A 56,446-nucleotide genomic window follows, 5' to 3' on the forward strand; every position below is an offset into this window, starting at 1 on the left:
GCAAGGCTCGTCAGCCTCCGGGCCGAAGCGGCCAGCGCCATTGCGTCGCTGCAGGCCATCGAGACCGCGGCCGAGAGGCACCGTGCCGAGCACAAACGCCGCCGTGACAACGCCGTCCAGGCGCAACTCGACGACATGGTGGCCTCGTCGGTGGTTCGCCGACACCACGCGTCCAGGGAGCATCGAACGTCATGATTTCGGAACTCGACAGCGTGCAGGCGGGCCCGGCCCGAAAGGCGGAGCTGATCAATGCCACGGCGCGGGCGCAACTGGCGCTTCCTCTCTGGCGGGCGGCGCTGGGAGATGGCGATGATGCGTCGGGAGCAGCGCCCGATCGGGTCGCCCCGGTGGCCATGGGCGGAGAATCGCTGTTCGCCCTGCTCGAACAGGCGGCTTTTTCCGGCCTGCCGGCGGCGCCGCCCGCGACGGACTTGCGTAACCCGGTCGGTGTGGCGGCGCGTGAGACCGTGTCGGCGCCTCAGGCCATGGCGGTTACGGAAAAAGGCGCGGCCGCGACCAATCTGGGCGCCAACAGCCGTTTTGGCGGCGCCATCGCCGCCGCCAGCGAGCGGACGGGCATTCCCGCACAGGCGCTTGCCTCCATCATCGACGCGGAGGCGGCGAAGCAGCCGGATGGCGCGTGGAAGACCATGTCCCGTAATCCGCGCTCCAGCGCGGCCGGCCTCGGCCAGTTCCTCAACCGCACCTGGGTCGATGAAGCGGAACGCGACGGCACATGGCTGAACGCCGCAGCGCGCGAGCGGGGATGGATCGGCGCCAATGGCAAGATTTCTCCCGGCAGCCGCGCGGCGCTTCTCGCGTTGCGTTACGATGGCGAGGCCTCGATCCAGGCGACGGCGGACTACGCCCTCGCCAATCTCCGCTACTTGCGCAAGCAAGGGATCGAAGTGGGCAGCGGCGCCGAGAGCGTCGCCCGGACCGCGTATCTGGCGCACCATCTGGGCGCCGGAGATGCCGCCCGCTTCCTGGGCGACGGCATCAAGCCGGCCCGTGCCGAAATGCTTCTGACCGCACAGGTCGGGGCGCGTGCGGCGAGCACGCGCATCGCTCAAGCGGGCGACGCAGCCGGCGCGCACCGGGCCTGGCTGCTCGACTATGTGGATCGCCACGTGAACCCGGATCGATTTATCGCGTAAAGCCGCCGGGTCGATAAATTCTATCCTATAATTCTATTCAATCCGGCCAAGAGAGACGTGCCAGGCCGTGTTTATCCGACAATGGAAAGGCAACATTCATGTCTGTTAGCAGTGACCTTATCGACCGCGTTTCCTTCGTGGGATTGGACAGGGAAGATAGTGATGCGCTCGCCGGCTTCCTGCCCGTCATCGAGCGCGAGCTGCCCGCCATCATCCGGCTCTTCTACGGCAATATGCGGAAATGGCCGCAGCTGGTCGCCATGTTCCGGGGCGACAGCGGGATGGATGCCGCAGGCCGCGCGCAGACCTCGCATTGGATGAAGCTCTTTTCTGGCCGGTTCGACGATGACTATGTTGTTTCCGTGCGCAAGATCGGTCTGGTCCATAGCCGTATCGGTCTGGACCCGCGTTGGTACATCGGCGGTTATTCTTTCATTCTGAACCATCTTTATCGGGTGGCCGCCAAGCATCACACCAGCAGACTCAATCCGGCCGCGGCGCAGGCTGCCACGGGGCAGCTCATGGCGGCGATCAGCAAGGCCGTGATGCTGGACATGGACCTGGCGATCTCGGTCTACATCGAAGAGAATCAGGCCGTCTATGATCGCAAGCTGACTGCTCTCGCCGACGATTTCGAAACCAAGATCGGTAACATGACCGAAATGCTGGCGGTTGCCTCGACCGAGCTGGAAACCACGGCGCAGTCGATGACCAACACGACAACACAAGCCAACCAGCGCGCCATGACCGTGGCGGCGGCCGCGGAACAGGCCAGCGCCGGCGTTCAGACGGTGGCCTCGGCGGCGGAGCAGCTCACTTCGTCCATTTCCGAGATCAGCCAGCAGGTGAAGCGCTCGGCCCAGAGCACCGACCGTGCCGTGGTAGACGCGCAGCGGACCGACATTATCGTGCGTGCCCTGTCGGAAGGGGCCGAGAAGATCGGCAATGTGATCGGCCTGATCACGCAGATCGCCGGCAAGACGAACATGCTGGCGCTGAACGCCACGATCGAGGCCGCGAGGGCCGGCGAGGCGGGCAAGGCCTTCGAGGTGGTCGCAACGGAAGTGAAGAATCTGGCGACCCAGACAGCCAAGGCGACGGAACAGATCGAATCGCAGATCACGGAAATCCAGGCAGCGACAAAGGAGGCCGTCAGCGCCATTCAGGCGATCACCTCCACCATCGGTGAGGTCGCGGCCATTTCCTCGAACATCGCGACCCAGATCGAACAGCAGAGTATCGCCACTCACGATATCACCAGCAACGTGCAACAAACCGCCCAGGCGGCCCAGGAAGTGTCGATCAACATCGTCGGCGTCAGCCAGGCGGCCGAGGTCACCGGCGCAGCCGCCAAGGAGGTCTTTACGTCCGCGGCGAATCTCTCGGGGCAGGCCGATGCCTTGAGGGTCGAAGTTGGCAGCTTCGTCGCGAGCGTGCGCGCCGCCTGACGGCCAGTCCGTCCAACAGGCCATCAGGAAAGCCGCTCTCCGCCATGCGGAGGGCGGCTTTCCACGTTTTTACGGGAAAATATAATTTTCCAATAAATTTATCTTTTCCAATAAAAATGTATCCTTTATAAGGGGTCCTGCCATCGCGAGGATGGCATCCCAGTGAGGGGGACCCGAAAAATGTCGAAGACCACTATCGCCCTAGAAGCTCTCGTTGCTGACGTCATCGCCAACACGCCGCGCGACGGCCAGTCATCGACCGCGCGGCAGCGCTTTAACGTGGACCGCGCCTTTGCCTCCATTCTGAAGCTGGCGGCGCCGCGCATTCGGCACTTCATCCGAAAATACGGTCTGATGGCGCATTGGGAAGATGCCGAACAGGCGGCGGCCATCGGCATTCACCGGGCCATCCAGGCCTATGATCCGGAGAAGGCGCAGTTCACGACCTTCGTGAACTGGCAGATTCGGGGCGAGTTGCAGGCGCTGCGGTTCCGGCTGATGACCGACCAGCGGCCTTCCGCAAAAAAGGTGGAAGCGACGACCGTGTCGATGCAGGCCCTCGGCTATCGGCCCGATGGCGAGGACATGGATTTCGAGGCGACGATCGAGGACGAAGGCGCGCTTGCCCGCGTGGAATCAGAAGCGTCGGCCTATCTGGCCCACGCCGCCATCGACGCGCTGCTGGACCAGTATGTGAAGGATCAGAGGACCAGTGCCGTGGCGCTGCTCCAGCGTAAGATCAAAGGGCAGAAGTCCGCCGTTGGCGCAGATGGCGGTAAACCACGGCTCAAGGTCAACGCCATCGATCCCGCCGAGATCGCGGCGGTGGACGACAAGCTGCTGCGCGATCGGCAGATCGTCCGGCACCGCATTCTGGATCAGGTGTCGGAGGACGAGTTGGCCGCACGCTTCTCGCTGACCAAGGAAAGAATCCGCCAGATCACCAAGCATGCCGTGCGCGCCATGGCGAACCTGGTCGAGCGTCATCCAAGGTTCGCGCTGCTGGCCGAATATGGCCGCGCGCTCCAGGCCGCGCCCGCCACGCCGGTGGTGGCTCAGCCCAAGCCCGTCGCCATGGACGCCCAGCCCGCGGCGGTCAGCCTGCTGCCCGTTCCCCGGGTGCCGCAGACCGACAGAATCAGGGTCGTTGCCATTCAGGCGAACGGCTCCGTCACGTCCGACTTTCTGGCCGAGAGCTTCATGGCCGGCCACGCCAACGATCCTCATGCCAACGGATCCCACGCGGCGCATGGCTGAGCATTCGCAAATCCCGGTCTCTCCACGGCAAGGGCGGCGCAAGCCGCCCTTTTTCGTTCGCGGCCTGATGCGGATCAAGTTTGGGGCCGCCTCCCGGCGAGCTTCACGGCATTTATCCTATAATGATAGGGCAGGTCACCGGTGTCGCCGGGCTCTGAGCCTGCTTTCGCAATCAATCTGAGGCGCGAGACACAGCATGCTTGGATTTTTCGAAGACTGGCCCCTCCAGCGCTCCAACAACGCCGCTTTTGCTCTGGGCGGCCTGACAATCGTCGCGGCCGGCGGCCTGGCGCTTCTGGCCGGACAGGATATGACGGTAACGGTCCTGGTGGCGGCGGCATCGCTGGCGAGCCTTCTTGGCATCTGGCACGTAACGGGTCGCCGCCTGGCGGCGGCCTTGTCCCGGCTGGCCGCGGACGCCCATGAGACCGGGGCTCTCGCGGCCGAGCGGAAGGACGTGATCGGACAGATTGCCACGGCGATCGTTCGGCTGCGTGACGAGGCGGCGGCCCAGAAGCGACTTCGTGAGCAGCAGGGGCAGGAATACGGGGCGATCACCGCAGCGCTCGCGACGGGCCTCGAAGCCCTGCGTTCCGGCGACCTGGCGACCAGTGTTTCAGCGGCGGTACCACCGGAACAGGAAGCGTTGAAAACGGCGTTCAACGAGGCGGTTGTCCGTCTGCGCGAGTTGATCGCCGCCGTTAATCGCACGGCGGGCGGTATCACGCTGCGCAGCGACGAGATTGCCCGGGCGGCCGAGGATCTCGCGCGCCGGACCGAGAGCAGCGCCGCCAGTCTCGAACAGAGCTCGGCGGCGCTGGTCACGATCGATGACAGGCTGCGCATGGCCGCGCAATTGGCAACGGGCACGGCGAACCGGGCCAACGAGGCGGTGACGGGCGTGAAGCAGGGCGTGGATCTGGCCCACGGCGCCGTCGATGCGATGGGCCGCGTCCAGGAAAGCGCGAAGGGGATTGCGTCGGTTATCGGCGGTCTCGACAAGATCGCGTTCCAGACGCGGGTGCTCGCCATGAACGCCGCCATTGAAGCCAGTCGGGCGGGAGACGCCGGCCGCGGCTTCTCGGTCGTCGCCGATCTGGTGAATTCGCTGGCGATGCGTGCCGAGGAAGAGGCCAAGCGCGCGCGTGACCAGCTCGCGGCCGCGCGGAGCGATATCGACATCGCGGTAGAGGCGGTGCATCTGGTGGACGGCACGTTCAACGGCATTTCCGACGAGATGTCGGAAGTCCACAGCCTGCTCGAGCGCATGGCGACCGACCACAAGACCCAGTCGGCGGTCATTTCCGAGATCAGCAACGCCATTCGTACCATGGAGCAGGTGACGCAGCAGAACGCCGCGACGGCCGAGCAGGCGGCGGCCGCATCGCGGAATCTTCACGGCGAGGTCGCCGCTCTGGGCGACCAGGTATCCCGCTTCCGTACCGGGGCCCCTGTGAGCCGCGCGTCAGCTGGTGCGAGGCTGGTCACCAGGATGCCTGAGAGCCCTGCCGCTCCGGCCCCGGCGACCACCGTGGCACGCACCGAGCCTCGCGCGATGGCGGAGCCGGCCCGAGCGCCTGTCGAGGCACCGGCCAGCGCAGCCGCCAAGCCCGCATCCGCGAAAGCGGTCATCATGCCGATCCGGCCCAAGGCCGCTCCGGTGGTCCCGGAAAAGACCGTACAGCTTCCGGTCAGGACCGTGCCGTCTCCGGTGAAGACCGTCTCGCCGCCAGCCAACGTCAATGATGTGCCCGCGTCGGCGGTCGGCGACGACGACTGGAGAAACTTTTAAGACCAAGGGAAGAGAACAGATCCAAGGGCTTTCCGGTATCCCCGGAAAGCCCTTTTCCCATTCAGGGAGGGCGGCCCTGTTTGGCCAGCTCCACCCTGATGCGCAGATCGATTTCCTGCATCAGCGCCGCGAGGCGTTCGTCCTCGACCGGCGCGCCAGGGGCCAGCCAGTCGGCCAGCGCCTGTAGCTGGCTCTCCACAGGATCGCCGCTGAGCAAGCCGGCATGCAACCCGTCCAGGAGATCGAGCGCCGTCCTGCAGCGCCGAGCCTGTCGTTCCCGCTGATCCCTGGGGTCCACGGCATTCGCAATGGCGAGCAGCATGTCCACGCTGGCGGACTGCTGCCGGGGCGGCGGCGGAGCGGCATGGGCCGCCTCGTCGGGGACGCTGAACGTATCCGTCCGGATTCGGCTGACGGGCGCTACCGGCCCGCTCACGGGAGTTGTCGAAGGGATTCTCATAGAAACTCTTATAGACGCGGCTGGGCGGGAAAAAGCTTTCCTATAATGATTTTGTAACTGAGCGACCGCGGATCGGGGCTGAATCATGCGTTTTCCGACTATGCTGACCGCCATGCTGTGCGGCGTCCTCGCGTTCTCGGCAGTCCTTCCGGTCCAGGCGGCGACGCGGATCAAGGACATCGTCGACATCCAGAACGTCCGCAGCAACCAGCTGGTCGGCTACGGCCTGGTGGTCGGCCTGGCCGGCACGGGAGACCGGATCCGCAACGCGCCGTTCACCGAGGAATCCATGCAGGCCATGCTGGAGCGCATGGGCGTGAATATTCGCGGCACCCAGATGCGGACGCAAAACATCGCCGCCGTGTCCGTGACCGCGACCATGCCGCCCTTTGCCCGCGCCGGCTCGCGGATCGATGTCCAGGTGTCGGCGATCGGCGATGCCACGAGCCTGCAGGGCGGGACCCTGATGGTGTCGTCGTTGCGCGCGCTCGATGGCGAAATCTATGCCGTGGCTCAGGGGCAGATCGCGGTGTCGGGTTTCAAGGCTCAGGGGGCCGGCGCCAGCGTCACGCGCGGGGTATCGACCTCCGGCCGTATCGCCGGCGGAGCGATCATCGAGCGTGAGGTTCAGTTTGCCCTCAAATCCTCCGCGTCCCTGAAGCTGGCGCTCAAGAACCCTGACTTCACCACCGCACGACGCGTCGCCGAGGTCATCAACCGCGAGTTTCCCGGCGCCGCCGAAGTGCTGGACCCGACGACGGTGGAGATCACGCCGGCGACGGGCTCGGTCGTCGAACTGATGGGCGCCGTTGAAAATCTCAGCGTGGACGTCGACCAGCCCGCGCGGATCATCATCAACGAGGCGTCCGGCACGGTCGTGATGGGCAAGGATGTCAAGGTCAGCCCCGTCGCGATCGCCCAAGGGGGGTTGACCATCAGCGTCACGGAAAGCCCCGCCGTCTCGCAGCCGGCGCCCTTTTCGGACGGCGAGACCGTCGTCGTGCCGCGCAGTCAGATTTCGGTCGATGACGGCTCCGGCCGGTCGCTGGCCATGCTGGATCGGGGCGAGTCCCTCCGGTCGCTGGTCGGCGGCCTGAACGCCCTGGGCGTCAGCCCCCGCGACCTGATCACCATTCTCCAGGCGCTCAAATCAGCGGGCGCCATCCAAGCCGAAATCGAGGTGCAGTGATGGACATGCCCGTTGTCTCCGCCGCGTCCGTGGCGGCCCAGTCCAAAACCGGCACCCAGCTGGAACAAACCGCGCGGGAGTTCGAGGGTGTGTTCCTGGGCCAGCTCACCCGTCTGATGATGGAAACGCTGGAGACCGGCGAGTTCGGCGGCGGCCATGGCGAAGAAATGTTTCGCGGCGTGCTGGCCGAGCAACTCGGCAATGAGATGTCACGGCGCGGCGGCATCGGCCTTGCGCCGGTCGTGCTCGAGCAGATGATCCGCATGCAGGAGAGCGGCAGCAATGGTTGACGACATCATTGACCAGATCGTATCCCTTTCCGGCCTGATGGCGGACGAAACCGCCGCGCTGCGGCGCCATGGGCCCTTCCCCGCGCAGCAGGAAATCGCGGCGGCGAAGATGTTGCTGGCGAGCGGTCTTGACGCGGCCTTGTCCCGTATGGGCGGCACGGCATCCGCCTGGATACAGGGGCTGGACGAGGCCGACGGCGCGCGTCTCACGGCCGCGCTCGAGGCGCTGAGTGTCGCCGGTAACGAGAACGCCGCCATGCTGCGCCGGCACATCGAGCTTTCCAACGAACTGATGGCGGCGATCACCAACGAGGTGCGCCGCGTATCGGGAAGCCGCAGCGCGACCTATACCGCGGCCGGCCGCCTGTCGCAGACCGACATTCCGACGCCGATCTCGATCAACTCCGGCATCTGACACCGGAGCCTTCCGGACCCGGGCCGGGACGGCTTACACGCCGCCCCGGCCCGTCGCCGTTTTCAGCAACGACATCTGCTTGCGATAAAGGTTGGTCAAGGCGGTGAAATCCGCCTGGACCTGAGCCATTTTCAGCAACTGGTCCTCGATGGTCACGTTGTTGCCGTCCGGTTTCGTTTCGCTGGTATGCTGATCCAGCATGGTCGCGCCATTTTCCGGCGCGCGCGCGCCCATCGCCGCCATGCCCTCGCTGAGGCGAACATGGGGCCTGGGGACGTGAACTTCCGACCCGGACTGGGACGCGACAAGCGCGCCGAAATCCGGGGCCTCCACGTCGCGCGCCTTGTAGCCCGGTGTTTCGCTGTTGGCGATATTCTGGGCAATGGTCCGCTGACGTTCGGAGAGGTGCCGCATGGCAAGGCCGATGCCGTTCAGCAAGGCGGGGGTGTCGGACATGAAAAGTGCCTTTCTCAGCTTGCCGTCAGTGCCGAAAGACGCGTCAGCGCCGCCTGGTACTGATCCAGCTGGGTCTGTTGCCTGGACGTCAGTGAATAGCCGGTCACGCCATCCACAAGATTGGCCTTGGTCGCATCCCAATAAAGCGAGCGATAGGCGGTCTGACTGGTCGAGAGGGCCGCCAGCACGCTCTTGAGCGCTCCTTTGGCGGCGTCGGCCGTATCGAGCGAAAGGGATGTGCTCAGTCCCAGACCGAAGCGCCCGCCGGGTTCGACCTTGGGGGCGCCGGATGCGCGCGGCGCGGGATTTGCCAGGCGTGTCGGGGCGAGCCCCAGCTTGCCCAGCGCATCCTTGCCGTCGGCGCCGGCGATCAGTTCCACCGGATATCCGCGAACCGCGTCGATCTTCAACGCCAGTGTGTCGCCCGAGCGCCAGGTACTGGCCTTGACCCGGTTCCACGTGACCAGGCTGATGCATTTGGCGAGGCTGGCCAGGGTATCGTCGGCTTCGATGGTGATCTTTCGGGTCACGCCGCCAACCCTGATCTTGAATTCATCTCCGGCGCGAAGACTTGTCAGGCTCACCAGATCAGCGGCCGGGACGGGGTTCAGGACGCCCCGGTGCAAGCCAAGCGCACCCGTCACGCCGCCGCCGCCGATCCCGGCCGATAGACGGACCGGTGCGGCGGTGACGCCGCGCTGACCAAACTGGGTGACGTCGGCGAGGGCGCCGGTCGCGGGATCGACCTTGCCGATGAAGCCGTCGACCGTTCCCTGGGGCTCACCGCTCAAGGCGCCGGTCGTTCGGCCGGCGGCATAGAGCGCATCGCCGATGAAGGCCAGGCTGTCGATCTCGTCCGTGCCGCCAGTGCCGACATGCTGAAGGGAGGCCAGGGAAAAGGCGCCATCGATCCGGGCAATGAAGCCGTCCCGGCCACCCGAGGCTCCCTGCGCGACGGCGCCGCCGATGGCGACCGTGCCGTCTGGCGCGATGGCCATCACGCGGGCGTCGACGGTACCGAGATCCACCAGTGCCGATTCCGTCGTCAGGGCACCGGCGTCCAGCCGGCGCAGGGTGGACGTCCCATTGCCGCGGGCGAGCACGAGCAGGGCGCCGTCGCCGTCGATCGCCAGCGCGCTGACCGTGTCCGGTCCCGCGCCGCCAAACAGGCGCTTTTCCTTGACGGCGCCGCTGCCGTCCAGCCGGGCGAGGAAGGCGTCCGATTCAAGATCACCGCTGCGTCCGCCGACGAAGATCGAGCCATCCTGGCCCACGGTCACGGCACGAGCCTCCTGATTGCCGAGCAGATGGAGGGAGGTCGCGAAGCGTTCCTCGCCGTCCTCGTCATAGCGGGCAACCACGATATCGGTCTGTGCCACGCCGGTCGCGCTGATGTTGCCGGCGACCACGATGCCGCCGTCCGGCGCCAACGCGACCGACGCGCCTTGCGCCGCGCCGGCCATGCCGAGCGTCCGCTGCCAGACCGTGCGACCTTCGCTGTCCAATTTGGTCAGGAAGAGGTCGGAGGCGGTATCGACCCGATTGGCGCCGAGGTCGCCGGAGGACGTGCCGACCATGTAACTGAAGCCGTCCGGCGCCGTGACGATGGCCCTGGCGTCGAGCGCGGCCGATACCGGCGTGGCTTTGGAATCCTTCAGCTGGACAGCCTCTGTCGCGGGCCGGTTCGTTGCCGAGAGGGTGCCGAGCATGGTGCGGGTGAACGCACCAGCCGGATCGTCATACCGCAACAGCCGGACGGTTCCGCTTGCGCCCGTCTGCGTTTCTCCCGCGGCGACGACCAGGGTATCGGGCGCAGCAACCTGGTCCAGCGCGACGCGCTCGCTTGGCGGTGCCTGAAGGGCAAGGCCCCATTTCCCATCATGTTTCTCGACGGCAAAGCGCGCCGTGTAGCGGGACAGGGGCGCGCCGCCCGCGTCGGTCACGACGGCGCCCGATGAATCCCGCTGCGGTATCGAGGCGATGGCCGCGTTCAGGGCATTCGCCACCGTATCGAGCGTGGGCGGTTGCGGCGCGGATGACAGGTCGATGTCGATGCTGTCGGCGGTGCTGCCGCGGGTGAGGGCAACGCGCAGCACTTCGGTACCGGAGAGACCTGCCAGGGGAGCATCGCGCTGTTCGCTGACTCCATCGCCAAGGGTGGTCATGCTCGCTGGCGGAAGGTCCACGGCCAGCGATTTGGCGGACCGTTCCGGCATGTTGAACGAAAGCAGCAAGGCGTCCGTCGGCGCGGCGGCCAGAAAAGTCCGCAGGTCGGCAAGTCCTTTGGAGAAGGTCTTGCTCAGCGCGGCGCGCTCTCCCGCGGAGCGCGTCGAACTGGCGGCGGTGTCCGCCAGGAGCCGCAGGCGGTCGAGCGCCTTGTAGGTCACGAAGGCGGTCTGGATGTCGGCGGGCAGGCTGGTATCGACCTTGTCGATGAGCGACGCGCGTTGCTTGATCGCCGCGACCTGCGACGACACGGGTTGAGTGGCCGCCGTCTCCTTCCAGGGTGGCGTGGTCGCGGGCGTCGTGAACGCGGCCTTCGCCTTGCGAACGGCGAGGCTTTCGACCGCGGGGGCGCTGGTGGATGAAAGAGTCACGGCGCCGCCGGACAGGAGCGTCAGGCCGATCTGGCTGTTCAGATAAGTGCTCGTCATCGGCGCTTTCGCGGCCTTTCAATAAAAACCTTTCCTATAATATAGCATGAACGAGCCGCGCACGCGGCGCAGGCTGAACTTTTGGGGGCCAGTGCATGTCCATGCTGACGCCGGTCGGCGAGCCGATCGAAATGAAACGATACACGGGGCCTCAGCGCGCGGCGGCGCTGATGCTGGCTCTGGGCAAGGACCACGGCGCACCGATATGGGCGCAGTTGTCGGTGGAGGAAATCAAGGAACTCTCCTCGGCCATCGCCCAACTGGGCCGCGTGCCGGCCACGGTCGTCGAACATCTCCTCGTCCGCTTCACCGGCGAGTTGAGCGGCCGGAGTTCGCTGCATGGCTCCTTCGATTCCGTCGAGCGCCTGCTGGATGGCGTTGTTCCGGAAGACCGCGTGAAGGAGATCATGGAAGACATTCGCGGTCCGTCCGGCCGGACCATGTGGGACAAGCTGTCGAACGTGAACGAGAACGTGCTCGCGGCCTATCTCAAGCACGAATATCCGCAAACCATCGCGGTCATCGTCCACAAGTTGAGCTCGGATCACGCCGCCCGCGTGCTCGCCGCGCTGCCGCGCGAGCTGTCGGTGGACGTGGTGATGCGCATGCTGCGGATCGACACGGTGCAGAAGGAGATCATCCAGCAGGTCGAGGACACGCTGAAGCACGAGTTCATGAGCAATCTTTCACGCGCCCAGCGCCGCGATCCGTTCGAGACCATGGCGGAGGTGTTCAACGCCCTCGACCGGTCGACCGAGGAGCAGATGCTCGGCGCCCTCGACGAGGCGGCGCCCGATGCCGCCGCGCGCATCCGCGCGCTCATGTTCACCTTCGAGGATTTGGCCAGCCTGATGCCGAAATCGATCCAGGTGATCGTGAAGAACGCGGACAAGCGCGAAATCGCGCTCGCGCTGAAGGGCGCGACGGACGAGATGAAGCAGGTGTTCTTCGCCGGGATGACGGAACGCGCGGCCAAGCTGCTGCGGGACGACATGGCGGCCATGGGACCGGTACGGGCGCGAGAGTGCGAGGAGGCGCAGAGCAGCCTCGTGCGTCTTGCCAAATCGCTCGCGGACCGGCGGCAGATCCTGCTCGTCGATCCAAAAGCCGAAGAGTCGATGATCTATTGATGCGCGCAGCGCGCGGCAACGGAAAGGCCACCGATGAATATTGTCAGCCGGATCGAACAGTTTGATTTTGGCCGTGTCTTTACCGGTCTGCCCGAATTGCCGGGCGCGCCGGACGGCTGTGATCGCGACCTGACGCGGCAGCTTCTCGACCTTCAGTCGGAGCTGGAAAGGCTCCGGTCGGATCATCGGGCGGAACTGGCCGTCGTCCGCGCGGAAGCGTTCCAGGCCGGGCTTGACCAGGCCCGGCGGGAAACCGAGATGGCGACGCTTCAGGCCGTGGACGCGGTGCAGGCCGAACTGGAACAGATGGCGGGCGCCCAGGAGGCGGTGACCGCGGCGCTGACACGGGATGCGGCGGAACTGGCCCTGGTGGCGGCGGACGTTCTGGCGGGCTGGGCTCTCGATGTCCGGCCGGCCGAGGCCATCGAGCAGGCGGTGTCGCGGATCATCGGCCGCGAAGCGCGCGGGCGGCGGATCGAGATCAGGGTCCATCCCGACCTCGTGGCGCCGATCCGCGAACGGCTGGCGGCAGAGCCGGCGGATGGAGCGGAACAGACGCGCCTCGTTGTGCTGGCTGATGCGGCCCTTTCCCGCGGTGACGCGCGCGTCAGCTGGGATCTCGGCGGTCTGGTGCTCGATGCCGCGGCACGGCGGGACGCCATCCTCGCCGAACTGGCGCCGGTGCTCGATCCACCGCGCGACAGCGATGCCGCCATCGTGACGTCGCTGGCGGCCCGCCGCGCCGCCTGATCATCCACCCGGCAAATATTTCCCACCCGGCAGAACTTTCCGGCTCACGTTATCCTATAATTTTGTTGCAGGCCATCGGCCCTCGTCAACGAAGGAAGCGTGCTCACCGTGAATGGATTGCGAAACTCCCTGCTGAATCTGGGACTGCAGCGCCTGCTCATCATGGGTGGCGTGGCGCTGACCTTGCTGGTCGTCATCGGACTGGTCGCGTTCCGTGGGTCCGAGCCCGAAATGGGGTTCCTGTTCACCGATCTCGATCCGTCCTCGGCGCAGTCGATCACGCAAAAGCTCGCGGCCCAGAATGTGCCGTATCAGATTTCCGCCGATGGCGCCGCGATCATGGCGCCGCGCGAGCGTCTCGCCGAGTTGCGCATGGGCCTTGCCGGAGAGCGGGTCGGCGCCAAGATGGGCTACGAGGTGCTCGATGCCGAGGAGCCGTTCGGCGTCTCGGCGTCGCGGGCGAAGATGAACGAGACGCGTGCCATCGAGGGCGAACTGGCGCGGTCCATCGAAAGCCTGGATCAGGTCGCCGGCGCCCGTGTCCACATCGTCATGCCCGAGCGCGCCCTGTTTTCGGCGGAGGCACGCAAGGCGACGGCCTCCATCACGTTGAAGACACAGGGGCGTCTGCCGGGCAGCGCCATCGAGGCGATCCGTTATCTGGTGTCTTCGGCCGTGCCGGAGCTGTCACCGGAGAGCGTGTCGATCATCGACCAGAACGGTACGCTGCTGGCGCGGGCGGGCGAAGGCAGCCAGGTCAGCGGCTCCCAGCTCGAGGAGCGCCAGGCGGCGCTGGAGGCGCGGATGCGGGCCGAGGTCGAATCCTTGCTGGAGCCGATCGTGGGCGCGGGCAAGGCCCGGGTGGAGGTGGCGATCGCGCTCGATCGCTCCAGCACCCAGGAGGAAACCGAGACCTACGATCCCGATGCGCAGGTGATCGCCCGGCAGATCAGCGTGGACTCCTCGGACCAGAGCAATGAGAACGAGCCCGGCGCGCGCGCGGCATCCGTCGCGTCGCAACTGCCTGAAAACCAGGACCAGCCGGGCGAGGCGGGCAAGAACAGCCGGCTCGCCGCCAGGAAGGAAACCTCGGAGGACGTGACCTACCAGAACAGCCGAACCCGCAAGGTCAGCCAGGAAGCTCCCGGCAAGATCAGCCGGCTCAGCGTCGCGGTGATGCTGGACGGCGGCCCGAAAGGCTTGCCGGAGGCACAGGTCAAGCGCCTGACGAGGCTGGTGGAAAACGCCGTTGGCGCGGATGCGGGCCGGGGCGACAGCGTGATCGTCGAGAGCATGGCCTTCGCGGCCGCGCCAGACGTGGACGCGGCGCTGGGCGGCCTGCCGCTCGGCATCACCATGGACCAGATTTTCAGCGCGCTGAAGCTGCTCATCATCAGCGCGACGGGCCTGATTGCCCTGATGATGCTGCGCTCGCGGCTGGGCCTGGGCCCGGCTCAGACGACGCCTGCTCAAGCCATGGCGCCGACCCTGCTGACCGCCCAGCCCGAGCTGGCCGCGCTGACGGCCCGCGCCGAAGCGGGGGATCCGCAGGCGGTTCAGCAGCTTCAGGCCATGCGGAGCGAACAGTCCGACATACCACGCGGCGAGGACGTCATCCTGGCGCAGGTCGATGGCGGCGTCCGCCTGTCGGCGCTGACCCAGGTGGGCGACGTCGTCGCCAGCAGTCCCGCCGAAGCCACCGCGCTGATCCGCCAATGGATGGCGGCATAGGAGAGCGATCATGACCGAGCAGATGCCAACCGCCGATGCGCTGGAAAATCCCAAGCCCGTCCTTCCCGACCTTGGGGCGGCCCCCGAGCACGCTGAACCGGCGCCCGAGAGTGACGCGGCCGAGAGCCTGAAGGCGGTCTATGACGTGCCGATCCGGGTACAGGCCGTACTGGGCCGCTCACGCATGGATATCAGTACACTGATGCGGCTGCGCTCGGGCGATGTGGTCGAGTTGGACCGCCGCGTCGGGGAACCCGTCGATATTCTTGTCAACAACCGGATGATCGCCCGAGGCGAAGTGGTGCTGATCGATGGCCGGCTGGGCGTGACCCTGACCGAGGTCGTGAAGCAGGAACGCTGATGTTCAGATCCTTCGACATACCTGTCCGCATGCTGCTGGTCGGCACCGGCTCGGGCGAGTTCAGGAGCGCCGCGGAGATGGCCCGTGACCAGGGCGCGCAGGTCGTGACCGCCGGGTCTGTGCCTGATGCCATGGCCGATCTGAGAGCGTCCGGGGCCGATCTGGTCATGATCGACGTGACGCTGGACGTGGGTGCCTTTCTTCGTCAGATGGCTCTGGAACGCATGAACGTACCGGTGCTTGCGTGCGGCATTGAGGCGCCGGCCGCCTTGGCCGTCGGCGCGATCCGTGCCGGCGCGCGCGACTACGTGCCGCTGCCTCCTCATCCCGAGCTGATCGCCGCCGCCATCCTCTCTGTCACCAATCATGCGGTGCAGATGATCGGGGACGATCCCGCCTATCTGCGTGCGGTCGATTTCGGCCTGGCCATGAGCCGGGCCGATCTCCCGGTTCTGGTGGTGGGTGAGAGCGGCAGCGGCAAGGAGATGATGGCCCGCGCGATTCACGCGGCGTCCGGGCGGCCGGGCCGCTTCGTGGCGGTGAACTGCGCGACGGCGGCAACGGAGATGCTCGAAGCGGAACTCTTCGGGCAGGAGTCCGGCGCGTTCGAAGGCGCCGTCGCCCGGCGCCGGGGCCGTATCGAGGAGGCCGCCAGCGGCACGCTCTATCTGCGGGACATCGCCGCGCTGGAGAGCTGTGTGCAGTCGCGTCTACAGAGGATGATGGATACCCGCGCGATGTGCCGGCTCGGTGGCAGTGAGGATATTCCCGTCACGGCCCGCATCATCGCCGGCAGCTGTCACGACCTGACAAGTCTGGCTGAAGCAGGCGCCTTGCGCCCCGAACTGCAGTCGCGGCTCGGTCTCGTCACCATCGGCGTCCCGCCGCTGCGCGAACGGCCGGCCGATATGGACGCAATGGCCGCGTATTTCGCGCGGCGTTTCGCGGTTCTGAACGGTCTGACCCCACCGCAGATCGATCCCGCTGCCATCGCCGTCCTGAGCGCCTATGGCTGGCCGGGGAACGTGCGGGAGCTGGAGCACGTCATGCTGCGTGCCGTGCTGCTGACCCGCGGTGCCGCCATTGACGCCGACGCCTTGCGATTGGCCGATGGAACGCGCCTCGCGGATTTGCCATCCCGCTCGGCCGTGGCGCCTGCGCCGGTCGTCGAGGGGCTCGTCGGTCACACCGTCGCGGATGTGGAGCGCGAACTTATCCTCCACACGCTGGAGCATTGCCGGGGCAATCGGACCTATGCCTCGTCCATTCTCGGCATCTCCGTCAGGACCATGCGCAACAAGATCCGCAGCTTCATCGAGGCCGGTATTCCGGTCGCTCCGACGCTCTGACGGTCACGGCATCGAAAAGGAATACGCGGATGGCCCCTGTGCTCGAGACCATGATGCGCCGTCTGGGCGCCAGCCGCGACCTGGTGCTGGCCGTGGGGATCATCGGTATCATCGGGATGCTAATCCTGCCCATGCCCGGCTGGCTGCTCGACATGGGCCTTGCGCTGTCGATCACGCTGTCGGTGATGATCCTGATGACGTCGCTGTTCATCGAAAAGCCGCTGCAACTCTCCGCGTTTCCCACGATCCTGCTGATCGCGACCATGCTCAGGCTGGGCCTCAATCTGGCCTCGACCCGGCTGATCCTGGGAAAGGGCCATGAAGGCATTCACGCCGCCGGCGGCGTGATCGCGGCCTTCGGTGAATTCCTGATGGGCGGCGAGGCGGTCATCGGCCTGACCATTTTCCTCATCCTCATCGTGATCAATTTCGTCGTCATCACCAAGGGCGCGGGCCGTATCGCCGAGGTCGCGGCACGGTTCAGCCTCGATGCCATGCCGGGCAAGCAGATGGCGATCGACGCCGATCTTTCCGCGGGTATGATCAGCGAGACGCAGGCGCGCGAGCGCCGTACGGAGATCGAGGCCGAAAGCGGATTCTACGGCGCCATGGACGGCGCCTCCAAATTCGTGAAGGGCGACGCGGTCGCGGGCCTGCTGATCACGGGCATCAATGTGTTCGTGGGCCTGATCATCGGCGTGGCGATTCACGGCGTGCCGTTCGGCGAGGCGTTCAAGACCTATACCATCCTCACGGTCGGCGACGGCCTGGTCAGCCAGATCCCCGCGCTGATCGTTTCCACGGCGGCGGGCCTTCTCGTGTCCAAGGGCGGCACGGCGGGGAAGACCGGCGTCGCCCTGACCGAGCAGCTCGGCCGTTTTCCTAAGGCGTTTGGCATGGCGGCCTTTCTCATGCTGGCGCTGGCGCTGATGCCCGGGTTGCCGTTCCTGCCGTTCGCTATCCTTGGCGTGGCGACGGGATGGATCGGCTGGCAGATGCACCGCAAGGCGGAACAGAGCGCGCTGGCCGAGCGCCGTGACGAAGCGCGGCGCGACGCCGAGGCGGCGAAGGTCGAGGCGCCGATTTCCACGTCGCTCGCGATCGATGCGGTCCGCGTCGAAATCGGTTACGGGCTGCTGCCGCTGATCAACGCCAGCGGGAACGAACCTCGCCTCGACGACCAGGTGCGCGCGCTGCGGCGCCAGATGGCCGTGGAATACGGATTTGTGCTGCCGACGGTGCGCATCCTGGACAATGTGACTCTGAAGGCGAACGAGTACGTCATCTATATCCGCGAAACGGTCTCGGCGCGGGGCGAGCTGCGGCTCGACAAGCTGCTGGTCATCAATCCGGGCGGCGACAACATGGGACTGCCGGGCGAGCCGGCCCGCGAGCCCGTCTTTAATCTGCCCGCGCTCTGGATCGACAAGGATCTCAGGGACGAAGCCGGGGTGCGGGGCTTTACCGTCGTCGACAGCGGTACGGTGATCACCACGCACCTGACCGAGATGGTCAAGGAAAGCATCGCCGACATGCTGTCCTACATGGAGACGCAAAAGCTGCTGCGCGAGGTACACAAGGATTCCGAGAAGCTGGTGAACGACATCGTCCCATCGCGTATCTCGGTCTCGGGCGTGCAGCGCGTCCTGCAGAACCTGCTGGCCGAAGGCATTTCCATCCGCGACATTCCGGGAATCCTGGAAGGGATCGCCGAGGCGACGGCCTTCACCCAGAACATCATGCAGATCACCGAGCATGTGCGCGGGCGTCTCGCGCGGCAGATTTCGGCGGCGCAGACCCGCGACGGCGCGGTACCGATCGTGACTCTTTCGCCCGAGTGGGACAACGAGTTCGCCGAAAGCATCATCGGCCAGGGGGACGAACGGCATCTGGCCATGGCGCCTTCACGGCTGCAGGCCTTCATCGCGGCGGTGCGCGAAACCTATGACCGGCTCGCGGCAGATGGCAATATCCCGTGCCTTCTGACAAATCCCGCCATCCGTCCCTTCGTGCGTTCGATCATCGAGCGCGTCCGCCCAGCGACGGTCGTTCTGTCGCAGAACGAAATCCATGCGCGCTCGCGTATCCGGAATCTGGGAACTATCGGCTGATGCCTGAGATACCGTAAAATTATCCTATAATAGACTTTGAAAACGCCCCGAGTGGGGTTAACTGGCGGTATGCATGGATATTGCGATGATGGGGCTGGCGGCTGTGCCGCCTTCGATAGCGCCTGACCTTTCCGCCGCGGCACCCGATGGGGTGTTCGCGGACGCCCTGGATGCTGCCGACTGCGCAAACGCCCTCATGGTGTCGCCGGATCCGGCCGCCGCATTGCCGCCGCTGGCATTCAACGGTCCGCGGCTGGCGTTCATCGACGCCGCGCCCATTCCCGGGACCATGCCCGCCGCGCCGGAAAAGACAGCTGGAGCGAACCCATCGCCGCCGCCGGTGCCCGCTGCCGTCACGCCGCAGACCGCGCTCGCTGATGTCGCGGAGCAGGCCGCGCCTGTTGCGCTCAAGCCGCAGGTGGAGGCGGGCGAGGCGGATCGCAGCGCTCCTGCCGAGAGCGAGGCAGCGGTCAGCACAAGCGAGACATCGCGGCCAGACCAACCGGAGGACTCGGCGCCGGAGCCGTCGGCGACGCAGATCGCCGCCCCTGCCATGGCGCACCCGCCGACTCCGCCTTCTCTGTCCGTGAAGCCGGCGATGCCCGCCCTGGAGTCCGCGGTGGCACCCGGGGAGCAGGCGCCCGCCGACGAGACCGATGTCGACCCGGCGCAGACGCAGCCCGCCACGCGCCGGCGCAACTGGCCCGACGCGGTTGTCGGATCACCGCTGAGCGGCCCAGGACTGCTAGTTCCGGCCCATACCGCGCATTCCTCTCCGCTGTCGCCGGCCGGCGACGCGTCCCCGGAGGCGCGGCCGGGGAAGCCGGAGGGTTTGTCTGACCGGGCGGATGTCGGTGGTCGCGCCGGCGACCGCGCGGGCGTCCCGCACTCTGGTGCGGGGCCGCTCGAGGCGCGGCCCTTCGCCGCCGCGCCGGATCAGCCTGTCGATACCCGCATTGCCGCCGCCGCCGGGCCTGCCGGCGCGCCGGCGGCGCCCGCTTCCGCCGTCCAGCTCCCGCCGGGTCCCGTGCCGGCCCGGGCGGATGGCCATGCTCTCGCCGTGGCACCGGGCCGTTTCGGCCGCGACCTGGGTGTCGAGATTTCGCATCGTGTGCTCAAGGGAGATGACGAGATCACCATCCGTCTCGATCCGGCCGAACTGGGACGCGTCGAGGTCCGTCTCTCCATCGACCGGGACAACGGGCTGAAAGCGGTGGTGTCGGCGGACAATCCGGCCGTACTCGATCTCATGCGACGGGAGGCCGGCGATCTGGTGCGCGCTCTCGGCGACGCCGGGGTGCGCTCGGATAGCCAGTCGCTGCGGTTTGACGCGCGCGACGGCGGGTCGGGCCAGGGTGGTCAGACCGGCGGGCAGGGCGGACAACCCGACGGTCGGCGTCAGCCCGCCACGCCCTGGTTCGAGGAAAAGACGAAAGCCAGCCTGCGCCTCGCGGGCGCGGGCGGCCAGATAGACATGATGGCCTGAAAGGAAAAGTGATGACGACGATCGGCTCGACGGCGGGCGCCAGCCAGGCCAGCCTCCTCTCCAGCGCCAGTCAGAACACCGGCGGCTCGGGAGCGGATTTCAACATGTTCCTGAAGCTGCTCACCAGTCAGATGCAGAACCAAGACCCGTTGGATCCCATGAAAACCTCTGAATACACCCAGCAACTCGTACAATATGCCCAGGTCGAGCAATCGCTGCAGCAGACGGCGACACTCAAGGACATGTTGTCACGCATGTCGTCGCAGGATATGGCGCAGGCCGCCAACTTCATCGGCCGAGAGGCGCGCTTCGATAGTGCCACCGCGGGGCTGGATGCCCAGGGCGGCACCGCCGCGTGGAGCTATACGCTGGACCGTGCGGCGTCCTCGGCCACCGCGACCATCACCGACGGCAGCGGCAAGGCGGTCCAGCGCCTGACGCTCGATCCGACCGACACCGATGGACGCATCGTTTGGGACGGCCAGATGGCGAATGGCGTGAGGGCTCCCGAAGGCCCCTATACTCTGACGATCGCAGCGGTGGACGCGGCAGGCAAGCCGGTGACAGCCAGCATCAATTCAATGGGCACCGTCAAAAACGTGGCGCTGGATGGTAACCAGGTGATGTTGGGCATGAGCGGCGTCAGCCTGCCTGTGAGCTCTCTCCTGGCGGTATCCGCAGCGGACTGATGTTGGTGGCGCGCCGAGGGTCGGGCGGCAACGAAATGGTGAGGTCGCCAGTTTCCTAGATAAAAATTCCATAATCCGGACCAATTCAGTTGACTTCACCGGGACGTATCCTAGATTTCTTGGGCGCGCACCCCTTATCGTGCGAGCGAGGCGAGACGAGCGGGTCGAAGAGGACGAAGATGCCGAACAGGGCCAGGAAAATGGGAACCGGGGGAATGGGGAAGAGCTCCACGCCATCGCGGGCGGTTGGTGACCGGATCATCTTCGATCCTTACAGGGCAATCGTTTTTCCCAACAATCTTCGTGTGCTTCGAAAGCAGCGCGGTTATGGGAAATTACTGGGGCTCTCATCCAAGCTGCCTGACATCCCCTATATCCGCCTTTCCAAGATTGAACGCGGCGAAGTCGTCGCCAAGCCCGAGGAACTGGTGCGCATCGCCTCCGCGCTTCAGGTCGATCCGCTGGCTCTGCTGATCGATGTGGAGGATGCCGGCTTCGATATGACCGACTGGGCGTCCGATCTGGTCGATATCGAGGGTATCGACCGTGACGAGGAAGAATTCGCGGTCCTTCTGGGCGCCGCGCTTCGTTTGCGCCGCACCCATGACGACGCCCTTTCCATAGCGGTGCTCGATAAGGAGTTCGGGCTTCCTCCGGTCATCCTCTCTCGCGTCGAGAACGCACAGAAGACACTGGATCGCTGGAACGAACAGACCGTCCGCTCTCTCTGCCGGGTATTCGGCGTGCCGGATATGGCGGCCTTGCGGGATGCGGTGCTCGCATCCTATCAGCACGGGGATCTGGCACCCTATCTGTCCAGCGTGAGCAATCCCGAACACCGGGTCGCCAAGACGGCGGCGAAGGTCGCGGAGCTCCGCGCGGCGCTGGGTGGCTCGCCCGTGCTAGCGGCCCAAGCGGAAGTCTCTTCCGCAGCAAAACCCCAATCCGCCGCTTCGACGGTAGCGCCGTCCGTCAAGACCGACACAACGACTGGTGAGACGGCAGGCGCGAGTGCATCGCCTGATGTGCCTGCGGCTCGTCTGGTTCCCGTCTATGGGGCTGCTCTACCGGACGGCCTCGTCGCTCGTGCGCCAACTGGCGACACGGTCGAATCGCCCCGCAACGCCGGGCCGCGCGCCTGGGGATTACGGGTCTGCCGCGCGACCCTGGGCATCGGATTGCCGGCGCGTTCGGTCGTCATCGTCGATCCGGACCGGTTTCCCTCTCCGGGGGGACTGGCCGTCATCGATGAGGGCGAGGGTGTGCGCGTGCTGATGGTAACGGTGGATCGCCAGGGCGCGCTCATCGGCTACAGTGAAAACCCGGCGCGCGAAATCCCCGTGGACACGCTCGACCCGTCCAAGGTCGCCGCCGTCGTGAGCGCCGTGTTCGAATAGGCATCACGCCTTCCCATACGATAATGGCCCGCCGATTGCCCTTCAGGGCTATCGGCGGGCCATGTCTTCTGCGCTGGACCGGACGTGGGGAATCAGGCGGCGTGAGCCTGGGGAGCGCCGGCCAGACCGGCGATGATCGCGCGATTGACGTCGATCAATTCGTCGATGTGGTCGCGGCCGGTGACGACCTCGGTGGTAAAGCGGTCGACCCAGAGCGCCAGGGAAATGATGCTGGCACGCAAGTCCGGCGGCAGCTGATTGCCTTCGGTCGCGCAGAGCGACGAAAAGGCACTCCACACTTCCCGGTTTCGGTGCAGCGCCGGCATCAGGCCGGCGCCGCTCATGCCCATGTCGCGCGCGGCGATCATCTCGCTCGTGATCTCGCTCATCAGTCTGTGTTCGGTCGCTCTGGGCGAGGCCGAAAGGGTTTGGACGCGGCGGTAATGATCCAGAGACATGCAAACTCCTGTTGTTGCTCCTCATAATTATAGGATGTCGAGGCAGCCCCTCGTGTCGACGTCAGCCAATTTGCAAAACTTCAATGTTTTCCGCGCGTCATCGCTCTGAGAGGAAGGAAATCACCTCGTGAGACACCTTCATGGTGAACTTCTTCCTATAATCTCGTTGTCGGCGACTTGCCGTCCGGCGCGAGGAACCAAATGCTCAACGGTGTCGGCTTCATCATCATCCTGGTCTGTGTCTTCGGCAGCTTCCTGATCTCGGGAGGCAAGATGGAGATCATTCTCCACGCGCTGCCGCACGAAATGATGGCGATCGCCGGCGCGGCGCTGGGCGCGTTCATCGTCAGCAACTCGATGGATACGGTCAAGAAGGCCGGCAAGGGCATGGGGCATGCGTTCAAGGGACCCTACTGGAAAGAGCAGGACTACAGGGATCTGCTCGCCCTGCTGTTCGGCCTTCTCACCACCTTTCGCAAGGGCGGTGCCACGGCCATCGAGCCGCACCTGGACACGCCGGAACAAAGTTCGCTGTTCTCGCGGTATCCGCGTCTTCTGGGCGACCACCACCTGATCGTCTTCATCTGCGACTACCTGCGCATGATGACCGTCAATTTCGAGGATCCAAACCAGCTCGCCGAAGCCATGGAGAACGATATCGACCGTCACCATGCGGAAGAACTGGAGCCTCAGTCCGCGCTCCAGACCATGGCGGACGGTTTGCCGGCCATCGGCATCGTCGCCGCGGTTCTGGGCGTGATCAAGACCATGGGCTCCATCGACCAGCCCACCGACGTGCTGGGCGCCATGATCGGCGGCGCGCTGGTCGGCACCTTCCTGGGCGTTCTGCTCAGCTACTGCGTCGTCGGTCCGATGGCGGCGAAGCTCAAGCAGATCATCGAGGCGGAGGCCAAGCCCTATGGCATCGTCAAGACCGCCATCATCGCGCATGCGAACGGTATCTCCACGCCCGTCGCCATAGAGATCGCCCGGCGCATGGCGCCGTCAATCTACGCTCCTTCCTTCTCGCAACTCGAGACAGCCCTCGAAGAGGTCAGCAATGAACTCACTGCCACCGCCTGACGACATGGCGCCTGATCGCACCATTCGCCTCCCGGCCCACTGCGTCACCACCACCGCGGACGAACTTCGCGCCCGGCTGGTCATGGCGTCCGACGATGGCGGGGAAATCCTCGTGGACGCGTCCGAGGTAGAGAGCCTGGGACAAGCCGTGCTCCAGCTCCTGCTCGCCGCCCATACGGAAGCGAAGGATGGCGCAGGGCTGGCCATCGTCAAACCGAGCGCGGCTTTCCGCCAACGCGTGGTGGCCTGCGGCCTCGCCGAGACCATTGGACTTGAACCAAACAATGAGGTCATCCCGTGAGCAAACTGATCCTGACCGTGGATGATTCCGCGAGCATGCGCATGCTCCTTCGCGCGTCGCTGACAGCGCAGGGGTTTCGTATCGAAAGCGCCAATGACGGCGCTCACGGACTGGAGCGCATGCGCGTCTGCCAGCCTGATCTGCTGATCACGGACATCAACATGCCGATCATGGATGGGTTCGAGCTCATCGAGGCGGTTCGCCGCGAAGCGGCTTTCCGAGGCGTGCCCATCCTGGTCCTCTCCACGGAATTCTCCGATGAAAAGAAGGCCCGTGCCCGCACCGCCGGCGCGACGGGTTGGATTACCAAGCCTTTCGACGCCGACAAGCTCGGCGCCGCGATCCGCAAGGTGTGTCCATGAGCACGGCGATGGACATCGACGACATCCAGCGGGTGTTCTTCGAGGAATGCGCCGAAGGTCTGGACACGGCCGAGAAGAGCCTGACGGCCATGCTGGGCGGCGACTGTTCGGTGGAAACCATCGCTTCGGTGTTTCGCGCCATCCACTCCATCAAGGGAGGCGCCGGGGCATTCGGACATGTGGCGCTGACGACATTCGCGCACCGGTTCGAGACCCTGCTGGACGAGATCCGCAGCGGCCGGATCCCGCCGCTGCCTGACGTGATCCGGGCCATGCTGAGTGCGCTGGACGTGCTGTCGGACCATGTGGCCGCCGCCCAGTCCGGCGCCGGCGCGCCGGCCGACCAGGTCATCCTCGCGACCCTGGACACCATCCTGGCCGGCGGCGCGTCCGCTGCCGCCGCGCCGGTCGCTCCGGCCAGCGATGATTTCGGCTTCACGCCGGTATCCATCGAACTCGACATGCTGGATGCGCTCGAGGCGCCCGCCGGGGGCGAGGCCCAGAATGCGTCGGCGGCACGGTGGATCGTCACATTCGCGCCGTCGCGTACCGCGATGGCCAATGGCGGAGAGCCTCTGCTGGTCATCCGCGAACTCGAGCGCATGGGCGGCGTCATCACCAGCGTCGACAGGACGGCATTGCCGCCGTTGCGCGAGCTCGATCCGGAAAACGGATATCTGCGCTGGACACTCTCCCTTCCGGAGACGGTGGAACAAGCGGAAATTGGCGAGTGCTTCGATTTCGTCGCACCGGATTCCGTCGTGACCATCGAGCGCCTGGCCGAACCTGACGTCACCCTTCCCGGTGCGGTGCCCGTGGCGGCGAATGACGGGCAGGACCGCGCCGAAACCATCGAGGCGTCACGCCCCAGCGAACCCGCCGCCCAGACCATTCGCGTCGATCTCAACAAGCTCGACATGCTGCTCAATCTGGTCGGCGAACTGGTGATCCGGGGCTCCATTCTGGCGGACCGCTTGTCGGCCCAGGAACAGGAGCGGGTCGAGTTGCCCGAGCTGTCCCGACTGACCCGCGAGATACAAGACAACGTCATGTCGCTTCGCGCGCAGCCGATCCGTCATGCCTTCTCGCGCGTGCCCCGGCTGCTCCGCGATCTCACCGCGGAAACCGGCAAGACGGTGATGCTCGAAACCTCGGGCGAAACCACCGAGGTCGACAAGGGCGTCATCGAGAAGATTGGCGAACCGTTGACCCACATGATCCGGAATGCCGTGGATCATGGAATCGAATCTTCTCAGGACCGTCTGGCGGCCGGCAAACCGGCAAAAGGCCTGATCCGTCTGTCCGCCGAGCAGAAAGGTGGCCGGATCCTGGTCTCGGTCCGCGACGACGGACGGGGCATCAACCGCGAACGGGTTTTCGCCAAGGCGGTCGAGCGGGGCATCATCGGTCCCGACGCGTCTCTCAGCGATCAGGAAATCGACAGCCTGATCTGCGCGCCCGGTTTTTCCACCGCCGAAACCGTGTCCAACATCTCTGGCCGCGGCGTCGGCATGGACGTGGTCCGGAGCAATGTGGAAGCGATGGGCGGCCGGGTCGAGATTTCCTCGACTCCGGGAGAGGGCGCGACCTTCACCATGGTGCTGCCGCTCACCCTGGCCATTCTGGACGGCATGATCGTCCGTCTTGGCCGGCAGCGCTTCGTTCTGCCGCTCGCCAATGTGATCGAGGCCGTCAAGCCGGAAGCCGGGCAGGTTCGCCCGCTGACGCCGACCTCCGAGGTGATCGACCTGCGGGGAACCTATCTGCCCGTCAGGCGGCTGGGCGACCTGCTCGGAATCGCGGGGCTCGAGCGCCGGCGCGCCGAGGACTGCCCGGTGATCATCGTCGAAAGCGAGGTTTCCGGCCATGTCGGGCTGATGGTCGATGCCATCGACGACCGCCGCGAAGTGGTCATCAAGAGTCTCGACGCCAATTTGCACCCGATCCGCGGTCTGGGCGGCGCGACCATACTCGGCGACGGATCAATTGCTCTCATTCTGGATATCGACGCCCTGGTCGCGACCGCGGCGGGTACCGGTGTCCGCTATGCCATGAAAGGACTTGCAGCATGACGACGACCACGCAAACCCCGGGCGACCGCAAGATCGTCACCTTTTCGCTGGATCACCAGTCGTTCGGCATCGACATGCGTTCGCTGATCGAGATCCGCGAGTGGGAAGAGCCGACGCCGCTGCCGGGCGTGCCGAGCTATATTCTCGGCGTCACCAACCTTCGCGGGACCGTGGTTCCGGTCATCGGCCTGGCGGAAAGGCTTGGCTGGAGGCCCAGCACGATCCATTCCCGATCCTGCCTGCTGGTCGTGAACCTGGCGGGCAAGCAGGCCGGCTTCCTGGTCGATGAAGTCGCCGACATCGTTCTGATCCATGACCAGGAAATCCAGCCGGCGCCGGATATCGAGATCGGCGAGCCGGCCATCATCAGCGGACTGGTGAAGGTGCAGGAGCGGTCCGTCAGCGCCAATGACAACGGCAAGATGGTCCTGCTGCTCGACCTCGAAGCGCTGGGCATCTCTCGGGTCATGGACAACGCGGCGTGACTCACGATCCCGTCATGGACAGCGCGCAGGCCTTGCAGCAGGCGTTCAACGTCGAGGTCACGAAAAGCGACTTCGCTGAAATCGCCGCGCTCATGCAGCACGAGGCGCGCATTCACCTGGCCGAAACCAAGATCGCCCTGGTGCACTCGCGTTTGTCCAAGCGGGTGCGCGAACGCGGCCTGACGCGGTTCTCGGACTACGTGGCGCTGGTGAAGAAGGACAAGGAGGAGCTGTCGCGCATGGTGGTCGCGCTGACCACCAACCACACGCATTTCTTTCGCGAGGCGCACCATTTCGACCATCTGCGGCAAGTCGTGATGCCGGAGTTGAAGGCGCATGCCGAGGAGGGGCGGCCCGTCCGCATCTGGTCGGCCGGTTGTTCGAGCGGCGAGGAAGTCTACACCATCGCCATGTGCCTTCTGGGCCAGGATCGCGGCGCATCGAGCTGGGTACGGCAGGGCGACGTCAAACTCCTGGCCACCGATATCGCGCCCACCATGGTCAGCGCCACGCGGCGCGCGGTTTATACCGAGGCCATGGTGCAGCCGGTTCCCTCGGTCTACCGCAGTCTGTGGATGCAGCCCGAGGGCGAGGACTACGCCATGACCAGCGACGCGAAGAGCCTGGTCACCGCCAATGTCCTCAACCTGTTCGCGCCCTGGCCGCTGCGGCGGAAATACGACGTGATCTTCTGCCGCAACGTCATGATCTATTTCGACGACAAGGCGAAGATGGAGCTCGAGGCGCGTTTCGTGGATCTGCTCGCGCCCGGCGGTTATCTGTACATCGGCCATTCCGAAAGGCTGAACGGCGAGGCCGCCAGAGTGATGCAGCGCGCCGGACAGACCGTGTTCGTCAAGCCGGCCGGAGGCCTCGCGGCATGACCGACCCGGTACGCGTGATGATCGTGGACGACAGCGCCGCCATGCGCGCCACCCTGCGCCGATTGCTCTCGTCAGACCCGGAGATCGAGGTTGTCGGCATGGCGCCGGAGACCCGGACCGCGAGAAGCATGATCAAGGAGTTGAACCCCGACGTGCTGACTCTCGACATCGAGATGCCGGGGATGGACGGTCTGTCGTTCCTCGAGAAGATCATGACCCTGCGGCCCATGCCGGTGATCATGTGCTCGACACAGACGGCGCGGGGCGCGAAGGCGACCATTGAAGCGCTGCGCCTTGGCGCCGTGGACTGTTTCGCCAAACCGTCCGGAGACCCGGCCGAAATCGCCAGCGAAGGCGAGCGCTTGCGCCGCATGGTCAAGGCGGCCGGGCGCTCGGCCCTGCTGCGCCCCGTGGTTTCGGCCACGAGCGTCATCAAGCCCCAGGGTCAGACGCAGCGTGATGTGGTCATCGCCATCGGTGCGTCGACGGGCGGCGTCGAGGCGCTGTTCAGGCTGCTGCGGGTCTTTCCCGCCGATTGCCCGCCCGTGCTCGTGGTGCAGCATATGCCGCTGACCTTCACGGGGGGATTTGCCGAACGCCTGTCGCAGGAGTGCCAGGCGCACGTCGTCGAGGCCCAGCAAGGCATGGCGCTGAAGCGCGGTACGATCTTCATCGCCCCGGGGACCAGGACCCATATGGAACTGGCGGGCGGCCTGAAGGGGCGAATCCGGTTGCGCGACGGCGATCTGGTCAGCGGGCATCGCCCGTCGGTCGACATCCTGTTCCATTCCGTCGCCAAGCTGGGGGCGAACGGTATCGGCGTCATTCTGACCGGCATGGGCCGCGATGGCGCCGAAGGCCTGAAGGCCATGCGTGACGCCGGCGCCCGGACCTTCGGTCAGAACGAGGCGAGCTGCGTCGTCTACGGCATGCCAAAGGCGGCCTGGGAACTGGGCGCCGTCGAGCGCGAGATGAGTTTGTTTACCATGCCCGAGGCCATCCTCGCGGCGTGCCGCAAGTAGAGGGACACATGCCAGCAGCAGCAGCCATCAAGGTTATGGTCGTGGACGACCAGACGAGCATGCGCGCCATGATCCGCCGGAGCCTCCAGGACATCGGATTCAAGGATATCCGCGACAGGCCCGCGGCGTCCGAGGCGCTGTCGGCGGTCCGGTCCGATCGGGTCCATCTGATCATCTCCGATTACAACATGCCGGAGATGGATGGGCTGCAGTTCCTGGAGGCCGTGCGGGGCGATCCTGTGATCGGCAAAACGGTCTTCATCATGCTGACGGGCTCCGCCGACCGCGAAATTGTCCAGCGGGCCGCCGCCCTGGGCGTCAACAACTACATCGTCAAGCCTTTCGCGCCGGCCGCGCTCAAGGAGAAGATCGAACGCGTCTTCGGCGAGCTGACCTGAGCATGCCCCCGCGCCGCATCAATATCATGCAGGGCGAACACTGCGTCATGTCGGACCCGCAGGTCATCATTACAACCTTGCTCGGCTCCTGCGTGGCCGTGTGTCTCTATGACAGCGTTGCCCATGTCGGCGGGATGAACCACTTCCTGCTGCCGCAGCCGCGGATGGATACCCATGTCGAAAAGGCGGAGATGCAGCGCTACGGGGTGCACGCCATGGAACTGCTCATCAACGAAATGATGAAGCAGGGCGCCGCACGCCCGAGACTGCGCGCGCACCTCTATGGCGGCGCGAACATCTTTTCGGGTCTTGGCGGGATCGGAACCGCGAATGGCGACTTCGCCCGTCAGTTCATGACGACGGAAGGTATTCCCATCGGCCACGCCGAACTGGGCGGCCGCCTCGCCCGGAAGGTGGAGTTTCAGCCTTATGAAGGAAAAGTCCGCTCCAGTGTGGTCGCCGACACGCCCGCGCCCGTGGCACAGCCGCTTCCGGTCAAGACGTCCGGTGGCGATCTCGAACTCTTCTGATGGCCCACCGGTGCCACAATCTCAGACAACAGATGGATTGCTCGTGATGAACAAGCCGCTCAGAGACAACCCCGTGCAGGCACACATGCACGTCGCCATCGCCGAGGAGATGCGGGACCTTCGTGGCCTGATCGAAACGCTGGCCGAAACGTTGGTGCAGGACGAGCGTTTCGTCATCGAGTACGTCTCGCAGCTGCAGGTCTTCGACCTCATCGTCCAGCGGCTGGACGAAAGCGCCAATCTGCTCGACCGCATGGCGCACGGCGCCTCCGTCAGCGATGTGCTCGCCAATGTCAGGCTGTCCATGGTGCAGACGCGTCTGCGCGATGCCGTGATGCAGGGCTGATCCCATGCGCGGTGACGACGACAGACCCAAGATCATCATCCGCAAGGTCAAGAAGGGCGGCCATGAAGGGCATCATGGCGGTGCATGGAAGGTCGCCTATGCCGACTTCGTGACGGCCATGATGGCATTCTTTCTGCTGCTCTGGCTGGTATCGAGCCCGGATGACGCGCGGTTGAAGGGACTGGCCGAGTATTTCTCGCCAGAGCCCCCGAGCGTGACCTCGGGCAGCAATGGGGCAAAGATTCCCATGCCCAGTCCGGCGTCCCGCGCCAGTGGCAATACCAACGCCAGCCTGGAGGCAGCGCCGCCGCGCACCGTGGGGGCTTCGCGGGGCGGATCGGCCAACGTTCCAGAGGCGGCCCTGCGGGTCATGGCTCAGGAGATGAAGATCGCCATCGATGCCCTGCCAGAGGTCAAGGAGAGTCCGGACAGCGTCCATGTGGAGGCGGCCCAAGAGGGCATCCGGATCACCCTGATGGACACGGACAAGCGCGCCATGTTTCGCGGCACGACCGCGCAGTTGAACGATTACGCGCGGCGCATGCTCGCCAGCGTCGCCCGCAAGCTCCGGGACTCGCGGGCGCAGATCGCCATCGAGGGTCACACCGACTCCGTGGGCGGGCAGAGCGAGTTCAACTGGCGGCTGTCCGCCGAACGCGCCTTGTCGGCGCGCGCCGCGATGGCCGAAGCCGGATTATTGCCTGATCGCTTCGCCGAGATCGTGGCGATGGCCGGCTCGCGTCCCGTTTACCCTGACCAACCGGAACGCCCGGAAAACCGACGGATCACCATCGTGGTTCTCGCCGAGGCCGCGTCACTGCCCAGCGACGTCAGCTTCCAGTTCTGAGACTCCCATGAGCAAGATCGTCCTGCCCGTTATCATTCTGGTGCTTGGCCTCGGGACAGGGGCCGGCGCAAGTCTGGGTACGAGTGTTCTGCTGATGCACGGTAGAGCGGCGCCGGCAGTCGCCAAGCCAGTTTCACCGGACGCCACCGCCAAGTCCGTCTTCGTGCCCGTGGGCGCCGTGAAGGCTCCGGTGGTGTTCGAAGATGGCCGGCTGGCCGGCTACGTCGTGTTCAACGTCCAGCTGGAAGTGCCGGAAACCCGGGAGGCCGATGTAACGGCGGCTCTGCCCTTGTTGCTGAACGCGATCAATATGCGCACGTTCAAGACGCCCATGGCTCAGAGCCCGGACGGCCGTATTCCCGATCTGGATGTGTTTCGGACGCTGGTCGTGGAGGCCGGGGCCGAGGCGTTCGGCCATGACGTCGTAAGACGGGCGCTGATCACCGAAGTGGGCGCGGTGTGAGAACCGCGCCCCGCTAGCCGAAGCTGCGGATCAGCGAGCCGGCAACCAGTGCCCACCCATCTACGAGAACGAAGAAGATGATCTTCATGGGCAGGGAAATGGTGGGCGGGGGCAGCATCATCATGCCCATGGCCATCAGGACGGCTGATACCGCCAGATCGATGATGAGAAACGGCAGCAGGAGCATGAAGCCGATCTCGAAAGCCCGGCGCAATTCCGAGATCATGAAGGCGGGCGCCAGCGTGGTCAGCGGCAAGTCGGCGCGTTTGGCCACCGGCTTGCCCGACAGCTCGACGAACAGCCTGACGTCGTCTTCCCGGACCTGGCGCAGCATGAAGGTACGAAAGGGCGCGGTTGTCCGGATGAAGGCCTCTTCCTCGGTGATCGTACCCGCGTTGTAGGGGGCGACTCCCTCTTTCCAGGCCGCCTCGAACGTCGGCGCCATGACGAAGAACGAGAGGAACAGCGCCAGGCTGATGATGACAGGATTGGGCGGTACGCCCGGTGCGCCAATCCCCGAGCGCAGCAAGGAAAGCGCCACGACGATGCGGGTAAAGGATGTGACCGTCATCAGGATCCCGGGAGCCAGACTAAGGACGGTAAGCAGCAGTACCAGCTGGATCGCGCGTCCCGAGACGCTGCCGTCGCCGAGATCGATGGTCGTGCCGGCGGCGAACGCGGCGGAAGGCAGCGCGGCACAGGCAAACGCCGCGCAGGCCCGGATGGCCCATCTCGTGGATCTGGTCATCATTTTTCTCCGAGGCCGTTTCCGGGCTGGATCAGCAGTGTTCCCTCGGGACCGACGAGAACCAGATGCTCGCGTGCGTCGCAGCGGAGCAGAAGGAGAACCCGCTTCTGGTCAACGGCAATGCGCTCGACCACCGCGAGGCGCCGTTCGCTGGCCGCGGCCCGGCCCGGCAGGCGCAGATCGAAGCGTCTGACCGCCCACAGGGCAAACATGAGCAGCCCGAGTACGACCCCGAGCGACCCGAGCATCCGCGCGATGGCGTAAAAATCCATGTCAGCGGCCCTTCTGGGCGACGCCGGTCACTTCCAGCGACATCCGGTCGCCTTCGACCACGATCTTGCCTTCAGCGATCAGCTGGTCGTTCACATAGACGACGGTCGGGTCATCATGCCCGCAGTTCAGCGGGATCATGGAGCCTCGGCCCATTTTCAGCATTTGCCGGATCGGCACGTCGGCGAAGCCGAGCACGATCGTCAGATCGACGGTAATGTCATCCAGTGCGGACATAAGTGTCTCCTCTCGCCAAAATTATAGGATAAAAATGCCGAGGCGCCGGCGCCACTAGGCAAATTCTTCCTATAAGATTGCTGTGTCGGCGGTCGGCACCGGGAGGCGTGAATGGAATTCAAATCGGCTATCGATGTCTCGGCATCCGGACTGCGGGCCCAGTCGCTTCGCATGCGGATCATCGCCGAGAATCTGGCGAATACGGACTCGGTCGCGACGACGCCTGGCGGAACGCCCTATGCGCGCAAGGTGGTGAACTTCCAGGCGGAAGTGGATCGCGAGACCGGGGCGACGGGTGTGGCGGTTTCCTCCATCGAAACCGACAAGAGCGCGTTCGCGCGGGTCTACAAGCCCGGAAATCCCGGCGCAGACGCGGCAGGCTATGTGCAGATGCCCAACGTGAACGGCTTGGTCGAGATGGCCGACATGAAGGCGGCGCAGCGTTCCTACGAGGCCAATCTCAACGTCATCGAGGCCTCGAAGAACCTGACCATGCGCACAATCGATCTCCTGAAATAACGAAGGAATTTACCTAATGTCGGTAGGATCTCTCGATGCGGCGATGGCCTATGGCCGGATTGCTCGCACGCCGCAGAGCGGCGCATCGTCGTCGGAAGCCGCGCCCGCTGGCGAGGCCGGTTTCGGCGACATGCTTTCCAGCATGGTGACGAACGCCGCATCCAGCATGCGCGCCTCGGAGGCAGCCAGTGCCCGTCAGGTCGCCGGCAAGGGCGATCTGATCGACGTGGTGACGGCCATCGGCGCCGCCGAGATGGCGCTGGATACGGTCGTCGCGGTGCGCGACCGGGTCGTCGGCGCCTATTCCGAAATCATGCGCATGCAGATCTAGGTCATGACTCCGTCCGCTACCATGGAACTGGCCCAGTCCGGTCTGATCCTGCTGCTGACCGTGGTAGGGCCGATGCTGCTGACCTCGCTCATCGTCGGTGTCGGCATCGGTCTGTTCCAGGCCTTGACCCAGATTCAGGAGATGACGCTGACTTTCGTGCCCAAGCTGCTCGCCATGGGCGTCGTGATGCTGCTTTCCCTGCCGATGATCGGCCGGGCATTCTCGGCGTTCATGCTGCAGATATCGGGACGCATCGTTGCCGGCTGACGCGATCAGCGCGCTGCCCGGGCTCGCGGCAGGCTTCCTGGTGCTCTTTGCCAGGATCGGCAGCATTCTCATGCTGCTCCCGGCATTTTCCGAGGAGGCCGTGCCGCCTCGAATCCGGCTGACCATCGCGCTGGGCATCACGCTTAGCCTCGACGGGCTGCTTGCTCCCAGACTCCCGGTGCTGGACCTGGAGAGCACGGCGCTACCGGGCCTGATTCTGGCCGAACTCATGGTCGGTCTCGCCGTCGGCTTTATCATCAAGGTCATGTTTCAGGCCGCCGCGATGGCTGGTTCCATCATCGCCTTGCAGATCGGCCTGTCGTCGGTTCTTGTGCCTGACGCCTCGCAGGGCGGCCAGTCGCTTCTGCTGTCCCGCTTCATCGCGCTGGCCGCGACCGTCGCCTGCTTCACCGCGGGCATCCATCACCTCTGGATCGGGGCCATGGTCCGCTCTTACCTGGTTTTTCCTCCGGGGGTGTTGCCACCGGCGGCCGATTTCGCGCAACTGGCCATCGCGACGGTGGGCGCGGCCATGTCGCTGTCCCTGGGACTGGCGGCGCCACTGCTGATCTACGGCATCATATTCAATGTGGCCCTGGGTCTCGCCGCGCGGTTGACGCCGACAATTCAAGTCTTTTTCATCGGTCAGCCGCTGAACATCCTGTTCGGCCTGTCGCTGTTCGCCGTTCTGTTCGGCACCATCATCAATGTCTTCGCCCAGTCCATGATGGGCTGGATGCAGACGGCGGGTTTTTGACCCATGTCCGACGATCAGGAAAAAACGGAACAACCGACCGACAAGAAACTCGACGATGCGCGCCGCAAGGGCGATGTCGCGACGGCGATGGAGATGCGCCATGCCGTCATGTTCGTCGCCGCGCTGTTCGTGACCGGCGGCATGGGGCTGACGGCGCTCGGCGCGCTGGGGCGATTGTTCGCCGGGTGGTGGGGCCGGGCGGACATGTATGCCGTCGAGCCGGGCGGGGCCACGGCACTGGCGACCGGGGTGATGTGGTCCGTGACGGCGGCGCTGGCACCACTGTTCGGCTTGTTGTTCGCCGGCGCCCTGCTGATCATGTTCGTGCAGGGCCGGCCCACGCTGTCATGGTCGAGGCTGGCTCCGAAATGGTCGAAATTTTCACCAGTCTCCGGGCTCGGGCGGCTTTTCGGCATGCGTGCCATGGTCGAATTCGGCAAGACGCTGCTCAAATGCGCGCTGGTCATCGGCATTGCCATCATCATGGTGCTGCCGAAACTCTCAGGGCTCGACACGCTCGTGGGGATCTCACCGCTCGACGCCGCGCGTATCAGCGGTTCCGTCGCGGGCGATATGGTTGGCGCCGTCGCCATGCTGGTGGCCGCGCTCGCGCTGTTCGATTTCGTCTACCAGCACCATTCGTTTCTCAAGCGGATGCGGATGTCGCTGCAGGAGATACGCGACGAGATCAAACAGAATGATGGTGATCCGAAGATCAAGGCGCGGGTGCGGTCCATCCGGCTGCAACGCTCTCGGCACAGGATGATGGCGGCGGTGCCGACGGCCAGTGTCATCATCACCAATCCGACGCATTATGCCGTCGCGCTCAGATACGAGCACGGCGTCACGGCGGCGCCTGTCGTCGTCGCCAAGGGCATGGACGACGTGGCGCTGAAAATCCGGCAGGTGGCCACCGAGGCGGGCGTTCCCATCGTCGAAAATCCACCGCTCGCGCGCGCGCTGTATGCCATGGTCGACCTGGAACATCCGATTCCGGTGGACTATTACGCCGCCGTCGCGGAGATCATCGGCTTCGTTCTGAAACTGCGCGCCAAGCGGAGCGCAGGCGCGCCGTCCTGACCTGTTCGACACTCCCTCGGCCTTTCTGTCCGTCTGGTCGAAAAGAGGCGCCGCTGTCGCATAATGCGAGCCGGGCTGTTGCAAATTGCAACGTCGTCTGCAGAACGACACTGAGTTCAAGCGATATTGGAGTGGTTATGAGGACGGCTTTGTCGCCCGTTTGACGGGCAGCCAAGGAAATCCGCCAACTCTGCTGCTTATCCCTGATCTGGCACGATCCTTGTAAGTGAAGGTGCATGAGCGGAAGTCCGATGCCAACGGTTCTTCCGCGATGTCGTCACTCTAGGCCATTGGGGGCTAAGCAAATGCAGATCCAGAAATCCAGCACGTCCGGCTCATACGCCATGGACGCTTCGCACCATCCGGTCGCCCATCAGGTGCTGGCCACAGTAAGTCTGGAAGATCCCGACCTCTTGTGGATATCTGCGGCAAGGGCGCTGGACGGCTACGAGACCCTCACGGCCGATGAGATCGCCGAGTTGATCGGGCCGCGCGAGGACCCCGATCTGGAAGCCTGCATCGTCACCCTGATGACATCGCCCGGACATTTGCCTGGCTGCACGTCCGAGGACGTGATTACCGTACCGAGCGCGCTGTCCGGCACGATCGACACAGAACCGCCCTCCGGCATGTCACCGGCCGCAATCATGACGTTGCGCGGTGACCTCTGCTCCTGGGCAGATCAACCGCTCGAGAGCGCAATGCGCCGCCCGCTGGCCAGCGCCAACGACAATCACCCTCACCGGATGTCGAGCAACAGCTGATCGGTCGTCGGCCAGACTAATGTTCGTGTCGTTGAAGCGGGGAGACAAGACAAGCCATAGTGCTTGAGGACACCATATCGAGGATGATCCATATTCATCCAGCCTGGTAGCGCAGAGGGGGCGTAGATTGGGTAAGGACGAGAGGAGCGCAACGTGCTGAAGAGTGGCTGGAACAGTGCGCTTTCAGCGGCCGGGGTGTCGTATCACGATGAGGTAGACGGCGCCTCGATCCTCCGCCGCCAGATGGAGCAGGCTTACGCGGCGCTGCCGCTTGCCACCATGACCAACGTCCTGCTGGCCGTGCTTCTGGCGATCGGTGTCCAGGGCGCGGTGAATCCCCCCTTTATTCTCGCATGGCTGATTGCGCTGAGCGTGGCGCTCGGTCTTCGAGGGGTGATTTATCTTCGTTACATGAAAGCCGATGCCGACGAACAAGCCCATGTCCGCTGGCGTTGGGGGCTGGTTCTGTCGACGGGACTTCTCGGGGTCGTCTGGGGCGCGACCACCTTCGCCTTCTACGTCCCCAATCATCCGATGATCCAACTCTTGCTCGCCTTTACCGTAGGCGGCCTTGGCGCCGGGTCGTTGGTCACGACGGCCGTCTACCTGCCGCTGGCCCTTGCGTTCATCGTGCCGCTGCTGTTGCCTGTCGCCGGTCGCATGGCCGCCGAGGGCGATCAGGTCCATCTGCTGATGTCGGCGATGATCCTGCTGTTTCTGTCGATGCTGGTGGTTTTGGGACGCAGGCTCAATCGCTGGCTGGTGCGAGACCTGGTCAACCAGGACAAGCTCGAGGTCACCAATGCGCGGCTTGTGACCGAAACCGGGCAGCTGGAACAGCAGCGCCAGCTTCTCGAGTTGCTTACCTTCACGCAGTCGGAATTCATTGCATCAGATAACTGGCGCGGCACTTTCGACCCGATCCTGCAACGGATCATCGCTTTCACCGGCAGTGAATATGGCTTCATCGGCGAGGTGCTTCACGATCCAGACGGCAAGCCCTATCTGCGGACGTTCGCCATGACGAACCTGGCCTGGAACGATGAAACCCGCGCATTCTTCGAGAGTGGTATCGGCCGAGGGCTGGAGTTCCGGAACCTCAAGACCCTGTTCGGCGCGGCGCTCGAAAGCGGGCGTGTCGTTATCTCCAATAATGCGCACGATGATCCGCGCGCCGGTGGGCTGCCGAGCGGGCATCCGCCTCTGCGGCATTTTCTCGGATTGCCGCTTGTGAGAGGCGGTGAGTTCGTAGGGCTGATCGGGCTGGCGAACCGCGAGGGCGGGTATGACAAGGCGTATGTGGATTTTCTTTGGCCGCTCGCTCTGACATGCGGGCAGGTCATCGAGGCGCTCCGTCTCGCCGACCGCCGCCGCGATGCCGAATATGCCCTTGGCGAGAGCGAAGCCATGAAATCCGGCATCCTCAACACCGCACTCGATGCCGTGATCACCATGGATCAGGTCGGCCGTGTGATGGAATTCAACCCTGCCGCCGAGCAGATATTCGGCTACACGGCGAAGGAGGCAAAAGGGCGTCTTGTCGGTGATCTGGTGGTGCCGCCCGCGCTTCGTCAGGCGCATAAGGAGGGCCTGGAGCGCTTCCTCAAAACCGGGGAAGGCGCTGTCATCAACAAGCGCATCGAAGTGAGCGCCGTCCGCGCGAACGGCGAGGAGTTTCCCGCCGAAATCTCGATCGTGCCGGTCGTGACGTCCGGCGGTCTCGTCTTCTCGGCTTATGTCCGCGACATTTCCAGCCGCAAGGAGGCCGACCAGGCGTTGCGCCAGGCCAAGGAGGAGGCGGAAAAATCCAACCGGGCCAAATCGGAATTTCTGGCGATCATGAGTCACGAGATCCGGACGCCGATGAATGGCCTCCTTGGAATGCTCGACCTGCTGCTCGGGAGCGATCTGGGGCCCGAGCAAAAGCAGTATGTAGCGACCGCGATCGAGGCGGGCTCGGGACTCGAGACACTGCTGAATGACATGCTGGACCTGACGCGGCTCGAGGCCGGCAAACTGGTCGTCGAGCACGCGCCGTTCGATCTCTACCGGGTGGTTCGCGGGGCAACCGACATCTTCTCCCGCGAGGCCGAACGAAAGGGCGTGGCGCTGAAGGCCAACATCTCCCGGTCGACGCCTGCGACAGTCGTCGGCGATGCGGGACGTCTGCGCCAGATCATCAACAATCTGGTCAGCAACGCGGTCAAGTTCACCGACCATGGCGAGATACGCTTGGATGTCAGTGATGTCGGCAGACATGACGACAAGGTGTCTCTCCGTTTCGAGGTGACCGATACCGGAGTGGGTATTCCGCCCGAGTTCCAGCCGCGTCTCTTCGACGATTTCGCCCAGGCCGATCAGCAGAGCGACAGGCGCCACATGGGCGCTGGTCTCGGCCTCGGCATCGTGCGCCGACTGATCGACCTGCTGGGCGGACGGATCGGGTTCGAGAGCACGCCCGGCTTAGGGACCCGGTTCTGGTTCGAACTGGATCTGCAGGTCGGAAGTGCCAAGGCATGGACAAAGACGGAGGCCTACCCGCAAGCGGTATCCCGTTCAGGCAATCTCTCAGGTCTTTCGATCCTGGTGGTGGACGACAGTCCCGTAAATCGCATGGTGGTTAGCCAGTATCTCGCCCGGGAAGGGGCGTCAGCCGACGAGGCCGTCAGTGGCGAGGATGCGATCCTGGTGGCGGGCGAACGGCGGTACGACGCCATCCTGATGGATATCGCCATGCCGGGCATGAACGGTCTCGACGCCTTTCGGGCCATCCGCGCGGGCGGGGGGCCGAATGCCGCGACGCCGGTCATCGCGGTGACGGCGTATGTTTCCCGGGTCGATCAGGAGCGCTTTTCCGCCGAGGGTATGGCGGGGTTTCTCGGCAAACCGCTGCAGCGGGACGCCCTGGTGCGCACCATCGTCGATGGCATCAGTGCCGATCATGAGGTTAACCGGCATGCCCCGCCGTCGGAGCTGATCGATGCCGACACGATCGAGCGAATGCGCTTCGATGTGGGCGTTGCCGCACAGGAGCGGCTGGTGAACGAGTTCGCAAGCGAGGCGGAGAAGCGGATCGGCGCGCTGGAGGCCGCGGCCCGTGAGCAGGATCTGGAACGCCTGTCGCTCGAGGCGCACACCTTAAAAGGCATGGTCGGCTTTTTCGGCCTGAGCGCGCTTGCCGAGCTGGCCCGGATTCTCGAGGAGGCGGGGAGGGACAAGAACCTGACCGTGGTCCTGGAGCGTATCGGAGAAACCCGCGGTCTTTTCCAGCGATCGATCGCCGAACTGCATCAGGCGGTGGTGCCGTCCCTGAGCGTCATGATCTGATCAGTTGCCGGCACCCCAACGTTCCATCTTCCGGTAAATGGTCGATGGGCTGATTTCGAGCGCGGCGGCGGCCTTGTTGATGTTGCCATCCCAATGGGCAATCGCCCGTTCAATCGCTTCCTTCTCGACCTGCCACAACGGCACGATGGGCGGGTCCGAGGAGATGGAAGGCACAGGCGTCTGAGGAATGGCGAACTCGGCGTCTTTCGCCGGGGCGGCAATGCCCAGATCCTGCGGACCGATCTCGCTGCCTTGAGTCAGCACGAGAGCGCTGTGAATGCGGTTGCGCATTTCTCGCACGTTTCCAGGCCAGCGATACGCCAGCAGCGCCGCTTCCGCCTGGGGTGTCAGAACTTTCAGCGGCAGGCCTTCCTCCTCGGAAAATTCCTCGAGGAACGCATGTGCCAGCAAAAGAATGTCGTCGCCCCGGTCGCGCAGCGGCGGCAGGTCAATGGGAATGACGTGCAGCCGGTAGTAGAGATCCTCGCGAAAACGCCCGGCGCGAACCTCCTCGAGCGGGTCCTTGTTGGTCGCGCAGACGAAGCGCACGTTGACCTGGCGCGGCACGTCATCGCCTACGCGTGAGTAACTTTGAGTCTGCAGGAACCGGAGCAGCTTTGCCTGCAGCGCGATGTCCATCTCGCAGATTTCGTCGAGGAACAGGGTGCCGCCATCGGCACGGCCGGCCGCGCCCTCCCGGTCGGCGACGGCGCCCGTGAACGCGCCCTTGCGGTGGCCAAAGACCTCGCTTTCCATCAGCTCGCGCGGGATCGCGGCACAGTTCAGCGCCACGAAAGGGCCATCGCGCCGGGCACTGGCCTGATGAATGGCTTGGGTGCACAACTCCTTGCCGGTGCCGCTTTCGCCGTAGATGAAGATCGACGCCTTGCTCTGGGCGGCGCTTTCGATGGATCGGTAGACCGCCTGCATGGGCAGCGAGGCGCCGATCAGCCCATGAAACCGGTCCCGGCCCAACGTGCTGCGCAGGGTCAGGACCTCGGTCTGAAGCTGGCGGTGCGACAGCGCGTTTCGAATGGTCGTCACAAGCCGGTCGGCGGCGAAGGGCTTCATCAGGAAATCGAAGGCACCGCCACGCATGGCATCCACCGCGGCATTGATCGACCCGTGCGCGGTCATCACGATCACGGGCGAGATCAGCTTTCTCGCCTGAACGTTCTTCAGAATTTCCATCCCATCCATGTCGGGAAGGCGCAGATCGAGCAAAATGGCCGCAGGCGTATTCGTCTTCAGCCATTCCATGGCCTGTGTGCCGTTCTCCACGGCGACCACCGATGCAGCAACCTGTCGCAGGTATTCCCGGTAGGTCGAGGCGAGTGCCACCGAATCTTCGACAATCAGAATGGTCGGTTCTTCCATCATGACTTCACAGATACGCGCCTGTGGATCGGCGTCAAGCGATCCCGGCGTCGCGGTGCCCAGAATGGGAGGCTGGGCGGCGAAGACAGATCAGGCTCTGGGGGCTTCTCAAGGATGGCTGATCGGCAAAAAGAAGCGCCGGGATACGTGGATCCCGGCGCCAGGTGCGTCTCGGGGAGAGGCGCAGCGAAGTGGAACAGCCAGCTTTCGTCGACCTAAACCGCCTCAGGTTCTGGCTGCTCCCAATAGTTAGAAGCGACTGGTCACCTGGAACGTGATTTCCCGGGTTCGCGGCGAGTAGCTGTATACATCGCCGGCCAGTCCTCCTGGCTTGTCGGCCGAGCCGCCAAGGATCCGCTTGTTGCCCAGGTTGCGACCGATGAGAGCGAACTCCCACCGATCATCGTCGGAATACAACCGGACGCTTGCGTTCACTTTGGCGTAGCTGTCCTGGTAGGCGAACGGGCTGATCGTAAACAGCGTATAGTAAGCGGCTGAATACGTGACGTCGCTGCTGAGGCCCAAGCTCCAGCCATTGAAGACTGGGGTGTCGTAACTGAACCCTAAACCCGCGGTGACGTCCGGCGCGAATACGGTTGGTGCCCCGGAAAGGTCCTGCACGCCGCCGACGCAGCCCTGAGCCGCACCTTGTCCGCCATAGCACGGCGCCTGCGTGAACGACACATACCGCGCGCGGTTGTAGCCGATCTGACCGCGCAAGGTCAGGCCTTCCCCAACGAGCAAGCTCGCCTCGGCCTCAATGCCCGTGGTGCGGGCACTCGCGGCGTTGCGGATCTGGAACGAGGTGGTCGATGCGTCGAAGGCGGAAACCTGGAGGTTCTTGAACGTGTACCGGTAACCAGTGACATTCAGCCTCAGCGCGCCGTCGAACAGCATCGTCTTGGCGCCGATTTCGAAGCCTTCGGATGATTCCGGATCATACGAGACCGTATCTGAAGTCGCGCCCGCCGAGATGACCGTGTTCGTCGAAAAACCGCCCGATTTGTAGCCGGTTTTGTAGGCGCCGTACAAAGTCACGTTATTGCTGGGCGTCCATGTGAGCGTTGCCTCGGGCGAGACATTGCTGTCCCGGAACGAGCTGGCGACGACGACTCCCGGGGCCTTCAGAAAAGTCATGACAGGATGTCTGTAGGTGTTCTGCTGCGTGGCGTCCTTTTCCTCGCGGGTAAAGCGGGCGCCGCCGGCCAATTCGATGTCCGGGGTAATATCCCAGATCAGTTGTCCGAACGCGGAGTAGGTATCGCCCTTGACGGTCGAAATCGCGTTCCAGCTGTTGCTCCGGCCGGAGACCGGGTCAGGACCATGGGCGGCAATCTTGCCGTTATTGTCCGAGTCTCGCTTCGCCTTCTCGTAATACACACCGACCATGAAATTGAGCGGAAAATCAAATGTCGACAGAAAACGCAGCTCCTGGCTCACATTGAGGTTGTCTTCGAACTGTATGCCCAGCAGCTGGTTGAACGTGGTGCCGTCGAAGTTGTCGAACCTCGTGTAATCGTAGTAGTAAATGCCGGTTTGCGAGGTCAGGGTGAAGTTATCGGTCTGATAGTTCATGTTCAGGGTGGTAAGCAGCGTGTCGACCATCATGAACGAGCGTCCACCCTTCCGGTCGACATCGCCATCATAGGCCGCGGCCACTTCCGGAGCGAGTTCGCCCGATGCCATGCGGCCATCCAGCTTGCAATCGCCATAGACGTCAACGAGGGTGACACGGCTTGCTACCGGAATGCTGATGGGGAGAGGGCCCGAGCATGAGGTGACCTCCTGAAGCGAAGGGCCGTCGTCGGAATAGTGGGCGCCCAATATTTTCAGGGTGGCGTCGAACGCGTCGCTCGGTGTGAACGCAAGCGTGAGACGTCCGATGTGTTCCTGTTGCGATCCGCGCCGCGGGTCACTGGTGCCCGGGAATGCATAGGGTTCGGCGTTGAACACGTAACCGGGGACATAGGGAGCCTGATCGGTCACGGGGCCCGCGGTATTCTTGATCCACCCTTTCTGGGTTCGGCCGCGATAGGCAAACCGGATCCCGACCTTGTCATTGATCGGCCCCGAAGCGATGGCCTCACCAATGAATTCGTCGGCTTCAATTTCGTAGGAGAGACGGCCGATGAATTCCCAATCGGGTGTCGGGTTGTTGCTGGTGAGTGAAATCACGCCGGCCGGGCTGTTCTTGCCGAAGAAAAGTGCCTGCGGCCCCTTCATTACCTGAACGCCCGCCAGATCGAACATGCCCGCACGGATGACATGACCTCGGTTGATCTGCATTCCGTCGATATCGAGCACGACGCTGGAATCCACGCCTGAATCATTGGCCGCCGAGCCAAGACCCCGAACGGTGAATGAAGCGCCGGCGCCCGAGGAGGTCGGGATGATACTGACCTGGCTCGCCATCTCGCCGATCTTCGACAGATCGTTGGACTGATATTTCTGAAGGTCTTCTTGCGAGAAAGCCTGGATGGCTACTGGAACGTCCTGAACGCTTTCCTCTCGCTTTCGCGCGGTTACCGTAATCGTGTCCGTTTCAGCGGCAGAGCCCGCATCCACCCAGGCGGTCGTCATCATGGCACTCGCTCCTATCACCAGCGCAGCGCCATTTCTCAATTTAAGCATCTCAAGCCTCCCCTGTATGTTAGCGATAACTAATATAGGCTCCGCGATGACGGTCGCGGTTCTATCGCGCCGATGGGTGCCTCGCGATTCAGCCTCTTCCCTCTCGAAACGCTATAATAGTTTTTATTAACTAACAATACTATTGGAGCTTGTTCCGATATTGCCGGCCAAAGCGCACATCGTCACACGAACACCCGCACGCGCTGAAGCTGCTCCTATACGCTCGCTGTCGTATGAATCGGGCCGAGACCACGCGCTGCCACACTCGGAAAGGGCTTATGCAGTCGTTATGTCGCTAGGTCCGTAGAAGGCGCGCATGGTTGTTATCAACCCCTGCTCGTCGAAGGTAAGTACACCGATAACCTTCAGTGTCGTCGTGCCGCGTGTTACGCGGAATGCATATGCCGCCGCATCTCCGAACGACCCTCGGGGCTCCGTCTCGAGCTGAACCGTCAGGGGGACAGCGAAAGCGTTTTCGTAGAACGCTCGAATATCCTCGTGACCGACTAGAAGTTTTCCCGAGCCTACAGGGTCCTCGACGCGCGCATCGGAGCGGTAGAGCTGAACCATGGCTTCCGGAACATTGCTGTTGACGGTTTCCAGATATCGGCGAACCGCGTCCTTCAAGCGGGTGTCCGACGTCGTCATCGCAGATCCCGCATGGTTAGCCAATCCTCCAGAAACTGAACGCGGTAGACCGAACGCGGGCTCGTCCCGCCCCGGACGTCGAGGTGACGACGGCATCGGGACGTCACCTGAGATACGCATTCTGCAGCAGTTGTCGCTGTTCGGAACCCACCCCCAGGGTTTCCGCGATAAACCGTTCGAGGCTGCCAGCGTCCTCGTCGATTCTCTTGAACACGGCTCCGATGTATTCCGGGTGCACGGTGAAGACGTCCTTCACGAGAGTGAGGTCGATTCCCAGCGCGTCCAAACCGTGATTGCGCGCGAAGACCAGTTCCTTGTCCCGATATACGTCGGCGGAAATCAGGTAGTCCTCCAGCACCGTCGTCTTCGAAACACCGAGGGCGGACAGGAGCAGGGCGGACACCACGCCCGTCCTGTCCTTGCCCGTCGAGCACATGATCATGAAGGGCCCTTGATCCCCGACAAGGCGAGCGAAAAATTCGCGAAACCGCGGAGTTCCCTCTTCGAGCATTTCACGGTGCATCCGTGTCATCGCCGATTTGCAATCGGCTTCCGCGGCCGGCAGGTTCCTGAGGCTTTGAAGATACGGCCCCATGCTGCCGGGGCTGATCCCCAGTTCGTGGATCTGCACCGACTCTCTTATCCGGGGGCCGAGAGGGCGCTTTTCCCGCTCCGCTGTGCTGCGAAAATCGAAGATGCGCCGTATTCCGGTCGCGGCGAACCGGGCGGCGTCATCGTCATCGGCGATCTCGAACCATCCGCCCCGGAACAAGGCGTCTTCACGCGTGCGCCGGCCGCCGGCACCCTCATATCCCCCGAGGTGCCGGAAGTTCACGCTGTCGCCAATAGGTATGAATCGGCTCATCCCCGTCACGCGGCTTCTTCGGCAGGCGCCGGGTCGTGGATGATGACCCGGCCTCTGCCGCCATCGATGGTGATGGTGGCGCCGTCGGGGATCAGATCGCACGCGGAACCGAGATTGGCCACGCACGGTATGCCATACTCGCGGGAGATCATCACCGCGTGGGCAACCACACCGCCGCTTTCGACGACAACGCCGCCAATGATCGAAAACACCGTGGTCCAGCCTGGATCGGTGGCGACGGTGATCAGGATGTCGCCTTTCTCGATCTTGCTGATCTCGCTGAGATGCCGACAGACGCGGGCCCGACCGGTCACCACGCCGCTACTTGCCCCGATTCCGCGCAAACCTTCACCGTCATCGGGCAACTGGTTGTCGTCAAACGTCTCCCAACCGCGAATATATTTCGGCGGCTCCTTCTGCGAGTACCGCTCGTATGTACGGCGCCGGGACCGAATTCTGAGCTCGATGTCCTTGGCGCTGAGAGAGCCGGCGTCGGCCAGGAGGATTTCGTCCTTGCCCAGGAAGAAAATGTCTTCTTCATCGTGCATGAGACCCCGCTTGATGAACTTGCGGCCGATGGCGGTCAGGAAGTCACGTGGCCGTCCCATGTTCTTGTCGTTGTAGAAGCGCTCGAAATCCCGGTAATAAAAATAATCCTGTACCAGCTTGACGAAGCGCTCGAACAGCCAGACCTGTGCAAAACCCATGGGTTCGGCCATCAGTTTCGCCTTGCACTCCTCAAGAGTGTGTTTCATGCGTTCGTGAAGCCTCTGCTCATGCGCCGGGGGGCCGTCCTCTTCACTCAACTTCAACATTGGCTTGATGGAATGGAACACCATTTCGGGCTTGTGGCGCCACCGGTGATGGATCGGGTCCCGCTCCGCGCCACCGCGATGGCCATATTCCTTCAGGAACGCGTCCAGATGGGTTCTGAATTCCGCGCCGCCTTCCGTGCCTTCCAGCGAAGCCAGGATTTTTCCATGGTCTTCCTCTGACGAGACCAGTTCCCGCAGTGCCGGATGCCGCCGAATGACGAGCGCCAGTTTCCATACAGCGACATTTTCCTCGCTGGTCTTGGTGAAGAGGCCCGAGACCAGACTGTTGTAAATGCGCTGATCCTGATCATCGAACAACTGGACGCACAGGGTCCTGAGCGCGGCGGGCAGCACGAACAGATAGATGGTGAACGGCAAAGTGACATTGGCGCCGAACTCGCTGTCGCCCAAGGCCCGGATTTCCGTGTCGAAGATCTCCCTGACGCTCGCCGCCTCGAGGTCGAGCTGATCCCACACGGATTGCGTGTAGTCGGTCCACCGCTCCAGATTGTCGAAGACCTGCTTGGGCGTGTTGAGCAGGGCCACCTTGGGCCGCGTGAAATGCAGGCGCACGATCAACTGGATGAACTTCATCCAGTTGAAGGGCATGTTGCGTATTTCTTCCCGTTCCTCGACCGGAAAGGGCCAGAGGGCCGCGTCGTCACGGGCGAACGGGGGGATGAACCGGCGAATTCGCTCGCGTTCGAATTGGGCATTGTAGTAGGCGCGTGCGCCATACCAACGATAGAGCGGCATGTCGCGGAAATTTGCCCTGGTGTAGCCGAGCCATTCTTCCGTGTCGGTGAATTCGAGCAGGTTCCATTTGAGCATGGTCATGCCGCGCTCGAGAATCGAATAGAAATAGGGGCTGGATGGTCCTGTTTGAACCTCGTCGGAATACGCCCGCGACCACACCCAGCGTTCGTCATACAGACCCTCGAGCGCACCCGGGGTTTGCCAGGCCTCCATGCCCTCGGGAAAGTCGATATCCGCCGCGGTCACTTCCCGGGACTGAAGAATGGCGAAGCGCCCCTGGGAGAAACCCCATTCGATATCCTGCGGGAAACCATAGTGCTTCTCGATGCCTTGTCCGATCCGGGCCAGCTCGGCGATCTGACTGTCCGTCAGTGTTTCGCTGGACCGCTTCTCGGACGGCACGGGAACTTCGGTGCTCCCCAAGCCATCGTCGCGACCGACCGTCATCACCAGCTTGTCATTGATGATGCGTTCCTTAACCTTCAGGCCTTCCTTCAGCACGATGTACTGATCCGGATTGACCCGGCCCGAAACGATGGCTTCTCCCAACCCCCAACTGGTGTTGAGAAAAATTTCCCGTGTGTCGCCCGTGACGGGGTTGGCGGTGAACATCACCCCGGCGACCTCGGACGGAAACATTTCCTGCACCACGACGGCCAGCAGCACGTCGGCATGGTTAAAGCCCTGACGGTGGCGATAGGAAATCGCTCTGTCAGTCCATAACGACGCCCAGCAGCGCTTGACATGATCGAGCACTGCGTCGATGCCAGAAATATGCAGATAGGTATCCTGCTGGCCGGCAAAGGATGTACCGGGCAGGTCCTCGGCCGTGGCTGAAGACCGCACGGAGACACTGACGCGGCTTCCGAGCGTCGCCTCAATCGCGGCATAGGCTTCGCGGATGGACGCCGAAATTTCGGCCGGCACGTCGGCCGCGATGATGCTCTTGCGGATTTCGGCGGCGCATTGCTCCAACTGGGCCACGTCGTCGTAATTCAGTCCATCCAGCCGCGCCAAGATCGGCTGTTGGAGGGCGTTGGCGCCGATGAATGCTTTGTAGGCTTCGGTCGTCACACAGAATGCTTCAGGAACCGGCAGGCCGGCCTTGGTGAGTTCACCGAGATTGGCTCCCTTGCCGCCCACCAACGAGATTGACCCTGAATCGATATCTTTCAAAAAGGCTGTGTAGCTTGGCACTATGGGCTCCCCGTGCTAGTTCTGCGCGACAATGCATATGTTAGCAGTAGCTAACTTAATTGCTAAGATCATACGAAAGGCCTAGCGGTGTCAACTAGCGCGCGCGCCAACTCCTCGACAAAGCAACGACGAGCCAAAGGCGTTCGCGACGGTGCCTATACCCGCGAGCGAATCCTGGACGAGGCCACGCGGCTGATCGCCGAGCGCGGTTTCCGCAACACGACGATGAAGTCGGTCGCGGCCTCCGTCGGCGTCACCGAACCCGCTGTCTACCGGCATTTCGATGGCAAGGAGGAGTTGCTCGTCGCGGTCTTCGCGGAGGCGGTTTCCCGAGTGTTGCGGCCCGTGGCGAGGGATACGTCCGGTCCGGCGATTGAAGGGATCGGCCGTCAGCTCACGCTGCTGATGAGCCCGGATCAGTCGACGCTCCGACGCCTGATCGCGGAGATGTACGCCGCCGCATTGGTGGAGCCCAAGGTCGCGATTCTCGCAAAGGAGTTCATCGATAACGCATCCAGCTTGCTGATCAGCGAGCTTGGACGCGCAATCGAAGAAGGGGATGCCGCCCCTGATCTGAACCTCACTTTCGCGCGGGCCTCGCTTCATATTTTCATGACCGGGCTAGCGCACCATGAGACGCTGGCAAACGACTTGATCGGTGACAAGGCCTGGGCCGACTTCATCGACAAGGGGCTGAGGAAGTTTCTCGCCGGTTGATACCCTTCGGTACTGTTGGTCAGCAGAGGCATGTATCAGCAACGCGGGGGTGAGCCCGCAACGTCGAGGCGTTTCAGCCCAGCGAGAAATCAGGAGGATCGACCCGCTCCGCGGTGCGCTCCTTGCTGAGTTTGACCCGGACCTCTCCCGTTTCGCCGCCCAGCAGCAGATCAAGGACTTCCCGCGCCACATCTTCTGGTGTCATGGTCGCCTCGGTTTTCACGCCCTGAGGAAGCAGGGCGCTCGAGAAGCCGCCAGGGCACAAGGCGTTTATCCGGATGGTCCGTGCGGCATATGCGAGGGCGGTACTCCTGACCAAGCCGATCACGGCATGTTTCGTTAGCGCATACACGGGATCGAAGTGGATCGGAACAAGCCCTGCCGCTGATCCCGTGACGGTGATGGCGCCGGATCTTGGTATCAGTCTCGGTATCAATGCCTGCAGGCCGAAGAAGACACCTTCGACATTGACGGCCATCACCGCCTTGAACCGCTCCAACGTGACGTCTTCCAGCCGGGCAGGGCCCAGCGGGGCCTTTAGGGGTTGTGTCATGATTCCCGCATTGAGATGCGCGAAACGCACCGGCCCGAGGTCCTGTTCGATCTGATGGACAATCCCCGACCAAGAGTCCTGGCGGGAGGCGTCGAAGAAGTAGAATTTACCGTTTGCCCTGGCCGCCGTGTCGCGACCTTGAGCTTCGTTCACATCCAGGATGGCGACCCTGGCGCCGGCCGCGGCCGCCAGCATGGCGGTCGCCGCGCCCAGACCAGCGGAGCCCCCGGTTACAAGAAGCGTCGATCCAGTAATGTCGTCCATGGATTCCCCGAGATGTGATCATGGTCAAAACGCCGCAGGCCGTGACGCCTGCGAAGCCGGCGGTGCGTCCGTGCCATGGATAGGCGGGCCACAGAGGGCCCTAGCCACGGCATAGACCAGTTTCGAACCGATGTAGTTAGTTAGTCAACACTCTTGATCAGTTCGCGCAGATCATGGTGATTCCCGCAGGGCCGATTCAGTTCACAAGGCATGGGGTCTTTTGTCGTCGATGGAAGCCACTGCCCGCCGGCATCTAGCCAGATAAATTGCAAGATAAAGGCCGGATTAGGCAGCGATGCCCACTCATTCAAAGGCATTGAAAATGGGAGGCGGAGGCTATCGCCGCTTTTCCGCGGAACGCCGATTGATCTAATTGCCGCAACGTGCGGTCTTACCGATAGCGGTGAGGCAGACAAGCGCCGTTACGCCCCCGCTTCATCTCTTCGCAGTGAACGGGGGCGTCCGCGGTCAGGCGCGGTAGTGCACGACCAGATGGAACACGGCGCTTTCGTAGCCAGTGTTGGCGTAGGCGTGAGGCAGGTCGGCTTGAAAGTTGATGGTGTCGCCCGATTCCAGCCGGTAGGGCGGCTCGCGCCCGACGGTGATTTCGACCACGCCCTTTGTAACGGTCAGGGCCTCCGTCGTGCCAGCGGCATGGGCTTCGGCCCGTTCCACATGGCCCGGGACGATGCGGACCTCATAAAATTCGACGGGTGAATTCTGGTCAAAGGGCACGAGCGCGCGGCTCGTGAAATATCCGTCCGGGGAAGAAAGCGCCTCGGACCGGTCACGGCGAACCACCACCGCGCCGCGCGGAGCCTGAGCCGCGATCAGCGCGGCGAAAGGCACGCCCAGGCCGCCGGCAATGCGCCACAACAGAGCAATGGACGCGTCCGCGGCGCCTGCTTCGAGGCGAACGATGTCCCAGCGGTCCAGTCCGGTTTTCACCGCAAGAGCTTCCTGGCTCAGTTTGGCGCGGAAGCGCAACCGGCTGATATTGCGGGCGATGATCGTGGCCAGATTGGGCCAGAGTGTCTTTGGACGGTCCTGCGACACCGATGTGGCCTCAGGTAGCGAAAAATGGATCGTCATGGGTTGCTCCTCTCGACGATATGGAGAGGACGTCCGATGCGGACGCCCCTCCCCTGGCAATGGCGGTACGCGTCATTCGGCGGCGACCTCGAACACGGTCGCGGGGCCGAGGAAAACGCCGGTCTCCTCTACGTAGGCGTCCCACAGGCGCAGCAGCTCGTCGAGCTTGCCGGGCTCACGGGTGGCCAGATCGTCGGTCTCTCCGGGATCCTGGCCGAGGTCGTACAACTGCCATTCGCCGGGGCCCCAGGGCTCGGGGATGTAGACCGCTTTCCAGCCGCCCTGGCGAATGGCGCGCCGGCCGAAAAGCTCCCAGCCGGTTGCATGATCGGGTGCATGGGCTTCATCGGTTTCTCCGTTGAGATAGGGGACAAGCGAGACGCCGCGCGGGGCTTCGATCCTGCGTCCCTGATATTCGGTTCCGGGATGCTCGATGCCAGCCAGTTCCAGAAGGGTGGGGGTGATGTCCTGTACCGTGCTGAACGCGCTGCCGATGGTTCCCTGGCGCTGGAACCCAGGCCAGGTGATGAACGAGACGACGCGAATGCCGCCCTCGCTGGTAAAGGCCTTGTAGAGGCGCGAGGGCGCCGTCGCGGCCTGAGCCCAGCGCGGCCCGTACCAGACATAGGAGGTGCCGTTACCGATATTCTCCAGGCTGTTGTCGTAGTTGTCGCGGATGTGCTCGGCGATCTTCGGGCCGAGAATGGGCAGTGCTTCGACCAGCGAGCCTTCCGCGCCATTGTCGGAGAGAAAGATCACGACCGTGTCGTCGAGTTCTCCGGTCTGCTCCAGATAGGAAACGACCCTTCCGATGTTCCAGTCCATGCGATCGACCATGGCGGCATAGACTTCCATGGAACGGGCGGAGATGATCCTCTCTTCCTCGCTGAGAGTCTCCCATTCGGCCTGTTCGCTCACGACCGGATGCGCGACCACATATTCGGGCACAAGCCCGATCTGCTTCAGCCGGGCGATCCGTTCCTGCCGAAGCACGTCCGGACCCTCGTCATAGCGGCCATGGTATTTGGCGATCACATCCCGGGGCGCCTGCAGTGGCCAGTGCGGCGCCGAAAAAGGCAGATAGGCGAAGAACGGCCTGCCGTCGTCGTCCCGCTCGCGCAGGAAGCCGATCAGCCTGTCGGTGAAATAGTCGGAAGAATAGAAATCCGGAGGCAGCGTCTCCACGAACTTGTCGTTCTCGGTGTAAAGCGATTGGCCGCCCCTGATGGAACCGATGCCGCCGTGACCATAATGATTATGGCCGCCGGGCAAGAGGGCGAACGACTTTTCGAAACCGCGGGCATGGGGCGAGGTCTCGAGGGTCATGCCCAGATGCCATTTGCCCGAGAACAGCGTGGTATAGCCTGCATCGCGCAGCAATTCGGTCACGGTGATGACGCGGTCGTTCAGGTAACCCTCATACCCCGGCAGTCCCTGAATTTCCGGTGTGGCCACCTCGACCATGGTGCCGATACCGGCAATGTGATGGTCGGTACCCGTGAGCAGCATCGACCGGGTCGGCGAGCAGGCCGGGGCGGAGTGGAAGTCGTTGAGCTTAAGACCGCGATTGGCCAAGGCATCGAGATGGGGTGTCTGTATCTCGCTGCCGAAGGCGCCGACATCCGAATATCCCAGGTCGTCGGCGACGATGAGCAGGAAGTTGGGCCGTTTCCGGCCGTCCCTCGATGGCTGTTGTGAGTGTGTCATGATCTTCTCCGGAAAATGGGTCAGTAGGTGAAGCGGGCTGTGATGCCGAACGTGCGCGGGTCGCCAAGCAATGAGCTGACGGCGCCGGTGTTGAAGGCCTGGGCGGCTCTGGTCTGGAAATACTTCTTGTCGAGCAGGTTGCGGACCCACAGCGAAACGTCCCAGTTGTCGCCGGCACGAATACCGGCGCGCAGGTTGACCACTTCATAGGAGCGCACAAGAGAGCTGTAGGAGTTGTTGGCCTGGCTATAGTACTTGGAGCGATAGCTGACATCGGCGCCCAGATAGACTTCACTGTCGAGGGACCAGAGCTGGCCGATAGGCAGGCTGTATTCACCGCCGGCGGAGAAAGCCCACTTCGACACACCGGTCAGAGGCTGGCCGCTCAGGTCGCAGCTTGTCGCGATGCAGGTGAAGGTTTGACCGTTGACCGGGCCGCCTTCGATCGGCAGCGAGGCCTTGAGGTATTTCTTGTAAATCGCGTCCGTGTAAGCGCCGGACAGGTAGAGGGATAGTCCGTCCGTCGGCTGTATCTTGAGGTCGACCTCGACCCCGCGCGAGCGGACCGAACCCGCGTTCGTGATATAAGTCAGAAGTCGGGTCGTGAAGTCAGAGATCTGGCCCTGATAGTTGCTCACGTCGGCCCAGAACGCGGCCACGTTGATGGTGGCGCGGTCATCCAAGAACTGGGTCTTGAGGCCGAGTTCGTAGCTGTTCACCGTCTCCGGCGCGACAACCGGGCTCACCCCTGGCGGCAGATTGACCAGATTGAGACCGCTGGATTTCTGACCGCGCGAGTAGGTCGCATAGGCCAGAACGCCCTCCGTGACGTCATAGGTGATCGACCCCAATCCTGTAAGCGCACTGCGCGATGTGCTCACGTCATAGGAAAGAGCCGTGCCGAAATTGTTGCGGAGCGCCTGGGCGGTCGCGGCATCGGCGAGACTCAGACCGGAAAAATCGCTGCCGACGACCCATTGGTCGAAGCTGCCGGTCTTCTTCTCATAGGTATAGCGAAGGCCGCCGGTCAGGCCGAGGCGATCCGTGACGTTCCACGTCGCCTGGCCGTAAGCGGCGTAACTCTGAATCTTCGGCACGGATTCCGAGAAGTACGACGTATTCTTCAGCGCCGCGTCGCGGATGGGCTGGGCGACGCCTGGACCCAGAATCCAGAGCGGCGCGTCGGCGCCATATTGAGTCCAGCCTTTGCCGAGGACCTTCTCGTTGAAGTAGTACAGGCCGAAACTGTAGTCGAACCGTTCATTGTCGTTCGACGCGAGCCGCAGTTCCTGGGTGATCTGCTTCTGGAAATTCTGCTGCTGGCCGCGCGGCAGAATGTCGAGGCCAATATTGTCCGCATCGTTACGCGGGTACCAGTCCCAGAACCGGTAAGCGGAGATCGACGTCAGCGTATGGTCCCCAAGATCCCAGTCCACGGTCAGGGATCCGCCGCCATGGGTCATGGCAATCTTGGTGATGCCGTCGATGTCGCTCTTTCGCGCGAACGGATCTATCGGCAGCGCGCTGTAGCCGGGGAAGCGGGCAAGACGATCATAATAATTGTTGGCGAGCGGCGTGCCATCCCACTTCCGGGTCACCACGTCCGCGATGACCGTCGCGCAGCAATCCTGCTCCTGATGACTCAGGTCACCGATGGCGCGGACCGTCAGGTTGTCATTTGGCTTCCAGAGCAACTGCACCCTGCCGCCATAATCGCTGTAGTTATTCAGATCCTTGTCGATGACGGGATTCTGGATGAAGCCGTCGCGGCTATTGGCGAAGCCGGAGACCCGGATCGCGAGCGTGTCGCTGATCGGCCCGGAGGCGCTCGCGGAAGTCTGCCGGAGTCCCTTGTTTCCGAGCGAGACCTCGCCCGAATACTCTGGCTCGAACGTCGGTTGCTTTGTCGTGATATTGATCGCGCCGGCGGTCGTGTTCTTGCCGTACAACGTGCCTTGCGGTCCCCGCAAGACTTCCACCGAGGCCAGGTCTGGCAGGTCGAACGTGCTTTGCGCCGGGCGCGCATAGATCACTCCATCGACGTAGACGCCGACACCGGTTTCGAAGCCGTCATTGGTCAGGGCAACGTTCGCGCCAAGGCCTCGCACCGCGATATTCGTGTTGCGCGGATTGAACGAAATGACCTGGAGGCTGGGCACCAGCTGCTTCATTTCCAGAATGTTGGTGATGTTGTTCTTGGACAGCGTCTCCTCGCTGATCGCCGTCAGGGCGATCGGCACGTCCTGCGCCACCTCCTGTTTGCGTCGTGCGGTCACGAGAATGCCCTCGATGACCGTCGCGGCCCGCGCACCCTCGGCGGCGACGGCCGCGCTGTTCACGACCGCCGCCGTGGCTGCCGCACCCTCGAGGGCGACGCCTGCATCCGCGACCTGGAGGCCGGCTGCTTCCTGCGTCGCCGCGCCAATCTGCGCCGTCGTTTCGATGGCGCCGAAGACCTGTGCGTCGGCAGGGGTGTCGACCGCCAGAATGGCAAGGCCACACATGAACGTTGCGCCGCTCGCGATCGCCAGCCGTCGCCGCGTGTTTCGGGGAGAGTGGGTCTTGAGATGGGGCATCGTAACCTCCGATGGTCTTGTCGGTCTGCTATGCAGAAACTCTAGTTTATAGATGTAAGTAATAGGCTTTTGGCTCGTACGGCGCGGCCTGGGCCGGGAGAGCAGTGTCAGTACCGCCAGAAACCGATATCACTCAATTGGTTAGTCTGGGATCACCCGACACGAGTGCCGTTGGAACCTGGTGCCTTCACTCGGCTTGAACCGTGCTATAAACTTATTAACCCTATCTAGTCAATATGGTATAAATGCGTTTCCGGGATGGCAGCCCTGCCGGGATCTCATAATCCCAAGTTGACAGATAGGAAAAATAGGATATTTCTGAAGAGGACAGGCTGGATGCGATTCGGTCCAGCCCAGAACCGGAACTCGATGGAGAATGGTGTGACCAACGCAGTTGCATTGACGCCGGTACGATTGGCGTTTTCGCGTGCCGACCGCGACGCCACTCATGCGGTGCGCGCGAGAATGAGCCGCGGACGGGGTTCCGATCCGCTCCTAGCGAATAGAAGGGCACCGACCATGACGCGATGTAGGCACTGAAAATGACGCAAGTCCGCCCGACTTATCGACACATTCAAGACTCTCAGGAGCATTTCCATGACGACCCAGAATATCGAAACCATCGGCACCGCCATTGACGTCAAACCGGTTACGGGACGTATCGGCGCCGAGATCACGGGTGTTCGCCTCTCCGGCAGCCTGCCCCCCGAGACCGTCGCGACCATCCGCGACGCATTGCTCAAGCACAAGGTGATCTTCTTTCGCGGTCAGGATCATCTGACGATCCGTGAGCAGGAGGCGTTCGCCGGCCTGCTGGGTGATCCGGTCGCGCATCCGACGGTGCCAGCCTACGAAAATCACGAATATGCATTGGCCATCAAGTCCGACGGCTCGTTCGCCGCCAATGTCTGGCACACCGACGTAACCTTCGAACAGGCCTACCCGCTGGCATCCATCCTGCGCGCGGTCACCATCCCTTCGAAGGGCGGCGACACGTTGTGGGCCAATACGGTCACTGCCTATGACGATCTGCCCGAGAACCTGAAGCAGCTCGCCGATGGTCTGTGGGCCCTCCACACCAATGCCTATGATTATGCGACGCGCCGTCCCGACGCCAATGATGAACGGCTCAAGTTCCATCAGGAGATTTTCTCGTCGACCGTGTACGAGACCGAACATCCGGTCGTTCGGGTCCACCCGGAAACCGGCGAGAAATCGCTGCTGCTGGGCGGGTTCGCGCAGAAGCTGATCGGTTATTCCTCTGCCGAGACCCAGCACCTTCTGTCGATCTTCCAGAACTACATCACCCGGCCCGAGAATACCGTGCGCTGGCGCTGGACGGCCGGCGATGTGGCGATCTGGGATAACCGTGCGACTCAGCACTACGGCGTCGGCGACTTCAACGAGCCGCGTGAGCTGTACCGCGTCACGGTCGATGGCGACGTGCCTGTCAGCGTCGATGGGCGCCGCAGCGTCGTGAAGCGCAAAGAGACGAACCCTGCTCTGCTCCGGGCGGCAGCGGAATAGGGTTCCCGGTCTGGCGCCGCCCGACCGCCATGTCTCCGGCGGGCGGCG

Annotated in this window: 54 protein-coding genes (1 of these 54 cut by a window edge); 38 read left to right on the plus strand and 16 right to left on the minus strand. The window is 63.7% G+C overall.

Annotated elements, in window-relative coordinates; all coding sequences use genetic code 11:
- The 5 genes from WJU17_RS17040 to WJU17_RS17060 form a co-directional block, all read left to right on the plus strand.
- Window positions 1-195, plus strand: the end of a protein-coding gene (locus WJU17_RS17040; protein WP_346328593.1) for a hypothetical protein. Its footprint begins 243 nt before the window's first position; only the last 195 of its 438 coding nucleotides appear in the window; its start codon lies beyond the left edge, outside the window; its stop codon occupies window positions 193-195.
- Window positions 192-1,157: a peptidoglycan-binding protein gene (locus WJU17_RS17045; RefSeq protein WP_346328594.1), complete on the plus strand. Its 966-nt coding sequence runs from the start codon at window positions 192-194 to the stop codon at window positions 1,155-1,157. Before WJU17_RS17040 ends, WJU17_RS17045 begins: the two co-directional genes overlap by 4 nt.
- 98 nt (window positions 1,158-1,255) lie before the next feature.
- Window positions 1,256-2,605: a globin-coupled sensor protein gene (locus WJU17_RS17050; protein ID WP_346328595.1), complete on the plus strand. Its 1,350-nt coding sequence runs from the start codon at window positions 1,256-1,258 to the stop codon at window positions 2,603-2,605.
- Between the two features lie 180 nt (window positions 2,606-2,785).
- A complete protein-coding gene (locus WJU17_RS17055) occupies window positions 2,786-3,862 on the plus strand; it encodes a sigma-70 family RNA polymerase sigma factor (RefSeq protein ID WP_346328596.1) in 1,077 nt (358 codons plus the stop codon).
- Window positions 3,863-4,058: 196 nt separating this feature from the next.
- Window positions 4,059-5,654, plus strand: a complete 1,596-nt coding sequence (locus WJU17_RS17060) for a methyl-accepting chemotaxis protein (protein ID WP_346328597.1) — start codon at window positions 4,059-4,061, stop codon at window positions 5,652-5,654.
- 61 nt (window positions 5,655-5,715) lie between these two features.
- On the opposite strand, the gene WJU17_RS17065 is transcribed toward WJU17_RS17060, so the two are convergent.
- Entirely contained in the window at window positions 5,716-6,090 is a 375-nt protein-coding gene (locus WJU17_RS17065; RefSeq protein WP_346328598.1) for a flagellar assembly protein FliX, read from the minus strand.
- A gap of 136 nt (window positions 6,091-6,226) precedes the next feature.
- Between WJU17_RS17065 and WJU17_RS17070 the strand changes: the two genes are divergently transcribed.
- The 3 genes from WJU17_RS17070 to WJU17_RS17080 are packed head-to-tail and all read left to right on the plus strand — an operon-like array spanning window position 6,227 to window position 8,008.
- A complete protein-coding gene (locus tag WJU17_RS17070) occupies window positions 6,227-7,303 on the plus strand; it encodes a flagellar basal body P-ring protein FlgI (RefSeq protein WP_346328980.1) in 1,077 nt (358 codons plus the stop codon).
- Window positions 7,304-7,308: 5 nt separating this feature from the next.
- Window positions 7,309-7,593: a rod-binding protein gene (locus WJU17_RS17075; RefSeq protein ID WP_346328981.1), complete on the plus strand. Its 285-nt coding sequence runs from the start codon at window positions 7,309-7,311 to the stop codon at window positions 7,591-7,593.
- Complete coding sequence (locus tag WJU17_RS17080; protein ID WP_346328599.1) at window positions 7,586-8,008, plus strand: flagellar biosynthesis protein FlgN; 423 nt, start codon at window positions 7,586-7,588, stop codon at window positions 8,006-8,008. The genes WJU17_RS17075 and WJU17_RS17080 overlap by 8 nt, the downstream gene beginning before the upstream one ends.
- 33 nt (window positions 8,009-8,041) lie before the next feature.
- On the opposite strand, the gene WJU17_RS17085 is transcribed toward WJU17_RS17080, so the two are convergent.
- Window positions 8,042-8,464: a flagellar basal body protein gene (locus WJU17_RS17085; RefSeq protein ID WP_346328600.1), complete on the minus strand. Its 423-nt coding sequence runs from the start codon at window positions 8,462-8,464 to the stop codon at window positions 8,042-8,044.
- Between the two features lie 14 nt (window positions 8,465-8,478).
- Window positions 8,479-11,118 (minus strand): hypothetical protein, encoded by a 2,640-nt coding sequence (locus WJU17_RS17090; protein WP_346328601.1) that lies wholly within the window; start codon window positions 11,116-11,118, stop codon window positions 8,479-8,481.
- A 95-nt stretch (window positions 11,119-11,213) separates the two neighbouring features.
- On the opposite strand from WJU17_RS17090, the gene WJU17_RS17095 reads away from it, so the two are divergent.
- From WJU17_RS17095 to WJU17_RS17135, 9 genes are all read left to right on the plus strand, one after another.
- The gene (locus WJU17_RS17095; protein ID WP_346328602.1) at window positions 11,214-12,248 is read left to right on the plus strand and encodes a flagellar motor switch protein FliG; all 1,035 of its coding nucleotides are present in this window, start codon (window positions 11,214-11,216) and stop codon (window positions 12,246-12,248) included.
- A 33-nt stretch (window positions 12,249-12,281) separates the two neighbouring features.
- A complete protein-coding gene (locus WJU17_RS17100; RefSeq protein WP_346328603.1) occupies window positions 12,282-12,998 on the plus strand; it encodes a FliH/SctL family protein in 717 nt (238 codons plus the stop codon).
- A gap of 162 nt (window positions 12,999-13,160) precedes the next feature.
- Window positions 13,161-14,729, plus strand: coding sequence for a flagellar basal-body MS-ring/collar protein FliF (gene fliF, locus WJU17_RS17105; RefSeq protein ID WP_346328982.1), 1,569 nt, complete (start codon window positions 13,161-13,163; stop codon window positions 14,727-14,729).
- Between the two features lie 10 nt (window positions 14,730-14,739).
- Entirely contained in the window at window positions 14,740-15,090 is a 351-nt protein-coding gene (gene fliN / locus WJU17_RS17110; protein ID WP_346328604.1) for a flagellar motor switch protein FliN, read from the plus strand.
- Window positions 15,090-16,439 carry a sigma-54 dependent transcriptional regulator gene (locus WJU17_RS17115; RefSeq protein WP_346328605.1) on the plus strand — a complete coding sequence of 450 codons (1,350 nt, stop codon included), beginning with the start codon at window positions 15,090-15,092 and terminating at the stop codon, window positions 16,437-16,439. The genes fliN and WJU17_RS17115 overlap by 1 nt, the downstream gene beginning before the upstream one ends.
- Before the next feature lie 29 nt (window positions 16,440-16,468).
- A complete protein-coding gene (gene flhA, locus WJU17_RS17120) occupies window positions 16,469-18,550 on the plus strand; it encodes a flagellar biosynthesis protein FlhA (protein WP_346328606.1) in 2,082 nt (693 codons plus the stop codon).
- Window positions 18,551-18,623: 73 nt separating this feature from the next.
- On the plus strand, window positions 18,624-20,036 hold the full coding sequence (locus WJU17_RS17125) for a flagellar hook-length control protein FliK (RefSeq protein ID WP_346328607.1): 1,413 nt from the start codon (window positions 18,624-18,626) through the stop codon (window positions 20,034-20,036).
- A gap of 11 nt (window positions 20,037-20,047) precedes the next feature.
- Complete coding sequence (locus WJU17_RS17130; protein ID WP_346328608.1) at window positions 20,048-20,725, plus strand: flagellar hook capping FlgD N-terminal domain-containing protein; 678 nt, start codon at window positions 20,048-20,050, stop codon at window positions 20,723-20,725.
- A 179-nt stretch (window positions 20,726-20,904) separates the two neighbouring features.
- Window positions 20,905-22,122 carry a helix-turn-helix transcriptional regulator gene (locus tag WJU17_RS17135; protein WP_346328609.1) on the plus strand — a complete coding sequence of 406 codons (1,218 nt, stop codon included), beginning with the start codon at window positions 20,905-20,907 and terminating at the stop codon, window positions 22,120-22,122.
- A gap of 92 nt (window positions 22,123-22,214) precedes the next feature.
- Here WJU17_RS17135 and flaF read toward each other — a convergent pair whose 3' ends face one another.
- The gene (gene flaF / locus WJU17_RS17140; RefSeq protein WP_346328610.1) at window positions 22,215-22,580 is read right to left on the minus strand and encodes a flagellar biosynthesis regulator FlaF; all 366 of its coding nucleotides are present in this window, start codon (window positions 22,578-22,580) and stop codon (window positions 22,215-22,217) included.
- 201 nt (window positions 22,581-22,781) lie between these two features.
- On the opposite strand from flaF, the gene motA reads away from it, so the two are divergent.
- From motA to WJU17_RS17200, 12 genes are read left to right on the plus strand one after another with little or no spacing between them, the layout of a single operon-like run.
- Window positions 22,782-23,663 (plus strand): flagellar motor stator protein MotA, encoded by an 882-nt coding sequence (gene motA / locus WJU17_RS17145; protein WP_346328611.1) that lies wholly within the window; start codon window positions 22,782-22,784, stop codon window positions 23,661-23,663.
- Window positions 23,641-23,964 (plus strand): STAS domain-containing protein, encoded by a 324-nt coding sequence (locus WJU17_RS17150; RefSeq protein WP_346328612.1) that lies wholly within the window; start codon window positions 23,641-23,643, stop codon window positions 23,962-23,964. Before motA ends, WJU17_RS17150 begins: the two co-directional genes overlap by 23 nt.
- Complete coding sequence (locus WJU17_RS17155; protein ID WP_346328613.1) at window positions 23,961-24,326, plus strand: response regulator; 366 nt, start codon at window positions 23,961-23,963, stop codon at window positions 24,324-24,326. Before WJU17_RS17150 ends, WJU17_RS17155 begins: the two co-directional genes overlap by 4 nt.
- A complete protein-coding gene (locus WJU17_RS17160) occupies window positions 24,323-26,398 on the plus strand; it encodes a chemotaxis protein CheA (RefSeq protein ID WP_346328614.1) in 2,076 nt (691 codons plus the stop codon). Before WJU17_RS17155 ends, WJU17_RS17160 begins: the two co-directional genes overlap by 4 nt.
- Entirely contained in the window at window positions 26,395-26,883 is a 489-nt protein-coding gene (locus WJU17_RS17165; protein WP_346328615.1) for a chemotaxis protein CheW, read from the plus strand. Before WJU17_RS17160 ends, WJU17_RS17165 begins: the two co-directional genes overlap by 4 nt.
- A 14-nt stretch (window positions 26,884-26,897) precedes the next feature.
- A complete protein-coding gene (locus WJU17_RS17170; protein ID WP_346328983.1) occupies window positions 26,898-27,767 on the plus strand; it encodes a CheR family methyltransferase in 870 nt (289 codons plus the stop codon).
- Window positions 27,764-28,789, plus strand: a complete 1,026-nt coding sequence (locus tag WJU17_RS17175; RefSeq protein WP_346328616.1) for a chemotaxis response regulator protein-glutamate methylesterase — start codon at window positions 27,764-27,766, stop codon at window positions 28,787-28,789. The genes WJU17_RS17170 and WJU17_RS17175 overlap by 4 nt, the downstream gene beginning before the upstream one ends.
- An 8-nt stretch (window positions 28,790-28,797) precedes the next feature.
- Window positions 28,798-29,187, plus strand: a complete 390-nt coding sequence (locus WJU17_RS17180) for a response regulator (protein ID WP_346328617.1) — start codon at window positions 28,798-28,800, stop codon at window positions 29,185-29,187.
- 2 nt (window positions 29,188-29,189) lie between these two features.
- On the plus strand, window positions 29,190-29,717 hold the full coding sequence (locus tag WJU17_RS17185) for a chemotaxis protein CheD (protein WP_346328618.1): 528 nt from the start codon (window positions 29,190-29,192) through the stop codon (window positions 29,715-29,717).
- Window positions 29,718-29,763: 46 nt separating this feature from the next.
- Window positions 29,764-30,063, plus strand: coding sequence for a hypothetical protein (locus tag WJU17_RS17190; RefSeq protein WP_346328619.1), 300 nt, complete (start codon window positions 29,764-29,766; stop codon window positions 30,061-30,063).
- Window positions 30,064-30,067: 4 nt separating this feature from the next.
- The gene (locus tag WJU17_RS17195) at window positions 30,068-30,910 is read left to right on the plus strand and encodes a flagellar motor protein MotB (protein WP_346328620.1); all 843 of its coding nucleotides are present in this window, start codon (window positions 30,068-30,070) and stop codon (window positions 30,908-30,910) included.
- 7 nt (window positions 30,911-30,917) lie between these two features.
- The gene (locus WJU17_RS17200) at window positions 30,918-31,373 is read left to right on the plus strand and encodes a hypothetical protein (protein ID WP_346328621.1); all 456 of its coding nucleotides are present in this window, start codon (window positions 30,918-30,920) and stop codon (window positions 31,371-31,373) included.
- Between the two features lie 13 nt (window positions 31,374-31,386).
- Here the strand turns inward: WJU17_RS17200 and fliP are convergent, their stop codons facing one another.
- From fliP to WJU17_RS17215, 3 genes are read right to left on the minus strand one after another with little or no spacing between them, the layout of a single operon-like run.
- Window positions 31,387-32,121: a flagellar type III secretion system pore protein FliP gene (gene fliP, locus WJU17_RS17205; protein ID WP_346328622.1), complete on the minus strand. Its 735-nt coding sequence runs from the start codon at window positions 32,119-32,121 to the stop codon at window positions 31,387-31,389.
- Window positions 32,121-32,393, minus strand: a complete 273-nt coding sequence (locus WJU17_RS17210) for a flagellar biosynthetic protein FliO (RefSeq protein WP_346328623.1) — start codon at window positions 32,391-32,393, stop codon at window positions 32,121-32,123. The genes fliP and WJU17_RS17210 overlap by 1 nt, the downstream gene beginning before the upstream one ends.
- Window position 32,394: 1 nt before the next feature.
- Entirely contained in the window at window positions 32,395-32,628 is a 234-nt protein-coding gene (locus tag WJU17_RS17215; RefSeq protein ID WP_346328624.1) for a FliM/FliN family flagellar motor switch protein, read from the minus strand.
- Between the two features lie 111 nt (window positions 32,629-32,739).
- On the opposite strand from WJU17_RS17215, the gene flgC reads away from it, so the two are divergent.
- From flgC to WJU17_RS17250, 7 genes are all read left to right on the plus strand, one after another.
- Complete coding sequence (flgC, locus tag WJU17_RS17220; RefSeq protein WP_346328625.1) at window positions 32,740-33,147, plus strand: flagellar basal body rod protein FlgC; 408 nt, start codon at window positions 32,740-32,742, stop codon at window positions 33,145-33,147.
- Window positions 33,148-33,163: 16 nt separating this feature from the next.
- Window positions 33,164-33,478, plus strand: a complete 315-nt coding sequence (fliE, locus tag WJU17_RS17225) for a flagellar hook-basal body complex protein FliE (protein ID WP_346328626.1) — start codon at window positions 33,164-33,166, stop codon at window positions 33,476-33,478.
- Window positions 33,479-33,481: 3 nt separating this feature from the next.
- Entirely contained in the window at window positions 33,482-33,745 is a 264-nt protein-coding gene (locus tag WJU17_RS17230; RefSeq protein ID WP_346328627.1) for a flagellar biosynthetic protein FliQ, read from the plus strand.
- A complete protein-coding gene (locus tag WJU17_RS17235) occupies window positions 33,735-34,502 on the plus strand; it encodes a flagellar biosynthetic protein FliR (RefSeq protein WP_346328628.1) in 768 nt (255 codons plus the stop codon). Before WJU17_RS17230 ends, WJU17_RS17235 begins: the two co-directional genes overlap by 11 nt.
- Window positions 34,503-34,505: 3 nt before the next feature.
- The gene (flhB, locus tag WJU17_RS17240) at window positions 34,506-35,582 is read left to right on the plus strand and encodes a flagellar biosynthesis protein FlhB (RefSeq protein WP_346328629.1); all 1,077 of its coding nucleotides are present in this window, start codon (window positions 34,506-34,508) and stop codon (window positions 35,580-35,582) included.
- Window positions 35,583-35,887: 305 nt separating this feature from the next.
- Entirely contained in the window at window positions 35,888-36,346 is a 459-nt protein-coding gene (locus WJU17_RS17245; protein WP_346328630.1) for a hypothetical protein, read from the plus strand.
- A gap of 153 nt (window positions 36,347-36,499) precedes the next feature.
- Window positions 36,500-39,673, plus strand: a complete 3,174-nt coding sequence (locus WJU17_RS17250) for an ATP-binding protein (protein ID WP_346328631.1) — start codon at window positions 36,500-36,502, stop codon at window positions 39,671-39,673.
- On the opposite strand, the gene WJU17_RS17255 is transcribed toward WJU17_RS17250, so the two are convergent.
- The 5 genes from WJU17_RS17255 to WJU17_RS17275 all read right to left on the minus strand — a co-directional run bounded on the left by WJU17_RS17255 (window position 39,674) and on the right by WJU17_RS17275 (window position 47,908).
- Window positions 39,674-41,053, minus strand: a complete 1,380-nt coding sequence (locus WJU17_RS17255; RefSeq protein WP_346328632.1) for a sigma-54 dependent transcriptional regulator — start codon at window positions 41,051-41,053, stop codon at window positions 39,674-39,676.
- A gap of 246 nt (window positions 41,054-41,299) precedes the next feature.
- Window positions 41,300-43,633, minus strand: a complete 2,334-nt coding sequence (locus WJU17_RS17260) for a TonB-dependent receptor (RefSeq protein ID WP_346328633.1) — start codon at window positions 43,631-43,633, stop codon at window positions 41,300-41,302.
- A 324-nt stretch (window positions 43,634-43,957) separates the two neighbouring features.
- Window positions 43,958-44,329 carry a nuclear transport factor 2 family protein gene (locus WJU17_RS17265; protein WP_346328634.1) on the minus strand — a complete coding sequence of 124 codons (372 nt, stop codon included), beginning with the start codon at window positions 44,327-44,329 and terminating at the stop codon, window positions 43,958-43,960.
- Window positions 44,330-44,432: 103 nt separating this feature from the next.
- Window positions 44,433-45,194: a tyrosine-protein phosphatase gene (locus WJU17_RS17270; RefSeq protein WP_346328984.1), complete on the minus strand. Its 762-nt coding sequence runs from the start codon at window positions 45,192-45,194 to the stop codon at window positions 44,433-44,435.
- 5 nt (window positions 45,195-45,199) lie between these two features.
- Complete coding sequence (locus WJU17_RS17275; protein ID WP_346328635.1) at window positions 45,200-47,908, minus strand: PEP/pyruvate-binding domain-containing protein; 2,709 nt, start codon at window positions 47,906-47,908, stop codon at window positions 45,200-45,202.
- A gap of 141 nt (window positions 47,909-48,049) precedes the next feature.
- Here WJU17_RS17275 and WJU17_RS17280 point away from each other — a divergent pair, with 141 nt between their 5' ends.
- Window positions 48,050-48,679, plus strand: coding sequence for a TetR/AcrR family transcriptional regulator (locus tag WJU17_RS17280; RefSeq protein ID WP_346328636.1), 630 nt, complete (start codon window positions 48,050-48,052; stop codon window positions 48,677-48,679).
- 73 nt (window positions 48,680-48,752) lie between these two features.
- Here the strand turns inward: WJU17_RS17280 and WJU17_RS17285 are convergent, their stop codons facing one another.
- The 4 genes from WJU17_RS17285 to WJU17_RS17300 form a co-directional block, all read right to left on the minus strand.
- A complete protein-coding gene (locus WJU17_RS17285) occupies window positions 48,753-49,496 on the minus strand; it encodes an SDR family oxidoreductase (protein ID WP_346328637.1) in 744 nt (247 codons plus the stop codon).
- A 468-nt stretch (window positions 49,497-49,964) separates the two neighbouring features.
- The gene (locus WJU17_RS17290) at window positions 49,965-50,588 is read right to left on the minus strand and encodes an XRE family transcriptional regulator (protein ID WP_346328638.1); all 624 of its coding nucleotides are present in this window, start codon (window positions 50,586-50,588) and stop codon (window positions 49,965-49,967) included.
- Between the two features lie 72 nt (window positions 50,589-50,660).
- Complete coding sequence (locus WJU17_RS17295; RefSeq protein WP_346328639.1) at window positions 50,661-52,295, minus strand: arylsulfatase; 1,635 nt, start codon at window positions 52,293-52,295, stop codon at window positions 50,661-50,663.
- A gap of 20 nt (window positions 52,296-52,315) precedes the next feature.
- Entirely contained in the window at window positions 52,316-54,871 is a 2,556-nt protein-coding gene (locus WJU17_RS17300) for a TonB-dependent receptor (protein ID WP_346328640.1), read from the minus strand.
- Between the two features lie 597 nt (window positions 54,872-55,468).
- Between WJU17_RS17300 and WJU17_RS17305 the strand changes: the two genes are divergently transcribed.
- Window positions 55,469-56,398: a TauD/TfdA family dioxygenase gene (locus WJU17_RS17305; RefSeq protein ID WP_346328641.1), complete on the plus strand. Its 930-nt coding sequence runs from the start codon at window positions 55,469-55,471 to the stop codon at window positions 56,396-56,398.
- Window positions 56,399-56,446 lie beyond the last annotated feature (48 nt).

It is taken from the genome of Iodidimonas sp. SYSU 1G8 (assembly GCF_039655775.1).
Classification (GTDB): Bacteria; Pseudomonadota; Alphaproteobacteria; order SMXS01; family SMXS01; genus RI-34.

What these genes read in the sequence shown, in the direction of transcription:
- WJU17_RS17045 (WP_346328594.1), top strand. Translation starts at nt 192, where the DNA reads ATGATTTCGGAACTCGACAGCGTGCAGGCGGGCCCGGCCCGAAAGGCG.
- WJU17_RS17050 (WP_346328595.1), top strand. Translation starts at nt 1,256, where the DNA reads ATGTCTGTTAGCAGTGACCTTATCGACCGCGTTTCCTTCGTGGGATTG.
- WJU17_RS17055 (WP_346328596.1), top strand. Translation starts at nt 2,786, where the DNA reads ATGTCGAAGACCACTATCGCCCTAGAAGCTCTCGTTGCTGACGTCATC.
- WJU17_RS17060 (WP_346328597.1), top strand. Translation starts at nt 4,059, where the DNA reads ATGCTTGGATTTTTCGAAGACTGGCCCCTCCAGCGCTCCAACAACGCC.
- WJU17_RS17070 (WP_346328980.1), top strand. Translation starts at nt 6,227, where the DNA reads ATGCTGTGCGGCGTCCTCGCGTTCTCGGCAGTCCTTCCGGTCCAGGCG.
- WJU17_RS17075 (WP_346328981.1), top strand. Translation starts at nt 7,309, where the DNA reads ATGCCCGTTGTCTCCGCCGCGTCCGTGGCGGCCCAGTCCAAAACCGGC.
- WJU17_RS17080 (WP_346328599.1), top strand. Translation starts at nt 7,586, where the DNA reads ATGGTTGACGACATCATTGACCAGATCGTATCCCTTTCCGGCCTGATG.
- WJU17_RS17085 (WP_346328600.1), bottom strand. Translation starts at nt 8,464, where the DNA reads ATGTCCGACACCCCCGCCTTGCTGAACGGCATCGGCCTTGCCATGCGG.
- WJU17_RS17090 (WP_346328601.1), bottom strand. Translation starts at nt 11,118, where the DNA reads ATGACGAGCACTTATCTGAACAGCCAGATCGGCCTGACGCTCCTGTCC.
- WJU17_RS17095 (WP_346328602.1), top strand. Translation starts at nt 11,214, where the DNA reads ATGTCCATGCTGACGCCGGTCGGCGAGCCGATCGAAATGAAACGATAC.
- WJU17_RS17100 (WP_346328603.1), top strand. Translation starts at nt 12,282, where the DNA reads ATGAATATTGTCAGCCGGATCGAACAGTTTGATTTTGGCCGTGTCTTT.
- fliF (WP_346328982.1), top strand. Translation starts at nt 13,161, where the DNA reads ATGGGTGGCGTGGCGCTGACCTTGCTGGTCGTCATCGGACTGGTCGCG.
- fliN (WP_346328604.1), top strand. Translation starts at nt 14,740, where the DNA reads ATGACCGAGCAGATGCCAACCGCCGATGCGCTGGAAAATCCCAAGCCC.
- WJU17_RS17115 (WP_346328605.1), top strand. Translation starts at nt 15,090, where the DNA reads ATGTTCAGATCCTTCGACATACCTGTCCGCATGCTGCTGGTCGGCACC.
- flhA (WP_346328606.1), top strand. Translation starts at nt 16,469, where the DNA reads ATGGCCCCTGTGCTCGAGACCATGATGCGCCGTCTGGGCGCCAGCCGC.
- WJU17_RS17125 (WP_346328607.1), top strand. Translation starts at nt 18,624, where the DNA reads ATGGATATTGCGATGATGGGGCTGGCGGCTGTGCCGCCTTCGATAGCG.
- WJU17_RS17130 (WP_346328608.1), top strand. Translation starts at nt 20,048, where the DNA reads ATGACGACGATCGGCTCGACGGCGGGCGCCAGCCAGGCCAGCCTCCTC.
- WJU17_RS17135 (WP_346328609.1), top strand. Translation starts at nt 20,905, where the DNA reads ATGCCGAACAGGGCCAGGAAAATGGGAACCGGGGGAATGGGGAAGAGC.
- flaF (WP_346328610.1), bottom strand. Translation starts at nt 22,580, where the DNA reads ATGTCTCTGGATCATTACCGCCGCGTCCAAACCCTTTCGGCCTCGCCC.
- motA (WP_346328611.1), top strand. Translation starts at nt 22,782, where the DNA reads ATGCTCAACGGTGTCGGCTTCATCATCATCCTGGTCTGTGTCTTCGGC.
- WJU17_RS17150 (WP_346328612.1), top strand. Translation starts at nt 23,641, where the DNA reads ATGAACTCACTGCCACCGCCTGACGACATGGCGCCTGATCGCACCATT.
- WJU17_RS17160 (WP_346328614.1), top strand. Translation starts at nt 24,323, where the DNA reads ATGAGCACGGCGATGGACATCGACGACATCCAGCGGGTGTTCTTCGAG.
- WJU17_RS17165 (WP_346328615.1), top strand. Translation starts at nt 26,395, where the DNA reads ATGACGACGACCACGCAAACCCCGGGCGACCGCAAGATCGTCACCTTT.
- WJU17_RS17170 (WP_346328983.1), top strand. Translation starts at nt 26,898, where the DNA reads ATGGACAGCGCGCAGGCCTTGCAGCAGGCGTTCAACGTCGAGGTCACG.
- WJU17_RS17175 (WP_346328616.1), top strand. Translation starts at nt 27,764, where the DNA reads ATGACCGACCCGGTACGCGTGATGATCGTGGACGACAGCGCCGCCATG.
- WJU17_RS17180 (WP_346328617.1), top strand. Translation starts at nt 28,798, where the DNA reads ATGCCAGCAGCAGCAGCCATCAAGGTTATGGTCGTGGACGACCAGACG.
- WJU17_RS17185 (WP_346328618.1), top strand. Translation starts at nt 29,190, where the DNA reads ATGCCCCCGCGCCGCATCAATATCATGCAGGGCGAACACTGCGTCATG.
- WJU17_RS17190 (WP_346328619.1), top strand. Translation starts at nt 29,764, where the DNA reads ATGAACAAGCCGCTCAGAGACAACCCCGTGCAGGCACACATGCACGTC.
- WJU17_RS17195 (WP_346328620.1), top strand. Translation starts at nt 30,068, where the DNA reads ATGCGCGGTGACGACGACAGACCCAAGATCATCATCCGCAAGGTCAAG.
- WJU17_RS17200 (WP_346328621.1), top strand. Translation starts at nt 30,918, where the DNA reads ATGAGCAAGATCGTCCTGCCCGTTATCATTCTGGTGCTTGGCCTCGGG.
- fliP (WP_346328622.1), bottom strand. Translation starts at nt 32,121, where the DNA reads ATGACCAGATCCACGAGATGGGCCATCCGGGCCTGCGCGGCGTTTGCC.
- WJU17_RS17210 (WP_346328623.1), bottom strand. Translation starts at nt 32,393, where the DNA reads ATGGATTTTTACGCCATCGCGCGGATGCTCGGGTCGCTCGGGGTCGTA.
- WJU17_RS17215 (WP_346328624.1), bottom strand. Translation starts at nt 32,628, where the DNA reads ATGTCCGCACTGGATGACATTACCGTCGATCTGACGATCGTGCTCGGC.
- flgC (WP_346328625.1), top strand. Translation starts at nt 32,740, where the DNA reads ATGGAATTCAAATCGGCTATCGATGTCTCGGCATCCGGACTGCGGGCC.
- fliE (WP_346328626.1), top strand. Translation starts at nt 33,164, where the DNA reads ATGTCGGTAGGATCTCTCGATGCGGCGATGGCCTATGGCCGGATTGCT.
- WJU17_RS17230 (WP_346328627.1), top strand. Translation starts at nt 33,482, where the DNA reads ATGACTCCGTCCGCTACCATGGAACTGGCCCAGTCCGGTCTGATCCTG.
- flhB (WP_346328629.1), top strand. Translation starts at nt 34,506, where the DNA reads ATGTCCGACGATCAGGAAAAAACGGAACAACCGACCGACAAGAAACTC.
- WJU17_RS17245 (WP_346328630.1), top strand. Translation starts at nt 35,888, where the DNA reads ATGCAGATCCAGAAATCCAGCACGTCCGGCTCATACGCCATGGACGCT.
- WJU17_RS17255 (WP_346328632.1), bottom strand. Translation starts at nt 41,053, where the DNA reads ATGATGGAAGAACCGACCATTCTGATTGTCGAAGATTCGGTGGCACTC.
- WJU17_RS17260 (WP_346328633.1), bottom strand. Translation starts at nt 43,633, where the DNA reads ATGATGACGACCGCCTGGGTGGATGCGGGCTCTGCCGCTGAAACGGAC.
- WJU17_RS17265 (WP_346328634.1), bottom strand. Translation starts at nt 44,329, where the DNA reads ATGACGACGTCGGACACCCGCTTGAAGGACGCGGTTCGCCGATATCTG.
- WJU17_RS17270 (WP_346328984.1), bottom strand. Translation starts at nt 45,194, where the DNA reads ATGAGCCGATTCATACCTATTGGCGACAGCGTGAACTTCCGGCACCTC.
- WJU17_RS17285 (WP_346328637.1), bottom strand. Translation starts at nt 49,496, where the DNA reads ATGGACGACATTACTGGATCGACGCTTCTTGTAACCGGGGGCTCCGCT.
- WJU17_RS17290 (WP_346328638.1), bottom strand. Translation starts at nt 50,588, where the DNA reads ATGACGATCCATTTTTCGCTACCTGAGGCCACATCGGTGTCGCAGGAC.
- WJU17_RS17295 (WP_346328639.1), bottom strand. Translation starts at nt 52,295, where the DNA reads ATGACACACTCACAACAGCCATCGAGGGACGGCCGGAAACGGCCCAAC.
- WJU17_RS17300 (WP_346328640.1), bottom strand. Translation starts at nt 54,871, where the DNA reads ATGCCCCATCTCAAGACCCACTCTCCCCGAAACACGCGGCGACGGCTG.
- WJU17_RS17305 (WP_346328641.1), top strand. Translation starts at nt 55,469, where the DNA reads ATGACGACCCAGAATATCGAAACCATCGGCACCGCCATTGACGTCAAA.